At 63.5% G+C, this 55,567-nt stretch carries 53 protein-coding genes and 1 other RNA gene (2 of these 54 only partly in view); 17 read left to right on the top strand and 37 right to left on the bottom strand.

The window, feature by feature from the left end:
* The 10 genes from BRA1253DRAFT_RS31315 to miaA all read right to left on the bottom strand — a co-directional run.
* Positions 1-4 carry the start of a DUF2336 domain-containing protein gene (locus BRA1253DRAFT_RS31315; RefSeq protein WP_007600994.1) on the bottom strand. The gene continues 1,097 nt to the left of window position 1, outside the view, so only the first 4 of its 1,101 coding nucleotides appear in the window; its start codon is at positions 2-4; its stop codon lies off the left edge, out of view.
* A 51-nt stretch (positions 5-55) separates the two neighbouring features.
* Entirely contained in the window at positions 56-3,439 is a 3,384-nt protein-coding gene (locus tag BRA1253DRAFT_RS31310; RefSeq protein WP_035994268.1) for a PAS-domain containing protein, read from the bottom strand.
* Between the two features lie 351 nt (positions 3,440-3,790).
* Positions 3,791-4,810 carry a ketol-acid reductoisomerase gene (ilvC, locus tag BRA1253DRAFT_RS31305; RefSeq protein ID WP_007600992.1) on the bottom strand — a complete coding sequence of 340 codons (1,020 nt, stop codon included), beginning with the start codon at positions 4,808-4,810 and terminating at the stop codon, positions 3,791-3,793.
* A 147-nt stretch (positions 4,811-4,957) separates the two neighbouring features.
* Positions 4,958-5,560 (bottom strand): LysE family translocator, encoded by a 603-nt coding sequence (locus tag BRA1253DRAFT_RS31300; protein ID WP_007600991.1) that lies wholly within the window; start codon positions 5,558-5,560, stop codon positions 4,958-4,960.
* Positions 5,561-5,562: 2 nt separating this feature from the next.
* Positions 5,563-6,459 carry an EamA family transporter gene (locus tag BRA1253DRAFT_RS31295; RefSeq protein WP_007600990.1) on the bottom strand — a complete coding sequence of 299 codons (897 nt, stop codon included), beginning with the start codon at positions 6,457-6,459 and terminating at the stop codon, positions 5,563-5,565.
* A 189-nt stretch (positions 6,460-6,648) separates the two neighbouring features.
* Complete coding sequence (locus BRA1253DRAFT_RS31290; RefSeq protein ID WP_007600988.1) at positions 6,649-7,338, bottom strand: class I SAM-dependent methyltransferase; 690 nt, start codon at positions 7,336-7,338, stop codon at positions 6,649-6,651.
* Between the two features lie 3 nt (positions 7,339-7,341).
* A complete protein-coding gene (gene ilvN / locus BRA1253DRAFT_RS31285) occupies positions 7,342-7,884 on the bottom strand; it encodes an acetolactate synthase small subunit (RefSeq protein WP_007600986.1) in 543 nt (180 codons plus the stop codon).
* Between the two features lie 23 nt (positions 7,885-7,907).
* Positions 7,908-8,891: a threonine dehydratase gene (locus BRA1253DRAFT_RS31280; RefSeq protein WP_007600984.1), complete on the bottom strand. Its 984-nt coding sequence runs from the start codon at positions 8,889-8,891 to the stop codon at positions 7,908-7,910.
* Between the two features lie 154 nt (positions 8,892-9,045).
* Positions 9,046-10,821: an acetolactate synthase 3 large subunit gene (locus tag BRA1253DRAFT_RS31275; RefSeq protein WP_007600983.1), complete on the bottom strand. Its 1,776-nt coding sequence runs from the start codon at positions 10,819-10,821 to the stop codon at positions 9,046-9,048.
* A 330-nt stretch (positions 10,822-11,151) separates the two neighbouring features.
* Entirely contained in the window at positions 11,152-12,108 is a 957-nt protein-coding gene (miaA, locus tag BRA1253DRAFT_RS31270; RefSeq protein ID WP_007600982.1) for a tRNA (adenosine(37)-N6)-dimethylallyltransferase MiaA, read from the bottom strand.
* 11 nt (positions 12,109-12,119) lie between these two features.
* Here miaA and serB point away from each other — a divergent pair, with 11 nt between their 5' ends.
* Positions 12,120-13,025 (top strand): phosphoserine phosphatase SerB, encoded by a 906-nt coding sequence (gene serB / locus BRA1253DRAFT_RS31265; protein WP_007600981.1) that lies wholly within the window; start codon positions 12,120-12,122, stop codon positions 13,023-13,025.
* A gap of 139 nt (positions 13,026-13,164) precedes the next feature.
* Here serB and BRA1253DRAFT_RS31260 read toward each other — a convergent pair whose 3' ends face one another.
* The 11 genes from BRA1253DRAFT_RS31260 to BRA1253DRAFT_RS31210 form a co-directional block, all read right to left on the bottom strand.
* Positions 13,165-14,661, bottom strand: a complete 1,497-nt coding sequence (locus tag BRA1253DRAFT_RS31260; RefSeq protein ID WP_007600980.1) for a Do family serine endopeptidase — start codon at positions 14,659-14,661, stop codon at positions 13,165-13,167.
* 144 nt (positions 14,662-14,805) lie between these two features.
* The gene (locus BRA1253DRAFT_RS31255) at positions 14,806-15,012 is read right to left on the bottom strand and encodes a DUF2065 domain-containing protein (protein WP_007600979.1); all 207 of its coding nucleotides are present in this window, start codon (positions 15,010-15,012) and stop codon (positions 14,806-14,808) included.
* Positions 15,013-15,095: 83 nt separating this feature from the next.
* Positions 15,096-15,992 (bottom strand): protease modulator HflC, encoded by an 897-nt coding sequence (gene hflC, locus BRA1253DRAFT_RS31250; RefSeq protein WP_007600978.1) that lies wholly within the window; start codon positions 15,990-15,992, stop codon positions 15,096-15,098.
* A complete protein-coding gene (hflK, locus tag BRA1253DRAFT_RS31245; RefSeq protein ID WP_007600977.1) occupies positions 15,989-17,125 on the bottom strand; it encodes an FtsH protease activity modulator HflK in 1,137 nt (378 codons plus the stop codon). Before hflK ends, hflC begins: the two co-directional genes overlap by 4 nt.
* 153 nt (positions 17,126-17,278) lie before the next feature.
* Entirely contained in the window at positions 17,279-17,788 is a 510-nt protein-coding gene (locus BRA1253DRAFT_RS31240) for a dihydrofolate reductase (protein ID WP_007600976.1), read from the bottom strand.
* Positions 17,788-18,273, bottom strand: coding sequence for a GNAT family N-acetyltransferase (locus BRA1253DRAFT_RS31235; protein ID WP_007600975.1), 486 nt, complete (start codon positions 18,271-18,273; stop codon positions 17,788-17,790). Before BRA1253DRAFT_RS31235 ends, BRA1253DRAFT_RS31240 begins: the two co-directional genes overlap by 1 nt.
* A 5-nt stretch (positions 18,274-18,278) precedes the next feature.
* A complete protein-coding gene (locus BRA1253DRAFT_RS31230; protein ID WP_007600974.1) occupies positions 18,279-19,073 on the bottom strand; it encodes a thymidylate synthase in 795 nt (264 codons plus the stop codon).
* A 222-nt stretch (positions 19,074-19,295) separates the two neighbouring features.
* Positions 19,296-20,861, bottom strand: coding sequence for a tripartite tricarboxylate transporter permease (locus BRA1253DRAFT_RS31225; RefSeq protein ID WP_007600973.1), 1,566 nt, complete (start codon positions 20,859-20,861; stop codon positions 19,296-19,298).
* A gap of 7 nt (positions 20,862-20,868) precedes the next feature.
* Positions 20,869-21,630, bottom strand: a complete 762-nt coding sequence (locus BRA1253DRAFT_RS31220) for a tripartite tricarboxylate transporter TctB family protein (RefSeq protein WP_007600972.1) — start codon at positions 21,628-21,630, stop codon at positions 20,869-20,871.
* Between the two features lie 95 nt (positions 21,631-21,725).
* Entirely contained in the window at positions 21,726-22,256 is a 531-nt protein-coding gene (locus BRA1253DRAFT_RS31215) for a chromate transporter (protein ID WP_007600971.1), read from the bottom strand.
* Positions 22,253-22,870 (bottom strand): chromate transporter, encoded by a 618-nt coding sequence (locus tag BRA1253DRAFT_RS31210; protein WP_007600970.1) that lies wholly within the window; start codon positions 22,868-22,870, stop codon positions 22,253-22,255. Before BRA1253DRAFT_RS31210 ends, BRA1253DRAFT_RS31215 begins: the two co-directional genes overlap by 4 nt.
* Positions 22,871-22,954: 84 nt before the next feature.
* Here BRA1253DRAFT_RS31210 and ssrA point away from each other — a divergent pair.
* From ssrA to BRA1253DRAFT_RS31180, 7 genes are all read left to right on the top strand, one after another.
* Positions 22,955-23,320, top strand: a transfer-messenger RNA (tmRNA) gene (gene ssrA / locus BRA1253DRAFT_RS42120).
* A 114-nt stretch (positions 23,321-23,434) separates the two neighbouring features.
* Entirely contained in the window at positions 23,435-23,950 is a 516-nt protein-coding gene (locus BRA1253DRAFT_RS31205) for an SspB family protein (protein ID WP_007600965.1), read from the top strand.
* A gap of 87 nt (positions 23,951-24,037) precedes the next feature.
* Positions 24,038-25,510 carry a class II fumarate hydratase gene (gene fumC / locus BRA1253DRAFT_RS31200; protein WP_035994266.1) on the top strand — a complete coding sequence of 491 codons (1,473 nt, stop codon included), beginning with the start codon at positions 24,038-24,040 and terminating at the stop codon, positions 25,508-25,510.
* Positions 25,511-25,787: 277 nt separating this feature from the next.
* Positions 25,788-25,976, top strand: coding sequence for a DUF4169 family protein (locus BRA1253DRAFT_RS31195; RefSeq protein ID WP_007600963.1), 189 nt, complete (start codon positions 25,788-25,790; stop codon positions 25,974-25,976).
* A complete protein-coding gene (locus BRA1253DRAFT_RS31190) occupies positions 25,973-26,227 on the top strand; it encodes a ribbon-helix-helix domain-containing protein (RefSeq protein ID WP_007600962.1) in 255 nt (84 codons plus the stop codon). Before BRA1253DRAFT_RS31195 ends, BRA1253DRAFT_RS31190 begins: the two co-directional genes overlap by 4 nt.
* A 140-nt stretch (positions 26,228-26,367) precedes the next feature.
* Positions 26,368-26,643, top strand: a complete 276-nt coding sequence (locus tag BRA1253DRAFT_RS31185; protein WP_007600961.1) for a FeoA family protein — start codon at positions 26,368-26,370, stop codon at positions 26,641-26,643.
* A gap of 20 nt (positions 26,644-26,663) precedes the next feature.
* Positions 26,664-28,535 (top strand): ferrous iron transporter B, encoded by a 1,872-nt coding sequence (locus tag BRA1253DRAFT_RS31180; protein WP_007600960.1) that lies wholly within the window; start codon positions 26,664-26,666, stop codon positions 28,533-28,535.
* A 259-nt stretch (positions 28,536-28,794) separates the two neighbouring features.
* On the opposite strand, the gene BRA1253DRAFT_RS31175 is transcribed toward BRA1253DRAFT_RS31180, so the two are convergent.
* A complete protein-coding gene (locus tag BRA1253DRAFT_RS31175) occupies positions 28,795-29,409 on the bottom strand; it encodes a TetR/AcrR family transcriptional regulator (protein WP_007600959.1) in 615 nt (204 codons plus the stop codon).
* A gap of 258 nt (positions 29,410-29,667) precedes the next feature.
* Here BRA1253DRAFT_RS31175 and BRA1253DRAFT_RS31170 point away from each other — a divergent pair, with 258 nt between their 5' ends.
* A complete protein-coding gene (locus BRA1253DRAFT_RS31170) occupies positions 29,668-30,657 on the top strand; it encodes an alpha/beta fold hydrolase (RefSeq protein WP_007600958.1) in 990 nt (329 codons plus the stop codon).
* Between the two features lie 94 nt (positions 30,658-30,751).
* On the opposite strand, the gene BRA1253DRAFT_RS31165 is transcribed toward BRA1253DRAFT_RS31170, so the two are convergent.
* From BRA1253DRAFT_RS31165 to soxC, 4 genes are read right to left on the bottom strand one after another with little or no spacing between them, the layout of a single operon-like run.
* On the bottom strand, positions 30,752-31,105 hold the full coding sequence (locus tag BRA1253DRAFT_RS31165) for a hypothetical protein (protein WP_007600957.1): 354 nt from the start codon (positions 31,103-31,105) through the stop codon (positions 30,752-30,754).
* A 44-nt stretch (positions 31,106-31,149) separates the two neighbouring features.
* The gene (locus BRA1253DRAFT_RS31160) at positions 31,150-31,620 is read right to left on the bottom strand and encodes a DUF302 domain-containing protein (protein ID WP_007600956.1); all 471 of its coding nucleotides are present in this window, start codon (positions 31,618-31,620) and stop codon (positions 31,150-31,152) included.
* A 10-nt stretch (positions 31,621-31,630) separates the two neighbouring features.
* Positions 31,631-32,179 (bottom strand): c-type cytochrome, encoded by a 549-nt coding sequence (locus BRA1253DRAFT_RS31155; RefSeq protein ID WP_007600955.1) that lies wholly within the window; start codon positions 32,177-32,179, stop codon positions 31,631-31,633.
* Entirely contained in the window at positions 32,166-33,437 is a 1,272-nt protein-coding gene (gene soxC / locus BRA1253DRAFT_RS31150; RefSeq protein ID WP_007600954.1) for a sulfite dehydrogenase, read from the bottom strand. Before soxC ends, BRA1253DRAFT_RS31155 begins: the two co-directional genes overlap by 14 nt.
* Positions 33,438-33,599: 162 nt before the next feature.
* Here soxC and BRA1253DRAFT_RS31145 point away from each other — a divergent pair, with 162 nt between their 5' ends.
* Positions 33,600-34,097, top strand: coding sequence for a GNAT family N-acetyltransferase (locus BRA1253DRAFT_RS31145; RefSeq protein ID WP_007600952.1), 498 nt, complete (start codon positions 33,600-33,602; stop codon positions 34,095-34,097).
* A 325-nt stretch (positions 34,098-34,422) separates the two neighbouring features.
* On the opposite strand, the gene BRA1253DRAFT_RS31140 is transcribed toward BRA1253DRAFT_RS31145, so the two are convergent.
* The 4 genes from BRA1253DRAFT_RS31140 to BRA1253DRAFT_RS31125 all read right to left on the bottom strand — a co-directional run bounded on the left by BRA1253DRAFT_RS31140 (position 34,423) and on the right by BRA1253DRAFT_RS31125 (position 41,376).
* Positions 34,423-34,674 (bottom strand): hypothetical protein, encoded by a 252-nt coding sequence (locus tag BRA1253DRAFT_RS31140; RefSeq protein ID WP_007600950.1) that lies wholly within the window; start codon positions 34,672-34,674, stop codon positions 34,423-34,425.
* A 58-nt stretch (positions 34,675-34,732) separates the two neighbouring features.
* A complete protein-coding gene (locus BRA1253DRAFT_RS31135; protein WP_007600948.1) occupies positions 34,733-35,851 on the bottom strand; it encodes a DUF2336 domain-containing protein in 1,119 nt (372 codons plus the stop codon).
* A gap of 357 nt (positions 35,852-36,208) precedes the next feature.
* A complete protein-coding gene (locus BRA1253DRAFT_RS31130; RefSeq protein WP_007600946.1) occupies positions 36,209-39,868 on the bottom strand; it encodes an AsmA-like C-terminal region-containing protein in 3,660 nt (1,219 codons plus the stop codon).
* A gap of 278 nt (positions 39,869-40,146) precedes the next feature.
* Positions 40,147-41,376: a cytochrome P450 gene (locus BRA1253DRAFT_RS31125; protein WP_007600945.1), complete on the bottom strand. Its 1,230-nt coding sequence runs from the start codon at positions 41,374-41,376 to the stop codon at positions 40,147-40,149.
* 129 nt (positions 41,377-41,505) lie between these two features.
* Between BRA1253DRAFT_RS31125 and BRA1253DRAFT_RS31120 the strand changes: the two genes are divergently transcribed.
* The 4 genes from BRA1253DRAFT_RS31120 to BRA1253DRAFT_RS31110 all read left to right on the top strand — a co-directional run bounded on the left by BRA1253DRAFT_RS31120 (position 41,506) and on the right by BRA1253DRAFT_RS31110 (position 43,491).
* Entirely contained in the window at positions 41,506-42,117 is a 612-nt protein-coding gene (locus tag BRA1253DRAFT_RS31120; protein ID WP_007600944.1) for a TetR/AcrR family transcriptional regulator, read from the top strand.
* Positions 42,118-42,299: 182 nt separating this feature from the next.
* Entirely contained in the window at positions 42,300-42,632 is a 333-nt protein-coding gene (locus BRA1253DRAFT_RS42115; RefSeq protein ID WP_007600943.1) for a hypothetical protein, read from the top strand.
* 60 nt (positions 42,633-42,692) lie between these two features.
* The gene (locus BRA1253DRAFT_RS42110; RefSeq protein WP_007600942.1) at positions 42,693-43,046 is read left to right on the top strand and encodes a hypothetical protein; all 354 of its coding nucleotides are present in this window, start codon (positions 42,693-42,695) and stop codon (positions 43,044-43,046) included.
* A gap of 22 nt (positions 43,047-43,068) precedes the next feature.
* Positions 43,069-43,491 carry a hypothetical protein gene (locus BRA1253DRAFT_RS31110; RefSeq protein WP_018454312.1) on the top strand — a complete coding sequence of 141 codons (423 nt, stop codon included), beginning with the start codon at positions 43,069-43,071 and terminating at the stop codon, positions 43,489-43,491.
* 92 nt (positions 43,492-43,583) lie between these two features.
* Here BRA1253DRAFT_RS31110 and BRA1253DRAFT_RS31105 read toward each other — a convergent pair whose 3' ends face one another.
* Both BRA1253DRAFT_RS31105 and BRA1253DRAFT_RS31100 read right to left on the bottom strand, forming a co-directional pair.
* Entirely contained in the window at positions 43,584-44,039 is a 456-nt protein-coding gene (locus BRA1253DRAFT_RS31105) for a hypothetical protein (protein ID WP_007600940.1), read from the bottom strand.
* Positions 44,040-44,176: 137 nt separating this feature from the next.
* Complete coding sequence (locus tag BRA1253DRAFT_RS31100; protein ID WP_245286000.1) at positions 44,177-44,638, bottom strand: MarR family winged helix-turn-helix transcriptional regulator; 462 nt, start codon at positions 44,636-44,638, stop codon at positions 44,177-44,179.
* Between BRA1253DRAFT_RS31100 and BRA1253DRAFT_RS31095 the strand changes: the two genes are divergently transcribed.
* Together BRA1253DRAFT_RS31095 and BRA1253DRAFT_RS31090 are read left to right on the top strand one after the other, a co-directional pair.
* Positions 44,637-45,695, top strand: coding sequence for an alpha/beta fold hydrolase (locus BRA1253DRAFT_RS31095; protein ID WP_245285999.1), 1,059 nt, complete (start codon positions 44,637-44,639; stop codon positions 45,693-45,695). The genes BRA1253DRAFT_RS31100 and BRA1253DRAFT_RS31095 overlap by 2 nt on opposite strands.
* Before the next feature lie 56 nt (positions 45,696-45,751).
* Entirely contained in the window at positions 45,752-46,555 is an 804-nt protein-coding gene (locus tag BRA1253DRAFT_RS31090) for an isocitrate lyase/phosphoenolpyruvate mutase family protein (protein WP_007600937.1), read from the top strand.
* Positions 46,556-46,650: 95 nt separating this feature from the next.
* On the opposite strand, the gene BRA1253DRAFT_RS31085 is transcribed toward BRA1253DRAFT_RS31090, so the two are convergent.
* From BRA1253DRAFT_RS31085 to BRA1253DRAFT_RS31075, 3 genes are read right to left on the bottom strand one after another with little or no spacing between them, the layout of a single operon-like run.
* Positions 46,651-47,955 carry a glycoside hydrolase family 130 protein gene (locus BRA1253DRAFT_RS31085; protein ID WP_007600936.1) on the bottom strand — a complete coding sequence of 435 codons (1,305 nt, stop codon included), beginning with the start codon at positions 47,953-47,955 and terminating at the stop codon, positions 46,651-46,653.
* A 43-nt stretch (positions 47,956-47,998) separates the two neighbouring features.
* Complete coding sequence (locus BRA1253DRAFT_RS31080; RefSeq protein WP_007600935.1) at positions 47,999-50,275, bottom strand: glycosyltransferase family 4 protein; 2,277 nt, start codon at positions 50,273-50,275, stop codon at positions 47,999-48,001.
* A complete protein-coding gene (locus BRA1253DRAFT_RS31075) occupies positions 50,263-51,228 on the bottom strand; it encodes a class I mannose-6-phosphate isomerase (protein ID WP_035994260.1) in 966 nt (321 codons plus the stop codon). The genes BRA1253DRAFT_RS31080 and BRA1253DRAFT_RS31075 overlap by 13 nt, the downstream gene beginning before the upstream one ends.
* Positions 51,229-51,859: 631 nt before the next feature.
* Between BRA1253DRAFT_RS31075 and BRA1253DRAFT_RS31065 the strand changes: the two genes are divergently transcribed.
* Positions 51,860-52,144 carry a hypothetical protein gene (locus BRA1253DRAFT_RS31065; RefSeq protein WP_157158654.1) on the top strand — a complete coding sequence of 95 codons (285 nt, stop codon included), beginning with the start codon at positions 51,860-51,862 and terminating at the stop codon, positions 52,142-52,144.
* A gap of 65 nt (positions 52,145-52,209) precedes the next feature.
* Here the strand turns inward: BRA1253DRAFT_RS31065 and BRA1253DRAFT_RS31060 are convergent, their stop codons facing one another.
* Together BRA1253DRAFT_RS31060 and BRA1253DRAFT_RS31055 are read right to left on the bottom strand one after the other, a co-directional pair.
* Positions 52,210-54,795 carry an EAL domain-containing protein gene (locus tag BRA1253DRAFT_RS31060; RefSeq protein WP_007600932.1) on the bottom strand — a complete coding sequence of 862 codons (2,586 nt, stop codon included), beginning with the start codon at positions 54,793-54,795 and terminating at the stop codon, positions 52,210-52,212.
* Positions 54,796-54,937: 142 nt separating this feature from the next.
* A protein-coding gene (locus BRA1253DRAFT_RS31055; protein ID WP_088941181.1) for an MFS transporter crosses the window boundary here: on the bottom strand, positions 54,938-55,567 show its final stretch. 663 nt of this gene lie beyond the right edge of the window; 630 of the gene's 1,293 nt are visible here — the last part of the coding sequence; the start codon falls outside the window, past its right edge — the gene reads right to left on this strand; it ends in the stop codon at positions 54,938-54,940.

Genomic DNA, 55,567 nt, shown 5'->3' with positions numbered 1-55,567 from the left:
TCATCTCTCGTGTCCTGGCGGTTGAGTTGCATGTATTTCGACGGAGGTCATGGGATCACGCGACGTTTCGCGCCTGTAACGGTGAATCGAAACAGATTTCGGAATTCGGCACGGGCCGTCCGATCAGATAGCCCTGTACGTAGTCCACTCCTGCCGCAAGGAGGGCGTCCAACTGCGCTGGGGTCTCGACGCCCTTGGCCACCGTCGTGACATCAAGACCGCGCCCCAATGCCACAGCGGAGGCGACGACCGCGGCGCAATCCCTTCGCGTCGTGCAGCCCTGCACGATCGCCCGGTCGATCTTGAACTTGTCGAATGGGAAACTCTGGAGGTAGCTGGCCGCGGAATAGCCTAGCCCGGAATTGTCGAGGACGACGCCGACACCGAGGTTCTTCAGTTGTCGGACCGCAAGCAAGTGAGCCGCAGGATTCCCGCCCAAGAGCGCAGCGTCGGGAATTTCGAGTTCGAGGCGTTCGGGCGATAATCCCGATTCAACCAGCGCGCACAGCACGACGTCGAGCACATTACTCCTGTGGAACTGGGCGGCACCCATGTTGACGGCGACTCTGATGTGCGCCGGCCAAGCGGCCGCGTCCAGGCAGGCCTGTTGCAAGATCCATTCACCGAGCGGCAGCATCAATCCAGCCTGCTCGGCGACATCGAGGAACTGCGAAGGCGCCAGCACGCCCCTCGATGGATGGTGCCATCGCACGAAGCATTCCAGCCCGGTCAGCGCGCGCGTTCCGGCCTCGATCACCGGCTGGTAGTGCAGCTCGAACTCGTCGCGGGCCATCGCCTCCCGCAACTCGCCCTCCATCGACTTCTGTGTGTCGGCAGCCACGGTCATTTCCGGCTGGAAGATTCGGAAATCATTCCGGCCTGAGGATTTCGTCGCGTAGAGCGCGACGTCCGCCTTCTGTAGTAATATCTCCGCGTCGATGCCGTGCTCGGGCGCGAACGCGATGCCAATGCTGGTACCGACGCTGACACGGTTGCTGCCAAGATCGAACGGTTGCTCGACCAGACGAATGATCTTCAGCGCCAGCGCGATGGCACCTTCTCTCTGATCGCTTTCGTTCTCCTGGATGATCGCAAATTCGTCGCCACCGAGGCGGGCCAGCACATCGGTATCTCGCAGTGATGAGCTCAGTCGCTGCGCGACCTCGATCAGCAGCTGATCGCCTGCGGCGTGACCGAGCGTATCGTTGACGAGCTTGAACCTGTCGAGATCGAGCATCAGCACGGTAAACGTCGTGCCACGACGCTGCGACCGCCTTGCCGCTTCATCGAGCTTTTCCGCAAACACGGCGCGGTTCGCCAAGCCGGTGAGCAGATCGTGCTGGGCCAGATATGCGATCCGCTTCTCGTTTCTCGCCCGATCGGTGATGTCCTCGTGGGTCGTGAGCCAACCGCCGTACTGCATCATGTGGCGAGCAATCGCGATCACCCGTCCGTCCGCAAGCTCCCGCGTCTCACTGAGCTGCTTGACGTTCTGATCGAGATAGACCTCCGGCGCGACATCGACGAAATGCGTGCCTTGCTCGCGGCGATATTCGAGAATTTGCGCCAGTGTGGTTCCGCGCCTTATCCGATCGGGGTCAATATGGTAAATGTCGCAATAGCGCGCGTTCGACACCACGATCCTCTGCTCCGCATCGAACATGCAAAGCCCCTGAGCCATGTTGTTGAGGGCGGCATCAAAGCGCATGTTGATCGCCTCGAGTTCAGCGGCCTTCTGCGCCAACATTCTCTCGGCGCTCTTTTGCTCGGTGACGTCTTCGTGCGTCGCGACCCAGCCGCCATCCGGCAACGGCTTGCGCTGGATCAGTATCTGCCGGTGGTCTCTCAGCTCGTAGTCCTGCTGGCGCTGGGTCGGCATCAGCCGGACATGCTGGTCGACGCTGAGCGGACTGGCTTCGCCGCGATCCACGTAGTGCTGCAATATGAGTTGCAGGGGCGTACCGGGCCTGACGAGTTCGTCGGGCAGACCGTACATCTGCTGATAGCGACTATTCGATACCACGAGGTTTTTGTCTGCATCGAACAGGCAGAGCCCTTGGGACATGTTGCTGATGGCGACGTCGAAACGCGTGTTGATGCGTTTTAGCTCGGCAGCATTTTCCGCCAGCAAGGTCTCGTCGCGCCGCTTCTCGGTGATGTCCTCATGGGTCGCGACCCAGCCACCATCCTGCATCGGCGTACGCACGATCGAGATGATCCGGCCATCGGCGAGCATGACGATCTTCGGAGTCCAGTGTCTTGCGCCGTCGAGGAATTCCTTGACGTCGAGATCACCCCCGGCGCTCTTGTAGTGGCCGACGATGCTGCCGAGCGGCGTTCCAGGTTCGACCTGCGCCTCAGTGAGATCATACATCTCACGATAGCGGCTGTTGGCGATCAGCAGCTTCTCATCGGCGTCGAACATGCTGAGCCCATGCGGCATGTTGCTCAACGCCGCGTCGAAACGGGAACTCGCGGCCGCGAGTGCGTTTGTTTGCCGTCGCAGCAGCAAGGTTCCGATCAGGATGATGGTGACGATCGCGGCAGCCGGCGGGCCGAAGGTGTAGAGATGCCGATACCACGGCTGCAGCACGTAATCACGCGAATAGGTCACGACCAGAACCAGCGGCAGCCCGGATACGGCCTTGTAGGCCGCAATGCGGTTGATGCCGTCGACGGGACTCGTCAGTTCGTATGAGCCCGCTTCCGAGACTGGCAGATACTGGGTAAACATCGGGCCGCCAGCAACAGACATGCCCAGCACATCTTTCTGTTCCGGCACGCGCGCCAGGATCCGTCCGTTGCGATGGATCAACACGACGGAGCCGCCCGGGCCCAGATTGATCTTGCGATAGATCTTCAACAGATAGGATTGATCCAATGGCGCGGTCACGACGCCCGCAAAGCTCCCATCCGAATTGTTCAACCGGCGCGACGCCGCACTGAACCATTTATCACCGCCTGCCGACCGATAGGGCGGCGCAACGAACAACTCGGTGCCAGCGCCATCGCGTTGCGCGATGAAGTGCGGCATTTCGGAGATGTTGCCGCGCGGCGGCGCACGGTCGTAGGAGTGCGCAACGACGGCTCCGGATGCGTCGGTCCAACCAACCGCGACCAGGATCGACGAGCTCTTGACCAGTTGACGGAGCGCGGTGTTGGCCGCGCCGGCGTCGGCGTATTTTCCGGACAAGGAATCGTTGCGGATTGCCTGCGCCTCGAGCAGGACACGATCGATGTCTTCGAACGTCACTGCGGCATGCTCGGCCAGGATGGCCGAAAGATTGAGAGCATCGGTTTTCGCAGAGGCGACCGCTTCTCGATAGCGAGCAGCCAGATCAACCAGAAACAGGGTGACGACAACGAAAGAAAACAGCAGCCCCAGGATCGTGACGGACGATCCCGGCGACCCGGCCAGCCTTCGCCAAGCTCTCAGCATTACATTTCTGTGGTTCGAGCGATCAGCTTCCACCATCGCCCGGTCGCACTAAGATTTGGTTGAGTTGCCTATCGCTAATTCACTCCGTAATCGTACGGAACTACGGCAGTAACTGTGTCGCAATGTTCGAAAAAGCTTAAAAAAACGCACCATACTACCGTGTAGAACCGGTTTCAGCAGGGCGCCTCGCGTGCGAGGTGAGCTAAGATCATTAGCGAGATCGCGCGGAGGCGGGACGGCGTCTCGCCACGTCATTCCAAGGCCGGCGTCTGCGCAAGCGCGGGAAACCGGCGAAGATGGACGGAGGCCCGGGGGCGCTCCGTCGCGCCCCCGGTAACCACGTCGTTGCCGTTAGTTCTTGCTCTTGTCGACCAGAGCGCCCTTCTTGATCCAGGGCATCATGTCGCGCAGCTTGGCGCCGACTTCCTCGATCGGGTGTTCGGCGAGCTTGGCGCGGGTCGCCTTGAACGAGGTCTGGTTGACCTTGTTCTCGAGCATCCAGTCGCGGGCGAACTTGCCGGACTGGATGTCGTTCAGAACCCGCTTCATCTCCTTCTTGGTCTCGTCGGTGACAATGCGCGGACCGGTGACGTACTCGCCGTACTCCGCGGTGTTGGAGATCGAGTAGTTCATGTTGGCGATGCCGCCTTCATAGATCAGGTCGACGATCAGCTTCACTTCGTGCAGGCACTCGAAATAGGCCATCTCCGGGGCGTAGCCGGCTTCGACCAGCGTCTCGTAGCCACCCTTGATCAGCTCGACCAGGCCGCCGCAGAGCACCACCTGCTCGCCGAACAGGTCGGTCTCGCACTCTTCCTTGAAGGTGGTCTCGATGATGCCGGCACGGCCACCGCCGACGGCGGAGGCGTAGGACAGGCCGAGGTCGTGGGCGTTACCCGAGACGTCCTTGGCGATCGCGATCAGGCAGGGCACGCCGCCGCCGCGCTGATACTCCGAGCGCACAGTGTGGCCGGGGCCCTTCGGCGCGATCATGAGAACGTCGAGATCGGCGCGCGGGTCGAGCAGGTTGAAGTGGACGTTGAGACCGTGCGCGAAGACGAGGGCGGCGCCCTTCTTCATGTTGTCATGCAGGTGCTCGCGGTAGATGTCGCCCTGGAGCTCGTCCGGGGTCAGCATCATGACGAGGTCGGCCCATTTGGCGGCCTCGGCGACTTCCATCACCTTGAAGCCGGCAGCTTCCGCCTTCTTGGCCGAGGCCGAACCCTTGCGGAGCGCGATCGCCACGTCCTTGACGCCGGAATCCTTCAGGTTCAGCGCATGGGCGTGGCCCTGGCTGCCATAGCCGACGATGACGACCTTCTTGCCCTTGATCAGGTTCAGGTCGGCGTCGCGATCGTAATAAACACGCATGGTCGTTTCCTCGTTCAGGGGCCGAAATCGGCCGTTGGTCAGGTCTTGTCAGTCAGGTCTCGGACGGTGAAATTTGCGGATTTCGGGGGCTGTCTAGAGCATTTTCGGCCCCCTGGGAAACCCGTTTCTGCATGGAAAGTCGGGGCATCATGCATCCATGACCACGGGATAGAGGGACGCCAGCAGCAGGATGGCCATCAGGATGTTGAAGGCGCGGACCAGCCGCACGGAGGTCAGGACCGCCCGCAATGCGGTGCCGAAGAAGACCCAGGCTACCGTCGAGACCGTGCCCACGAGCAGGCTGATCAAGGTCTGGATCGCGATGTTGAGCGGGAATTGGGCGATAGCCGCATAGGCGGTGATGGTGCCGATCACGATCACCCAGCCTTTTGCGTTGATCCATTGGAACATGGCGGCGCCCAGGAAGGTCATCGGACCCCGGCCGTCTCCCTCGCCCGGCTTCGCCGGACCCGATAAAGCGATCACGGCGGAGAGGTAGACCAGGTAGGCGGCACCGGCATATTTTAGAATGGTCTGCAGGATCGGATAAGCCAGGAACACTGTGCCGAGCCCGAAGCCGACCGCTGCAATCATGAAGGCGAAGCCGATGACGACGCCGGCGATGTGGGGAATCGTGCGACGGAAGCCATAAGTCAGCCCCGAGGACAGCAACATGATGTTGTTCGGCCCAGGCGTGAAATACATCACGGCCATGAAGGCGAGGAAGGCATACAGCAGCGACTGGGACATGCTTACCTCACGCGGCCTTCGGCTGCGGTCCTCTGGGGTACCGCCTCGGGGCGCTTCGCCAGCACCATCACAGCGATACCGCCGATCACCGTGAGCATGCCGGCAAGGCGCAGCGGACCGAAGCGCTCGCCGAACATGATGCTGGACGCGGCCGAGCCGACGAACGGCACCAGCAGCGCGAACGGCACCACTTGCGCGGTGGGATAGTCACGCAGCAGCCGGCCCCACAGCCAATAGGCGATACTGGTGGAGATGCCGCCGATCAACAGCAGGCAAATCAGGCCGGTGAGCGACATGTGGATCAGTGACTGCCAGGTCGGCGACGGTCCATTGACGACCAGCGTGAGCGCGAACAGCGGCACCGCGGTGGCGAGGCACAACCAGGCGAACAGATCGAACATCGGCACGCCGCGAGCGCCCCTCAGCAGGATATTACCGAGCGCAAAGCTGACCGGCGCGATCATCAGCACGGCGAAGGCACCGACGCTGAAATCATAGCCGACCGTGCCGCAGATCATCAAAAGCCCGACGGCTGCGATGACGATGCCCAGCGTCTGAACCGGCGTCGGCCGCTCGCCGAATGCGATCGCGGCAAAGCCGACCGTGAACAGCGCCTGGCTCTGCACGACGACGGAAGTCAATCCGACTGGCACGCCATGGGCGATGCCATAGGCCTGGCTCAGAAACTGGCCGAGAAAGAGCGTAAAGCTGATCGCGATCAGGAGCGACCAGGCGACTTTCGGCTTGCGAATGAACAGGCACGGGACCGCGGCAATGGTGAAGCGCATCGCCGTCATCAGCTCCGGCGAAAATTCGTCGAGCGCGATCCGGCTCGCCACAAAGGCAAGCCCCCAGATGATCGCCACCAGGATGGCGATGAGGATGTCGGCCGGCTTCATTCCAAACTCCTAACCTCTCCCGCTTGCGGGAGAGGTCGCGCCGAAGGCGCGGGTGAGGGTTCTCTCCTCTTGGGGATTCTCGATTGCGGAGACACCCTCTCCCCAGCCCTCCCCCGCAAGCGGGGGAGGGAGCGCAGCTACATCGTAGTTGCAGTTTGCTCTCACAGCTTTAGCCTTGCTCGCCGGCCTTTACGTGGAAGAATTGGGTTTTCGCAGCAGATAAGTGCCGTGCATCGGGGCGTGGTAATCGGCCGAGACCAGCGTAAAGCCGACGTCGGTCAGCATCCGCTCCATGACCCAACCAAAAGTGGAATACTCGTCGCGCATGTGGGTGACGACGCTTTCACGCGGGACATCGTGGTTCTTGATCTCGAAGTCGGCCCATTGCTCGACGTCGCGCTCGAGCACATCGGGCATCGATGCGTAGACGATGTCGCGCAAATAGAACGTGGCGCCGGGCTTGAGCGCGCGATAGATCCGCGACATCGCCACCGCCTTCCAGAAATCCGGCAGATGGTGCAGCGTGAACTCGCTGACGATCAGGTCATAGGATTCCGGCCGGTAGGCGAAGCTGAGCAGGCCGGCGGACTGCGTGCGCACGGGCGCCTTGCGGTCGCGCGCGTAGATCTCGGCGAGCGCCAGCATCGCGGGCGAGATGTCGATGGCGTCGACCTCGGCGCCCATGAGCGCAGCCTCGGTCGCGAGCACGCCGTTGCCGCAACCGATATCGGCGATGCGCCAGCCGCGCTGGACGCCGAGCATTTTCAGCGCGGCGCGCGCCCGTAGATCAGCATCGTCGTGGCTGTCGTAGATCGACGCCACAGCGGGCCCGATCCCCATCCGGTTCCGCTCGTTGTAATACCAGTCGCGCGCCAGCATGGCTCACATTCCTTCAGGCCCGCGACCAATCGCGGCAACACCGGTGCGCGACACTTCGACGAGGCCAAGCGGACGCATCAGGTCGATAAACTGATTGATTTTCTCGGTATTGCCTGTGATCTCGAACACAAAGCTCTCGGTGGTGGCGTCGATCACGCGGGCGCGGAACGCGTCCGCCAGCCGCAGCGCCTCGACGCGATGCTCGCCCTGTCCGCGCACCTTGACCATTGCGAGCTCGCGCTCGATCGAGCGCTTGGTCAGCGTCATGTCGACGACACGATAGACCGGGATCATGCGGTCGAGCTGATGCTTGATCTGCTCGATCACCATGGGCGTACCGGTGGTGACGATGGTGATGCGCGAGAGATGCTTCTGGCTCTCGGTCTCCGAGACGGTGAGGCTTTCGATGTTGTAGCCACGCCCCGAGAACAGTCCGATGACGCGCGCGAGCACGCCGGGCTCGTTCTGCACGAGCACCGAAAGCGTGTGTGTCTCGTTCGGGTCGTGGCGCTCCTCGATGAAGTAGGCGGATGCGGGCTGGTTCATTGTCGTCCCCTTCATTCTCGTCGTTACGCCGTCGCCCGACGAGCGACCGGCGCATCCGTCCCGACCCAACCGCGGAACAGATCGAAATCGATATTGCCGCCTGACAGCACGAGACCGACGCGCTTGCCCGACAGTCTTGACTTGTCCTGAAGCGCTGCGGCGAGCGCGGCGGCGCCGGCGCCTTCGGCGAGATTATGCGTATCGGTCCAGAGCGCATGGATCGCGAGCGCGATCTCATCGTCCGTCACCTGGACGATACGCGAGGCGCCCTTGAGGATGACCGCGAGCGCTTCCGGATCGGGAATCCGCGTCGCCATGCCGTCCGCGAGCGTGTTGCTGGTCTCGGTCGTCACGACGTGGCCCGCCGCGAACGACAGCGCGTAGGACGGCGCCTCGGTCGACTGCACGCCGACGATCTCGGTCTTCAGGCCGAGCAGATCGCGCGCCATGATGCAGCCGCAGATCCCCGAGCCCTGCCCGATCGGCACATAGAGGACGTCGAGATCGGGAGCGGCCCGGAGCATTTCGAGCGCATAGGTCGCCACGCCCAGCACCAGGTCCGTATGGAACGACGGCACCATGTGCAGTCCGGCGAACTGCGCGTGGCGCCCGGCCTCCTCGCGTGCGGCCTGAAAGTCCTCGCCATGTTCAACGAGCTCTGCGCCAAACGCCTTCATCGCGCGGTTCTTCTCGACCGAATTGCCGCGCGGCACATAGATCACGGCAGGCACGCCATGGCGGCTCGCCGCAAAAGCGAGGCTCTGACCATGATTGCCGCGCGTCGCCGAGATGATGCCCGGAATGTTCGGCCGTTCGCGCTTCAGCCGATCGAGATAGACCAACCCGCCGCGCACCTTGAAGGCGCCTGTCGGCGTGTGATTCTCGTGCTTGACCACGACCTGCGTGCCGAGCCGCTCGGCGAGCAGCGGCCAGGCGTGCGCCGGCGTCGGCGGCACCGCCTGCCCCACGATCGCATGTGCGCGTCCGAGTTCGTTCAGGTCGAACATTTCACCTTCTCATCACTCCATCTCTCGCGACTGTCATCCCCGCGAAGGCGGGGATCCAGTATTCCAGAGGCCCCCGAGAGCGATCGAGAGGCCGCGGCATACTGGATCGCCCGGTCAAGCCGGGCGATGACAGCGGAATTTGTGACGATCACGCTCACACAAGCGCCTTTCCGCCGGCGAACGCCTTTGCGGTGGCTTCGTCGTTCGCCTGCTCCGGCAACAGCATCTCGTTGTGCGCCTTGCCGGAGGGGATCATCGGGAAACAATTTTCCAGCGACGCGACGCGGCAGTCGAACAGCACCGGGCGCTTGACCGAGATCATCTCCTGGATGGCGCCGTCGAGATCGCCGGGTTTGTGCACCTGGATGCCGACCCCGCCATAGGCTTCCGCGAGCTTGACAAAGTCCGGCATCGCCTCCGAGTAGGAATGCGACAGCCGGTTGCCATGGAGCAGCTGCTGCCACTGCCGCACCATGCCCATGTACTGGTTGTTCAGGATGAAGATCTTGATCGGCAGCTCGTACTGCACCGCCGTCGACATCTCCTGCATCGTCATCTGCACCGAGGCATCGCCCGCGATGTCGATGACGAGACTGTCGGGATGGGCAACCTGCACGCCGACCGCGGCCGGCAGGCCGTAGCCCATGGTGCCGAGACCGCCCGAGGTCATCCAGCGATGCGGCTCCTCGAAGCCGTAGAACTGCGCGGCCCACATCTGATGCTGGCCGACCTCGGTGGTGATGTAGGTGTCCCTGCCGCGCGTCGCCTCGAACAGGCTCTGGATCGCGTGTTGCGGCAGGATGACGTCGTTGCTCTTCCTGTAATAGAGCGAGTTGCGGGCGCGCCACTGCGCGATCTGCTGCCACCAGGCCTTGATGTCGGGCTTCTTCGCCTCCGCCTTGAACACCTGGAGAATGTCGCCGAGGATGTTGCCGCAGTCGCCGATGATCGGCACGTCGACGCGGATGTTCTTGTTGATCGAGGACGGGTCGATATCGATGTGGATCTTCTTCGAGCCCGGCGAGAACGCATCGACGCGGCCGGTGATGCGGTCGTCGAAGCGCGCGCCGACGCACAGCATGACGTCACAATCATGCATGGTCATGTTGGCTTCGTAGGTGCCGTGCATGCCGAGCATGCCAAGCCAGCTCTTGCCCGACGCGGGATATGCGCCGAGGCCCATCAGCGTGGAGGTGATCGGAAAGCCGGTGACCTCGACCAGCTCGCGCAGCAGCCTGGTGGCCTCGGGACCGGAATTGATCACGCCGCCGCCGCTGTAGATCACGGGGCGCTTGGCGCCTGCGAGCAGCGCCACGGCCTTGCGGATCTGCGTCGCATCGCCCTTCACGCGCGGCGCGTAGGAGCGATGCACGTCGGACTTGCGCGGCGGATGATAGGTGCCGGTCGCGAACTGCACGTCCTTGGGCACGTCGACGAGCACCGGGCCCGGCCGACCCGTGGTCGCAACGTAAAACGCCTCGTGCAGCACCTTTGCGAGATCGTTGACGTCGCGCACCAGCCAGTTGTGTTTGGTGCAGGGGCGCGTGATGCCGACCGTGTCGCATTCCTGGAACGCGTCGTTGCCGATCAGATGCGTCGGCACTTGGCCGGAGATGCAGACCAGCGGGATCGAGTCCATCAGCGCGTCGGTGAGCGGCGTCACCATGTTGGTGGCGCCGGGGCCGGAGGTCACCAGTGCAACGCCCGGCCTGCCGGTCGAACGCGCATAGCCCTCGGCGGCGTGGCCCGCCCCCTGCTCGTGGCGGACCAGGATGTGCTGGACTTCGCTCTGCTGGAAGATCTCGTCGTAGATCGGAAGCACCGCGCCGCCGGGATAGCCGAAAATGTCGGTCACGCCATGATCGATGAGCGCGCGGACGATCATTGCGGCGCCGGTCATCTGGTTCGGATCGTGGCTCTTGTCGCTCATTGGCTTGCTCCGGATGCGCTGTTGTCAGCGGCTTCGTTCGTGTCGGGTTTTCGGAAATAAAAAAGGCCCCGAAGAGGGCCCATGCACACCGCCTGTCATGTGGATGGCAGCTAGCCACCCCCGGCGGTGTGCCTGGGTACGACGGCGATAAGGAGTTTGGTAATAATATTACGCATGGCGGCGGCTCGGCTTCCCAAAGGTTGCGCGAAACATAGCGGCCAAAGCCCGGATGTCAAGGCGATGCGGCCGTTCCTGCGCGATTTTGGCAGTGTAGCGGCGTTCCCGGGGTTGGGCGAGAGGTAAATTCGGCGACCGAGGCACAAAAGCGTGTCAACCGGGGTCCCGGGCCGCGTTCACCGCCGCCGCCAGCCAGCCCCGCACCCCCTCCGGCTTCACCCACTCGAATTCGGGCAATTGGTGCCGAAACCAGGTGAACTGCCGCTTGGCGTAGTGGCGGGTGTCGGCGCGGCCGATGGTGGCCGCCTGCTCCAGGCTGAGCTCACCACGCAGATGCCGGACCAGGGCCGGCACGCCGTGAGCCTTCATCGCCGGCAGCAACGGATCGAGGCCTCGGGCGGCGAGACGCTCGACCTCCTCCAGCGCGCCGGCCTCCAACATGACATCAAAGCGGGCGTCGATGCGCGCATAGAGGTCGTCGCGCTCGGGCGCGAGAAACACAGCGCGAAAACTGTCCTTGGGCAAGAGCGGCGGCTGCCCCTCATGGTGCCAGTCCAGCAGCGAACGGCCGGTGGCTTCGACCACTTCGAGCGCGCGCGCAATGCGCGTGCGGTCACGCAGGTTCAATCGCTCGGCCGCCCTGGGATCGGCGGCTGCGAGTTCCGCGTGCATCGCCTCAACGCCGTTCCGCTCCAGCCGCGCCCGGACGTCCTCGCGCACCTCGGCGGGGATTGGCGGCACCACGGAAAGGCCCGCCGTCAGCGCCTTGAAATACAGCCCGGTGCCGCCGATGAAGATCGGCAGGCGGCCTTCGGCTTGCGCCTCTTCAAGCGCCCTCGCCGCGTCACTCACCCAGGCTCCGGCCGAAAAATTCACGGCCGCATCGACATGGCCGTACAGGCGATGAGGCACCTGCGCCTCGTCGCCTAGGGTGGGGCGCGCGGTGATGATGCGGAGGTCGCGGTAGACCTGCATGGAATCGGCATTGATCACGACCCCGTTCGCAGCGAGCGCAAGCTCGATCGCGAGCGCCGACTTGCCGCTGGCGGTCGGGCCTGCGATAAGCACGGCCTTGCCAACATGCCCTCTGCCGACTTGCCCCTCGCTCACGAAAACCTCAAATGTCCCTCGTTGCCACGCTGATCTGCAACCCGAATAACCCCGCGCTCGACTCGACCATCGTCGACGGAGCCCGCGCCGTGCTGCCTCAGGCAGCTCCCGCGCACTGGCTGTTCGACGGGGTGGCAGTCGACATCCCCTTCGGCGCCGACAGTAACCTCGAAGGCGACCGTCACGCCATCGAACAGCGGCTCCGCGAGCTTCGCGGCGACCTACCGATTGATATCGTGGTGCAACCAGTCGGCTTCCGGCGCAAGAAGCTTTTTCTCGCCGACATGGATTCCACCATGATCGGCCAGGAATGCATCGACGAGCTCGCCGATTGCGTCGGGGTGAAGGCCCATGTGGCAGCCATCACCGAGCGTGCGATGCGCGGCGAGGTCGAGTTCGAGCCGGCGCTGCGCGAGCGCGTCGCGCTGCTCAAAGACCTCCCCGCCAGTGCCGTCGACGAGGTGCTGGCCAAGCGCATTACGCTGACGCCGGGTGGCCGCGAATTGGTCGCGACCATGCGCGCCCATGGCGCCTATGCCTGTCTCGTCTCCGGCGGCTTCACACTGTTCACCAGTGCGGTCGCCACCAGGATCGGTTTCCAGGAGAACCGCGCCAACGAGCTCGTCGTCCGCGACGGCAAGTTCACCGGCGAGGTGAAGGAGCCGATTTTGGGGCGCGCGGCAAAGCTCGCGACGCTGGTGGATCTGATGGAGTCGTTCGATCTCGACGACGTCGACTCGCTGGCGGTCGGCGACGGCGCCAATGATCTCGCGATGATCCAGGCGGCTGGGCTGGGCGTGGCGTATCATGCCAAGCCTGCGGTGGCCGCGGCTGCGGCAGCCCGGATCGATCATGGCGATCTCACCGCGCTGCTGTATGCCCAGGGGTATCGACGCGAGGAGTTCGTGGAGGCGTAGCCTCCTCTCCGCTGTCATCACCCGCGAAAGCGGGTGATCCAGTATTCCAGAGACAGGGCGAGGATACGGAAAAGCCGCGGCGTACTGGATGCCCCGCTTTCGCGGAGCATGACAGTGAATGTGTGGCGACTCGTGCCCCTTACTGCACGCTCAACGCCACGAAGCGCAGCTCGCCGTCGGCGTTCGACACCAGCAGCAGCACCGACTTCTTGCCGTCCTTCTTGAGCTGGTCGACCCGCTTCTGGATGTCGGCGCCGCTGGAGACGCCCTCCTGCGCCACCTCGACGATGACGTCGCCGGCGGAGAGGCGCTTCTCGGCGGCGTCCGAATTGGCGTCGACATTGGTGACGACCACGCCCTTGACGCTGTCCTTGATCTTGTAGCGCGCACGCAGGTCCTTGCTCAGCGCCGCGAGATCGAGGCCGAGCGCCTTCTGCGTCACGGTCTTTTCAGGCGGAGGCTCGTCGGTCTTCACTGCGGCCTGCACCTTGTCGGGATCCTGCAACCGGCCGAGCGTGACCTTCTTGGTCTCCTCCTGACTCTTGCGGATGATGACGACGTCGACCTCCTTGCCGACCGCCGTGTCGGCGACCACGCGAGACAGATCCTTCGGGTCCTTGACGTCCTTGCCGTCGAACTTGACGACGACGTCGCCGGGCTCGATGCCGGCCGGCTTGGCCGGGCCCTTGTCGTCGACGCCGGCAACCAGCGCGCCGCGCGGCGGCTTGATGTTGAGGCTCTCGGCGATCTCGTCGGTAACGCTCTGGATGCGCACGCCCAGCCAGCCGCGGCGCAACTCGCCGAACTGGCGGAGCTGGTCGACCACACCCGCGACCGTCTTCGACGGTACGGCGAAGCCGATGCCGATCGAGCCGCCGGAGGGCGAGATGATCAATGTGTTGACGCCGATGACGTCGCCATCGAGGTTGAACAGCGGACCGCCGGAATTGCCGCGGTTGATGGAGGCGTCGGTCTGAATGTAGCTGTCGTACGGACCTGACGAGATGTCACGGTTCTTCGCCGAAACAATACCGGCCGTCACGGTGCCGCCGAGGCTGAAAGGATTGCCGATCGCGACGACCCAGTCGCCGAGGCGCAGCTTGTCGGAATCGCCGAACTTCACCGACACCAGCGGCTTCGGCGGCTTGAACTTCAGCACGGCAAGGTCGGTCTTCTTGTCGACGCCGACCAGGTCGGCCTTGATCTTGGTCCCGTCGTTGAGGATGACGTTGATCTCGTCGGCGTCCGCGATGACGTGGTTGTTGGTGACGACGACGCCTGACGTGTCGATGATGAAGCCGCTTCCGAGCGAGTTGGTCTTGCGCGGCGCCGGACTATTCTCTCCGCCCTTGCTGCCGCCGCCGGGACCCTTGCGATTCTTGAAGAAGTCGTCGAAGAACTCCTCGAAGGGCGAGCCGGGCGGCAGTTGCGGCATGGCATTGCCGCCGCCGCCCTTGGCTTCGACGGTTTGCGAGGTCGAGATGTTGACGACCGCGTCGATCACCTTCTCGGCGACGTCGGCGATGCCGTCCGGTCCGCGCGCAGAGGCCGGTGTGCCGAATGCGCTGAAAGCGCCAACGGCGAGCGCGGCCAGCCCTAAGCGCAAACGGGTCGGGGCAATGGTGGCAGCGGTCATTGTGATCTCCAGGAAGCAAGGATTCGGCGTCAAGACTGCGCTCGAACGGGGGGACGGCGCAAGCGCGGACCTTAACGGGCCTCAAGACCCGGACAATAAGGCGAAAACCGGTCCCTCGCCTTCACTTTGGCGTTGGTGCGACGGCTAAATTGGCCGTCGCATAACCCAGATCAGGACCAAGCCGGCCACGGCCGAACCAATGCCGACCGCTCGCAGGACATTGTCCGGTGTGGCCATCGCGCTTTTCATGGCCTTGCGCATCCAGGCCGGGCTTGCCGCGAACATCAAGCCTTCCAGCACGAACAGGATGCCCAAACCGATGAGGAAGTCGGTGAACGCAATGGACCTCATCGGATTGGAACCTCCCGTTGTGCTGTTCTTGTCTGGACGAGGGGCGGCCAGACCTGAGGCCCGACTTGCCGCCCTTGTCTCACTTACGGCTTCGCTGGCGTCGTGGTCGCCGTCTTGCCGGACGGGTTACCAAAGAACCGGAAGAAATCCGAGTCCGGGCGCAGCAGGAAGCGGGTGTCGTTCGCGCGCAGCCCGTTCTCATAGGCCGTCATCGAGCGGTAGAAGGAGAAGAAATCCGCATCCTTGCCGTAGGCTTCGGCGAACAGACGGTTGCGCTCGGCATCGCCGACGCCGCGCGTCTGCTCGGCCAGCGACCTTGCATCCGCCTCGATCACGGTCGCCTCGCGGTCGGCCTTGGAGCGGATCTCCTGTGCCTTCTGGCCGCCCTGCGCGCGGAACTCGGCGGCTTCGCGCTCGCGTTCCGTCTTCATGCGCTGATAGACCGCCTGGCTGTTCTGCTCGGGCAGATCGGCACGGCGGATCCGGACGTCGACGACCTGGATGCCGTAGCCGTCGGCCTCATGATCGAGCTGATCGCGGATGCGCTGCATCAGCTTCTCGCGGTCGTCCCGGACCACGTTGATGAAGGTCACCTCGCCGAGAACGCGGCGCAGCGCCGCGTTCAAGAGCGTGGTGAGCTGGATGTTGGCGGCCTGGATCGAGCCGATGCTCTGATAGAAGCGGAGCGCGTCCTTGATGCGGTAACGCGCAAAGGCGTCGACCACGAGCCGCTTCTGGTCGGACGCGATCGCTTCCTGCGACGGGTTCTCCAGATCGAGGATGCGCTTGTCGATGTTGATCACCGAATTCCACGGTGCCTTGAAGTGCAGGCCGGGATCGGTGACGACGTCGACGGGCTTGCCGAATTGCAGCACGATGGTCTGCTCGGTCTGCGCCACCGTGAACAGGGACATGTAGCCCACGATCACGACGAGCAGGAGGCCGAGCAGCGTGACAATGCCTGTGACCGGAGATCTCATCGGTTGCCTCCGGTCGTCTGCTGGCCGGTTGCAGGCGGCCGCTTGGCCGTCAATTCGCTGAGCGGCAGATAAGGCACGACGCCCTGGCCCGACTGGCCGCCGTCATAGATGAGCTTTTCCGAGCCGCCGAGCACGCGCTCCATCGTCTCCAGATAAATCCGTTCACGCGTCACGTCGGGCGCCTTCTTGTATTCCTCGTAAACCTTCAGGAAGCGCGAGCTCTGGCCCTTGGCCTCGGCGACCGTCTGCTCCCTGTAGCCTTCGGCGGCCTGCATGATCTGCGCCGCACGTCCGCGTGCCTGCGGCACGACCTGGTTGGCGTAGGTCTGCGCCTCGTTCTGCAGCTGCTCGAGGTTGGCGCGCGCCGCCTGGACGTCGCGGAAGGCGTCGATCACCTGCGCCGGCGGGTCGACCTTCTGCATCTGCACCTGGCTGATCTGAATGCCGGCGCCGTAGCTGTCCAGGGTCTTCTGGATCAGTTCCTGCACGCCCTGTTCGGTGACGTTGCGCGCGCCGGTCAGGATTGGCTGGATCTGCGAGCGGCCGATCACCTCGCGCATCGCGCTCTCGGCGACCGCCTTTACGGTGCCTTCGGGATTCTGGATGTTGAAGAGGAAATCGCCGACGCCGTTGGGCTTGATGCGCCAGAGCACGGTGAAGTCGACGTCGACGATGTTCTCGTCGCCGGTCAGCATCAGGCTCTCTTCCGGCACGTCACGAATGGAGCGGCCGCGCCGCGCCGGATCGTCGATCAGCGTCATGCCGATGGAAATGGTGGAAACGCGCAATGCCTTTGGCAGCAGCACGGTCTCGATCGGATACGGCAGGTGATAGTTCAGGCCGGGCTCCACGGTGCGGACATGCTTGCCGAAGCGCAGCACGACGCCGAGCTCTTCGGACTGCACCCGGAAGAAGCCCGATAGCAGCCAGAACGCGACGATGAGCAGCACGATCAGCGTGATGCCGATGCCGGAGAAATAGCCGCCCGGCATGATCTGCTGGAGGCGATCCTGGCCGCGCCGCAGAAGATCTTCCAGATCCGGCGGCCTTGGCCCGACCGGTTGCGGGCCGTTGCCCCATGGTCCCTTCGGACCCGAGCCCCATGGGCCACCGCCCTGATTCTTCCACGGCATTCGACGCTCTCCTCGGCAGGGTGAAATTGCCCCCGCCCGCTTTGTCCGGTCCGGCTTTATAGGGGACAGGCAGGTCCCTTACAACGCAGCCCTCGCCGCCCTCCGAGCTAAGCTTGGGGGCAGAAAAGTCAATGTTAACATTGGCAAATGCGGTTAATGGCCCGCCCGCCGACGATATGTCACATAGGAGTAGTCGGCGCTGTCGTGGGGTCCGGCAGGATGACGGATGCGCTCAACCTCATCCCACTCGGCCCTGTCGATGTCGAAATGCGTGTCGCCCTCGGGGCGGGCATGCACTTCGGTGATTTCGAGGCGATCGGCGCGATCGAGCCATTGCCGATAGATTTCGGCACCGCCAATCACGGCGATCTCGGTGACCGAACGCCGCAGGGCATCGCCGCGCGCGATGGCGTCTGCCTCGGCAGTCGATGTCGTGACGATGGCGCCGGTGGCGCGATAGTTCGCATCGCGCGTGACCACGATATTGGTGCGGCCCGGAAGCGGCCGGGGCAGGGATTCGAAGGTCCTGCGGCCCATGATCACGGGCTTGCCGATCGTGAGCGCCTTGAAGCGCGCCATGTCGGATTTCATTCGCCACGGCATCGCGTTGCGGGCGCCGATGACGCCGTTCTCCGCGATCGCGACGACGAAGACGATCTCCATCAGGTCGCGCTCCCGGCAAGCCGTGTCAGCGCCGGACCGGTGACGCGGCACAGCGTCCAGTCCTCCAGCATGATGGCACCGAGCGACTTGTAGAACGCGATCGACGGCGCGTTCCAGTCGAGCACCGCCCATTGCAGCCGCGACCAGCCGTTCTCGACGCATTCCCTGGCAAGGTGCACGAGCAGAGCCTTGCCGAGGCCCCTGCCCCGGTGTGACGGCCGCACATACAAATCTTCGAGATAGATGCCGTGGCGGCCGCTGAACGTCGAGAAATTCGCAAACCACACCGCGAAGCCGACCGGCTCGCCGTTCCACTCGGCGAAGGCGCAATGGACTTGCTGTCGCTCGCCGAACAGTGCGTCGGCGATGTCAGCCTCGGTCGCCTCGACCTCGTGCGAAAGCTTTTCGTACGCGGCGAGCTCGCGGATAAAAGCGAGAATAAGCCCGGCCTCGCCCGGGCGCGCGCGGCGGATATTGAGCGACATCGGCGTCAGACCGCGACCGCGGCCTTGATGTGCGGATGCGGGTCGTAGCCGACGAGCTCAAAGTCCTCGTAACAGAAGGAGAAGATATCCTTCACCTCGGGATTGATCCGCATCACCGGCAGCGCGCGCGGCGCGCGCGTGAGCTGGAGCTTCGCCTGCTCCAGATGGTTGGAATAGAGATGAGTGTCACCGAATGAGTGCACGAAGTCGCCGGCCTTCAGGCCCGTGACCTGCGCCACCATTAGGGTGAGCAGCGCATAGGAGGCGATGTTGAAGGGCACGCCGAGGAACACGTCGGCCGAGCGCTGATAGAGCTGGCACGACAGCTTGCCGTTGGCGACGTAGAACTGGAACAGGCAGTGGCACGGCGGCAGCGCCATCTTGTCGACCTCGGCCGGATTCCAGGCCGAGACGATCAGGCGGCGCGAGTCCGGATTGCGCTTGATCATGTCGATCACGTTCGCGATCTGATCGATGCTGCGTCCGTCCGGCGCGGGCCAGGAGCGCCACTGATGGCCGTAGACGGGGCCGAGATCGCCATTGGCGTCGGCCCACTCGTCCCAGATGGTGACACCGTTGTCGCGCAGATATTTGATGTTGGTATCGCCCTTCAGGAACCACAATAGCTCATGCACGATCGCCTTCAGCGGCAGGCGCTTGGTGGTCAGCATCGGAAAACCGGCAGACAGGTTGAAGCGCATCTGATGGCCGAACACCGACAGCGTGCCGGTGCCGGTCCGGTCGGTCTTTTCGGCGCCGTCTGAAAGAATCCGCTCGAGCAGGTCCTGATACTGGTGCATGTGCGTGAGCCTTTGGGGAGGCGGCGAATTTAGCGGCCGCCCCCGCGCTGCGACAGCGGCGATTCGCCATCGATACGCATTATACCCGGAAAAGTGAGCGTTCCCGGTGCAAACGACAAGGGGCGGAACTCAGCATTCCGCCCCTCGTCTATCAGATTGATCCTGCTGGCCAACTTGCCGGCTGGGTTCGAGGCACGACGCGCCGATGCAGGCGCGGCGCCCTTAGTTTTCGGATTCCGTGAATACCTCGTCGCGCTTGGCACGCAACGCGGGCAGCACCGTGAGCACCAGGAGGAAAGCGGCGATCGCGAGCAGCACGGCCGACAGCGGACGCGTCAGGAACACGCTCCAGTCGCCGCGCGAGATCAGCAGCGCGCGGCGCAGGTTCTCTTCCATCAGCGGTCCGAGCACCATGCCGAGCAGCAGCGGCGCCGGCTCGAAATCGTGCTTGATCAGCCAGTAGCCGACCAGACCGAACACGCCTGCGAGGATGACGTCGACCGGCGCGTTATTCACCGAGTAGATGCCGATCGCGCAGAAGATCACGATCGAGGGGAACATCAGCCGGTAGGGAACGCGCAACAGCCGCACCCAGATTCCAACCAGCGGCAGGTTGATGATGATCAGCATCAGATTGCCGATCCACATCGAGGCGATCATGCCCCAGACCAGCTCCGGCTGCTTCTGCATCACTTGCGGACCCGGTACGATGCCGTGGATGGTCATCGCGCCCACCATCAGCGCCATCACGGCGTTGGGCGGGATGCCGAGTGTCAGCAGCGGGATGAAAGAGGTCTGCGCCGCGGCATTGTTGGCGCTTTCCGGCGCCGCCACGCCCTCGATCGCACCGCGGCCGAACCGCGACGGGTTCTTGGCGATCTTCTTCTCGAGCGTGTAGGACGCAAAGGATGCGATGACGGCGCCGCCGCCCGGCAGGATGCCGAGGATCGAGCCGAGCACGGTGCCGCGCAGGATCGCAGGTGCCGAGTCGATCAGGTCCTTCCTGGTCGGCATCAGGCCGGTGATCTTCTGCTGCACGAGGTCGCGGTTCATCTCGGCGCCGGCGTCGAGGTTGCGGATGATCTCGGCGAAGCCAAACACGCCCATCGCCACCGTCGCAAAGCCGAGACCATCGGCAAGCTCCGGAATGTTGAACGCCATGCGCGAGGCGCCGGTCTCGATGTCAGAGCCGACCATCGACAGCATCAGGCCGAACACGATCATCGCGATCGCCTTCAGCACCGAGCCCTTGGCCAGCACCACCGCGAAGATCAGCCCCAGCACCATCAGCGAGAAATATTCGGCCGGGCCGAACGCCAGCGCGAGCTTGGTCAGCGGCGCACCGAGAACGGCAATGAGCACGGTCGCGACGCAGCCGGCGAAGAACGAGCCGATCGCCGCGATCGCCAGCGCCGGGCCGGCACGGCCTTGCTTTGCCATCTGATGGCCATCGATGGCGGTGACGACCGACGTCGCCTCACCGGGAATATTGACCAGGATCGAGGTGGTCGAGCCGCCGTACTGGGCGCCGTAATAGATGCCGGCGAGCATGATCAGCGCGCCGACCGGCGGCAATCCGAACGTGATGGGCAGGAGCATCGCCACGGTTGCGACGGTGCCGATACCGGGCAGCACGCCGACCAGCGTGCCGACCAATGCGCCAATCAGGCACATGAGAATGTTGATCGAGATCGGCAGCGACAGACCGTAGAGCCACCAGGGTGACCACCAGGAGATCTGAAACACCACACCGAAACCGAGGCCCAGATTGTGGAAGAGATCGAACATCACACCCTCACTGAACCAGGAAGCGCGGGAACATCGGCATCGGCAGCCCGAGCACGTAGGGGAAAAGCAGCGCGCAGCCGAGCGTCAGGCAGGCGCCGACGATGATCGCTTCGAGCCAGCGCGTTTCATGCGTGCCCATCGCCGCGATCAGGAAGCTTGCGAATGCCGTAACCACCACCCCAAGCGGACGAATCGCCAGCGCGAAGAAGACGATCGAGATCATCACAAAGAGCGGCCCACGCCAGGCATAGTGCGCCATGCCCGGCCCGTCGGTCAGCAGTCCCGTCAACGCGATGCCGGCGCCAAGTGCGACGAGCAGCCCGCCAAACATCCGCGGCGCCGTGCCGGCGCCGAAGGAGAAGCCGCGCATCCCCTGCAAATCGCTGGAGGCCCACAGTGCGAACAAGGCGAGCGCCATCAACACGATCCCGCCGACATAGTCCTGCGCCGACCTGATCGTCATGAAGAACGTGAGAATCGCCACCGCAAAGATCGGATAGGAATAGATCAGCGCCAGCAGCACATCGGAGGACGCCTTCTTGGTGTCACCGCCGACCGCCCCGAGCAACGCGCCGGGCGCACCCGCGAGCAGCGCCGTAGCGTGGCTGGTCACCACGGCAGCCGGGCCGCGTCCGGCGCCCCAGCCAAAGATCGTCCCGAACGACCAGATGAATTCGAAAATCTGCGGCGCTATGGCCAGCAGACAAAAGCTGATCACCACCGAGGTGTTTCGGTTGGCTGTCGCCGAGTGGCCCATCGTATCGGCCATGCATGTCTCCTCCGCGACCCGTAAGCCACGAGCACTGTTGTTCTAATCGGCTGGAAATCGATGCCCCCGCCCGGATCCCTGCCTAGCCATTTTCATTACACAATGCCAGCAAAACCCAACAAGCCCCCGACCAGCAAAATCCATAGTGGATTGATGCGCGAGACGGATGCGACCACTGCAACCGTCGCGGTCAGAAGCAGCGCAGCAAGCGTGCGATCGGTCGACTCGGCGAGGATCAGGGCGCTCGCCGCCATCAAGCCGATCGAGAGCGGAACCAGTGCAGCCTGGATCAGCCCGGGCCAGCGCGATTGGCTCGGCCGATTGAGGAGCCGGCTGACATAATAGGCAAGCAGCGCGGTGGGCAGGCACATGGCCAAGGTCGCCGCCAGGGCGCCGGGGATGCCGGCGACGGCATAGCCGATTAACGTGACGATAAGGACGTTCGGACCTGGTGAGAGCTGCGCGATCGCATAGGCGTCGGCGAACTGCTTGTCGGTCATCCAGTGATGCACCTCGACCGCGATGCGGTGCATCTCGGGCACGGCCGCCGCGGCACCGCCGACCGCGAACAGCGACATCAGACCGAAGGTCGAGATCAGCGCCCAGATCGGGTTCTCCGCGTTCATGCTGCTACCTTCCGCCGCATCAGGAAAATGGCGCCGACGCTGACGGGGATCGCAACCAAAAGCACAGCCTGGAGCGGCAGGCGAAGGACGCCGATGGCGAGGAATACGCCTAGCATCAGGATGAGCGCGACGACGTCCAGCCGCTTGAGCAGCGGCGTCATCATCCGGAAGACCACCGCGATCAAGAGGCCGACGGCCGCACAGGAGATGCCCGCGAGGCTGCGGCGCAGCACGTCCACATCGCCGAACCGGGCGTAGATGATCGCGAGCACCGTCATGATCAGCGTGGGCGGGAGCAACAGCCCTGCAAAGGCGGCAATGCCGCCGGCGATTCCGCGCAGCCGCGCGCCGAACACCATCGACAGATTGACGATGTTGGGCCCGGGCAGGAAATGGCAGAGCGCAAACGTCTCGTTGAACTCGTCCGCCGTCATCCAGCGGTGCTGCTCGACGATGGCCTGCCGGGCGAATACCAAAACCCCTCCGAAACCTGCCAGCGACATCCGGGCGAAGGCGAGGAACAGCGCGAGCAAGCCCGGCGGAACGGCGCTGGTGGCCAGACCGTCCGGCTCTTGAACTGGTTGTTGGGCGGCCGGTGCGGAATCCTCGGACATGTCAGGAGCTTAGAACGCCGGCCGGCGCGCGGCCAAGCCTGGCGGGAACCTATCCAAAGGGAACCCCGGAATGATCGCTCGAAACACCTGTTATTTGAAACGTTTGCCCCCTATATTGGGAGTGCCGGTTCGCCGGCTATGGAAATAAACGGTCGTCGCAATAAACCATTCGGACCCGGGGGCGGTACCCGGCGCCTCCACCAAAGCCCACCAGCGGGCTAGCCCTGAGGCGGGCTTTGGCGGGGGCGAAATAGGATCGACGAGGGCGTAAAGGGCGTTCTTTTTCCCGGTATTGTTCCGCCGTTATCGGGCTATGCAATAGTTGCCAACGACAACTTTGCTCCGGTTGCTCAGGCTGCGTAACGCAGTTTGAAAGACCATTCTGAAGTCCTAACGGGTTAAGCTCCGTTAGGCGGGGTTCGGAGGCACCTGGCAACAGAAGCCTCCACTTACCTCTTATTTCCTACCCCGCGGGGACTCCTGCTGACCCGTCAGGCGCGGTACTATTGCGGCTTGGCGAGTCGGGCCGGCAGGGCCCAGCTCCTGGAATGCAACAGGACCACCATGGCGACCGATCATATCCGATACGATGTGCTGGCCCGCGACGCGCTGCGCGGCGTGTTGCGCAAGGTGCTGACCGACGCCGCGTCCCAGGGACTGCCCGGCGAGCACCATTTCTTCATCACCTTCGTGTCGAAGGCCGAGGGCGTGAAGCTGTCGTCGCGGCTGCTGGCGCAATATCCGGAAGAGATGACGATCATCCTGCAGCACCAGTTCTGGGATCTGACCGTGCTCGAGGACCGCTTCGAGGTCGGCCTGTCCTTTGGCGGCATTCCGGAGCGGCTGATCGTGCCGTTCAGCGCCATCAAGAGCTTCCTTGATCCGTCCGTGAAATTCGGCCTCCAGTTCGAGACTTCCGATGTCGCCGACGTCTCGGCCGAGACATTGCCGGCCGCTCCCGCCCCGTCCGCGGTCGCGGTGCCCCCTGCCACTGAACCTGCGGAAGGCACGGAAGAGCCGGCGGCCCCGAACCAGGGCGGCGCCGAAGTCGTGCGATTGGATCGTTTCCGCAAGAAATGATCTAGATCGGACTGGCGCCCGTCGCAGGCGGCCAAACTCCCTATATAGAGGCGCATGAAGAGGCCGCGCGGCATTTCGCGCGGCGGAATGGATGTGCTCATGGCCAAAACTTCCTCCTCGAAGACTTCCCTCTCGAAGACTTCCCGTTCGAAGACCGATCGCGCCTCGCGCCCGGCGACCCGAACCGAGACCGACAGCTTCGGCCCCATCGAGGTCCTCGCCGATCGCTATTGGGGGGCGCAGACCGAACGCTCGCGCCAGAATTTCCGGATCGGCACCGATCGCATGCCGATCTCGCTCGTGCATGCGCTCGGCATCGTCAAGCTCGCCGCGGCGCAGTCCAACCAGGAGCTCGGCCTGCTCGACCAGCGCCGCGCCAACGCCGTTATCCGCGCCGCGCGCGAGGTGATCGAGGGCAAGCTGGACGATCATTTTCCGCTGGTGGTGTGGCAGACCGGCTCGGGCACCCAGAGCAACATGAATCTCAACGAGGTCATCGCCAACCGCGCCAATGAGATGCTCGGCGGCGAGCTCGGCACCAAGAAGCCGGTGCATCCCAACGATCACGTCAACATGAGCCAGTCGTCGAACGACTCGTTCCCGACCGCGATGCATATCGCGGCGGCAAGCCGCATCACCGCCGATCTCGTCCCTGCCCTCGGCGAATTGCTGCGCGCGCTGCGCAAGAAGGAGAAGGAGTTCGCAAAGATCGTCAAGATCGGCCGCACCCACACCCAGGACGCGACGCCGCTGACGCTCGGCCAGGAATTTTCCGGCTATGCCGCGCAGGTCGAAAGCGGCATCGCCCGGCTCAAGGTCGCCGTGAAGGAGCTCTATCCGCTGGCGCAAGGCGGTACCGCCGTCGGCACCGGGCTCAATTCGAAGCCGCGCTTTGCAAAACTGTTCGCAAAGCACGTTGCCGGGATTACCAAGCTGCCCTTCACCAGCGCCCCCAACAAATTCGAGGCGCTGGCCTCGAACGACGCCTATGTGCTGGCGCACGGCGCCATCAATTCGGTCGCGACAGGCCTGTTCAAGATCGCGAACGACATCCGCCTGCTCGGATCGGGTCCGCGTTCGGGCCTCGGCGAACTGATGCTGCCGGAGAACGAGCCGGGCTCCTCGATCATGCCGGGCAAGGTCAATCCGACGCAGTGCGAGGCGATGACCATGGTGTGCTGCCAGGTGTTCGGCAATCACACCGCGATCACGGTCGCCGGCAGCCAGGGCCATTTCGAGCTCAACGTCTACAAGCCTGTGCTGGCCTACAACATGCTGCACTCGATCCGGCTGATGGCGGACGCCGCGCGCTCCTTCACCGAGCATTGCGTCAGCGGCATCCGCGCGGACGAGAAGCGGATCAAGGAACTGATGCAGCGCTCGCTGATGCTGGTGACGGCGCTCGCCCCCAAGATCGGCTACGACAACGCAGCCAAGGTGGCCAAGACGGCGCATGCCAACGGCACCACGCTGAAGGAAGAGGCGCTGCGGCTCGGCTTCGTCTCGGCGGAGGAGTTCGACCGCCTGGTGCGCCCCGAGAAGATGACCAGCCCGGGATAAATTCCGAATTCCGATAGCCATCCGTAATGATACGGAGCCCCAAGCTCCATTAAATGTAGGGCTTAAAGGACGGGATTTGATTACCGTCAATGTCGCGGCGGGATTGCGTGTTACGCAGCCCCTCCGTCCCCAACGGGGCGGAATTCATCGTTTGATGGCCCAAGGGTCGATTGACGAGGACAAGCGAATGGCGATCAAGTCTCATTGGGCGCAGTGCGGCGCACAGTTTCTGAATGTTTCATCCTGCCCACGGAGGATCGGATGATGGAGACGCGACATGGCGAACGTCATCAACCTGAATCGTTTCCGGAAGCGCGCCGAGCGGGAAGCCACGGCGAAGCAGGCGGACGCCAACCGAACGAAGTTCGGCCGCACGAAGGCGGAGCGGTCGGCGGAGGAGACGCGCGCGGACCAGGCGAAGGCGCACCTGGACCAGCACCGGATCGATCGCGAGGAGCAGCCATGAAGTCGCCCGTCGTGAAACGGTCGATCGTCGTCGCCGGCCACAAGACCAGCGTCAGCCTGGAAGAGGCGTTCTGGAACGGCATGAAGGAGATCTCGGGCCTGCGCAACATGACGCTGTCCGAGTTGGTCGGCGAGATCGACGGCAACCGCCAGCAGGGCAATCTGTCCTCGGCGATCCGCCTGTTCGTGCTCGACTACTTCAAGAGCCGCGCCATGGCCGCCATCCAGGCGGAAAAAGTCCCGGCCCAGTAGCCGTCTTGGCGCCGAGCTTGGTGCCCGATCTTGGCGCCAATCGCCTCCGTCACGAAGCTGATACTTTAAAATCACTCTAAGGTGCAGTTTCAGCGACCGAGCGCGCTTGACCTCGATGCCCTGCGTTGAAAATACAGGGCATGACCGACATCCATGATACACGTCCGCAGATGCCGCTGGGCCTGGCCCAGCGCGGCTATACCGGCGTCATCCAGCACCTTTCCCCGAAGGACGCAGGTTCGGCGCTCTCGGACATCGAGCTCGAGAGCCGGCTGATCGAGCTCGGCTTCGTCGAGGGCGCCCGGGTCGAGGTCCTGCACGAGGGGCTGGTCGGGCGCGACCCGATCGCCGTGCGGGTCGACAGCATCACCATCGCGGTCCGCCGTCGCGAAGCCATGGCCATCATCGTCGCCTGAAGCGACCGGACCCTAATTCCATGGAATTGCCCCTACTTCATCTCGCCCTGGTCGGCACGCCAAACAGCGGCAAGACCTCGCTGTTCAATGCGCTGACCGGCAGCCGGCAGAAGGTCGCGAACTATCCCGGCGTCACCGTCGAACGCAAGGAAGGCTTCTTCGTCACGCCCATGGGACGCCAGGTCTCCGTGGTCGACCTGCCCGGCACCTATTCGCTGCGCGGCCGCAGCCCGGACGAGGAGATCACCCGCGACTTCGTGCTCGGCAAAGCCACCGGCGAGATCGTGCCCGACCTGGTGCTGTGCGTGGCCGATTCCACCAATCTGCGCCTGACCATTCGGCTGCTGCTGGAGCTCAAGCGCACCGGCCGGCCGATGATCCTCGTGCTCAACATGTTCGACATCGCGACCCGCCGCGGCATCACTGTCGACGTCGAGCGGCTCGCCAAGGAGCTCGGCGTGCCCGTGGTCACCTCGATCGCGGTGCGCAAGGGCGGCACCGCCGACCTGCTGTCGCTGACCGACGAGATTTCGGCAAAGCTCGCGGCCGAGCCGGGAGAGAACAATTGGCGGGCGCTCAGCGTGGCCGATTTGCGCGCCACCCAGCGCGAAGCCGACCGCATCATCGCAGACTGCGTCAGCCTGCCCAGCAGGCCCGACACCTGGACCGCGCGGATCGACGCGATCGTGCTGCATCCCGTCGGCGGGCTGATCGTGCTCGCGGCTATCCTGTTCGTGATGTTCCAGGCGGTGTTCGCCTGGGCGCAGCCGCTGATGGAGCTGCTCAATTCGGGCTTCGACTCCCTCGGCGAGTTCGTGCATGCGACCCTGCCCGCCGGCCTGCTGCAGAGCTTCCTTCAGAACGGCGTGATATCAGGCGTCGGCAGCGTCATCGTGTTCCTGCCGCAGATCATCATCATCTTCCTGTTCATCCTGCTGCTGGAAGATTTCGGCTACATGGCGCGCGCCGCGTTCCTGATGGACCGCATCATGGGCGGCGCCGGCCTGCACGGCCGCGCCTTCATTCCGCTGCTGTCGAGCTTTGCCTGCGCCATTCCCGGCATCATGGCGACGCGCGTGATCGACAACAAGCGCGACCGGCTGACCACCATCCTGATCGCGCCGCTGATGACCTGCTCGGCGCGCATTCCCGTCTACACGCTGATCATCTCCGCCTTCATTCCGGCCAGAGACGTCTGGGGCTTCATCAACCTCCAGGGCCTCGTGATGTTCGGCCTCTACGCTGCCGGCATCATCAGCGCGCTTGCCGTCTCGTTCCTGATCAAGTTCTTCATGCTGCGCGACTATGCGCCGGCGCCGTTCATGCTGGAGCTGCCGGACTACAAAATGCCGCGGCTGAAATCGATCGCGATCGGCGTCTACACGCGGGCCAAGATGTTCCTGCACCGTGCCGGCACCACGATCTTCTCGATGATGGTGCTGATCTGGTTCCTGGCCTCGTTCCCGCAGCCGCCCGCGGGCGCAACCGAACCGGCGATCGACTTCAGCCTGGCCGCGATCATCGGCAAAGCGCTCGAGCCGCTGCTCGCGCCGGTCGGCTTCAACTGGCAGATCGCGGTCGCGCTGATCCCGGGCATGGCGGCGCGCGAGGTCGCGGTCGCAGCACTCGGCACCGTCTATGCGATCGAAGGCGGCAAGGAAGCGGCCGAGCAGATCGGCCAGGTGCTGGCGACGAAATGGTCGCTCGCGACCGCGCTATCGATGCTGGCCTGGTACATCTTCGCCCCGCAATGCGCATCCACGCTGGCCGTGATCCGGCGCGAGACCGGAAGCTGGACCTGGATGGCCGTGACCTTCTTCTACATGCTGGTGCTGGCCTATGCCGCGAGCCTTCTGACCTACAATGTCGCGGTCGCGTTCGGGGCGGGATAGCCCCTCCCGAAAATAAAAAGCGCGAAAACAACCCCATGCACAGTAGACCGACGCTGTGAGATCAATGGGTTACGCGTGTGTGAAAATCGTCAGGCCGCAGCCGGATAGAGCCCGCACAATCCGCGCGACCGGCTGTTCGGCGGTTGCACCGTCGGGCAAAACAGGCGCATGATGGTATCGTCGGAGAATTGGCGCGACGTTCCGTGGCGGCAAGATAGGCCGGCATAGTGCGCAGCGGCAAGGAAGTCCGCCGTTGCAGCTACCGTCCGCTCCGCCGAGAGCTGACCGCGGGTCGCCCCTCGGGGGCCGCCCACCCCTGAACACTCACATCCGCCAGCGCGTCGAATATAGCCGCTGTCCGTTCCAGGCGGGCGATCGTACGTGCGCCTTCGACGGCAGCGACCAACGCGGAAGCGGTCGAAGAAGCGCGCGCGGAAGTGAAACCGCACCCCCTGAAATGCTCCACAACGATCTCGGTTGAATCAGCAAATCCGCGCGCGACTCGCTTGGTCAGATCAGCGTCGAGTGCAGGAAGCTCGTTCGCCAGATTTTGCATGAGACATCCATACTGGAAATCAGAGGCGACCATTTCGGCCGCGAACGCGCCGAAAATCTGACGAACGAAACTCAGGGCATCACCGGTCGTATTCGCCGAGATAGCCCGCAACACAGCAATTCTACTCGCAACGTAGCGATCGATTGCTTCTTCTGCGAGCTGTGCCTTACCGCGCGGAAAATGAAAATAGAACGATCCTTTGGGCGAGCCGCTTTCTTCGATGATCTGGTTCAATCCCGTCGCAGTGTAGCCTTGGATGCGAAACAGTCGCTCGGCAGTGGCAATCGCGCGAGCGCGGGCGTCAGTCTTACGGGGCATCCTTCAACGTAACATGCCTGGCTTGACACCGCTATGGTGATCGCCATACTATGGCGATCACCATAGTAAATGTGCCCGTTGTACCACCGCTCTCAAATCGACCTCCAGAAGTTGCATGCGAGGGCACGACACTCTCCCGGATTGCTGCGCAGGAAATACTCATGAGTTCGAGCCACTTCAGTTTCGGCAACTGCTCCAGCGAACGGGATCACTGAGATGGCCTCTAGATCCTGCGTGATGATGCTTTTAGGAGCTGCCATGTTCACTGCGATGTCCACTCGCGTCGTTTCCGGAGAGACGTCAGGCGATGCCATCTGGCACAATAAAATCCCTGCCGCTTTGAGTGAGCCTGCCGCTGATATCGATAAGGATCCGAACCTTCAGCACAGATATGCGGAGAATGCGGGAACGAAAATCCACTACGTCACCATGGGATCCAATCAAAAACCGCTGATGGTGTTTGTGCACGGATTTCCCGACTTTTGGTATTCCTGGCGAAATCAGCTCCAGGAATTTTCAGCAAATTATCAGGTGGTCGCCCTTGATCTGCGCGGTTACGATTTGAGCGATCGGCCAGAAGGTGTCGAGAACTATAAGTTTCCGGTTCTCCTTGATGACATCCGCGCCGTGATCGATGCAGAGGCAAACGGGCGCAAGGCCATCCTGATTGGGCACGACTGGGGCGCCGCTTTATCGTGGCTATTCACCGGGCAAAATCCGGATCTGATCGAAAGACTTGTCGTCCTCAGCGTGCCTCATCCAGGCGCCATCACGAGGGAGTTGCTCCCTTGGAACCACCCTATCGCGCAGGCCAAGGCCAGCGCCTACGCCACACGGTTCTTCGCTCGAGGCAAAGGCGACAATCTGACTGCGCAGGATTTGGCATACTGGGTCGTCGATCCCCAAGTTAGGAGTCGATACATCGAGGCTTTCGCGAAATCCTCCATCACGTCCATGATGAATTATTACAAAGCCAACTACGCGTTTTCTCAGCTTGCGCTCAATCTTTTCGATCCAACCATGAAGAAGCTCACCGGTGCCGCGATCAAATGCCCGGTCTTGCATGTGCACGGAATCGAGGAGAGCCACGCTTTGCTAAGCACTATTGATTTGGAAAAGTCATGGATTGAAAATCCCGACAATCTCACGGTCAAAATCGTACCTGGCGTTGGCCACTTCATTCAGCATGAAGTGCCGGACTACCTTAATCAGACGATTGCCTCCTGGTTGAAAGATTCAGGAAGCTGAGCCCGGTCTTGCGAGGCTAAGCGCCGAGGGGCTTCGTGAAGATCACCTGGCCGGCCTCCTCGTCGCATTGCATCTCGATGCCGAGCTATCCGGCTCAGCGTACTCGCTCAGTGCGTTCGCTCGGTGTACTGGGGCCCGAACTGACGTCTTCTTCGTTCGAATCGCTCTCCGGCTCCTGGATCAGCACGGCCGGTTCGTCGTAACCCTTGCGGCTGCTGTAGAACACCAGCGCCATCAAGCCGATGCCGACGACCAGCGAAAACACGACACCGAGCACCAGTGCGACATAACCCGACGCTGGCACCTCCGTCGTCGTGCTGAACCAGCCAAGATAGCCGAGCGCGCCGGCACCGACGAGGAAGGCGCATAACACCGCTATGACCAGCCATCTGGCGATCTTGCCGTCTCCGGGAGCGGGTGATTCCGGTTGCCCGTCTGTGCTGTTCATGGATCTCTCCTCATGGCGATGCGTCGCGCGGCCATCCCGTCACGCTAGGGTGCGGTGACCTTGGTCGCGATCGCGTGCAGGGCCGCCGTCATGGCGACAATTGCAGCCTTGGCCGGCTCGCCGATGCCGTGACGCCCGGCGATATACGCCGGATCGTTGTAGGACAACCAGGTCGCGCCTTGCTCGTCCTGCCAGACCAGCGCCTTCAGCGGCAGATCGATGCCGCTGGTCTGCGACTGCTGCATCAATGGCGTACCACCCCTGGCGTTCCCGAAGATGATGAGATTGGTCGGGCGCAACGGCAGGCCGGCAGCGGCGGCGCCCGCGGCGTGATCGACATGGGCGAATATTGTGAGGCCCTTGGCCGTCACTTCCGCTTCCAGCCGCTTCATCGTCTCTTCAGGCCCGAAACTGCTCCTGATCGTGATGAGTCCGTCGACGGCCATTGCTTGGGTCTCCCATAAACATGTCGCAGCAACCAGGACGAGGATCTTGAGCAGCGCCGAAACCCTCATGATCACACGCTCATTTCTTGCGGAATAGTTTTGCCGGATCGAATTGCGGATCCGGAATGAAGCCGTCGCGGTTGGGCATCTTGATCTTCGGCAAGCTGTCCTTGTCGACCTTGCCGTCGGGAGGAACGATGCCGTTCAGACTCAGGATGTAGGCGGTGACGGCATAGGTGTCGTCGGTGCTGAGCGAACCCGGTGTGGGATATGGCATCGCGCGGTGAATGTAGTCGTACAAGGTCGTCGCATAAGGCCAGAAGCTGCCGACGGTCTTGACAGGCGCGCTGGAGGCGAGTGTGCCCTGCCCACCGGCCAGACGATCCTTGATCCCGCCCTGGCCATTGTCGCCATGACAGGCCGCGCAATTGTCGGCGAAGACCTGCTTACCTTGCGCAACCGTGCCGCTGCCCACAGGCAGACCCTTGCCATCGGGTGCGACGTCGATGTCCCATAGCTTGATCTCCTCCGGAGTCGCGGGACGGCCGAAATCGAATGCAAATGCGGGCGCCGCGAGCAGGCCGAGCGTGAGAGCCGCTGCGACAAGCCGATTGTTATGCGAGGACATTGCGGACCCTCCCGGCCTCGTCGATGCTCCAGGTCTGCTGCGCATTGTAGTGGAACAGCGCATTGCTCCCCGTCGCGGCGATGAAGGATTGCCGGTCCGGCTGAACGTTGCCTTGCTCATCGGTCGAGCGACTCACGATCCTTGTCGGCTTGCCGTCCCAGACCCAGTCCATCTGGAATCGAACCTGCGCCTTCGACAGCACCGGCTGATTCAGCTGCGCCTGTTTCCAGATTTTCGCGCCGTCGGTCGATATCTCGACCTTGGCGATCTTGCCATGGCCGCTCCAGGCGAGACCGGAGATTATGTTGTAGCCGGGCTGGATCTGCATCGTGCCCGAGGGCTGCGTGATGACGGAGTTGGTTTCCATCCTCAGCTGAAACTGGCGGGCCGTGCCGTTGGCCAGCAGCTGCGTGTAGCGCGCCGTTTCCCAGCGGGTCATCCAGGGCTCAGTGCCGAACTTGAGACGGCGCAGCCATTTGATGTTGAGATTGCCCTCGAAGCCCGGCATCACCAGCCGCATTGGAAATCCATGCGCGGGGCGCAGTGGTTCGCCGTTCTGACCGTAGGCGATAAAGGCCTCGTTCACGATTTCGTCGGTCAGCGGAATGCTGCGGTCGACGCCCGCGCCATCGCCTCCCTCGGCGAGCATCCAGTTCGAGTTCTTCTCCTTGCCCGAGAGACCAATCAGGAACTTCAGCGGAACGCCGGTCCACTCATTGGTGCTGACGAGGCCGTGCGTGTTCTGCACCGTCAGATCAGGGTCCGCCTTCTTCCAGTTTTCCCATCCGTTTCCAGTGCATTCGATGAAGACCACGCGCGTAACCGACGGCATCCGCTTGAGATCGTCGACGCTGAACACCAGCGGCTTCCGAACCAGGCCATGGATGAGCAGACGGTGCTGCGCGGGATCGATGTCCGGCACCCCGGAATGGCTGCGCTCGTAATGCAGATCGGTTGGCGTGATGTTGCCCACCAGCTTCTGATGCGGCGTCTTGGAATTGATGGCATCACTGGGGTCGACGTTGCGCTTGCCAGGTCCCGCCTCGGGAATGCGATCGATCTTGACGAAGCGCGATCGTTCGCTGTGCGCACCGAGATCGGCGCCGGGCCCGCGATCAGGGATTTCGGCCAGCGTTTGCGCCACCGCCGCTTCGGTCGCAACCGCGCCCAGAACGCCCGCCGACAGGCCTCCCACAAAACCACGACGCGAGACGCTCGCGGGCCGTGACGGTGATTCGATTTGCGTTTTGGACGTCATGCAATCTCCGTCGACTTTCGTGCTGATTTGGAAATTCCACCGCTTTTCCATGGGAACATTGACCGAATGCCGCCGAAATTGCCCGTTAGGATGTGTTAGAAATCATGATGGGTGGCGAAGGCGCGTCATCCTGCCCTGCTCCGAAAGCGGCTATCCGGGTCCATGGATCATTTCAGCACCGAGAACCTGACTGCCGAGAGGCTTCGTGAGGATCACCTCGCGGACCTCGTCGCATTGCATCTCGATGCCGAGGTGTCCCGATATCTCGGCGGCGTGCGCCCGGCGGAAAGGACCAAGACCTATCTCGACGCCAATATGGCGCATTGGGACCAGCATGGCTTCGGGCTGTGGGTGTTGCGAACGAAAGACGGGGCATTCGCCGGGCGAGCGGGCATCCGGCACATCCTGGTGGACGATATCGACGAGATCGAGATTGCCTATGCGTTCAAGCGCGAATTCTGGGGCCGTGGACTTGCAAGCGAGACCGCGTCCGCACTGACGGATATCGGACTGTTACACCACCAGCTGCCGTCCCTCATCGGCCTGGTCTACGTCGGCAACGGCGCATCGCGCCGCGTTCTGGAGAAGGCCAACTATCTCTTCGAGCGAAGCACATTCCGTCACGGCGAAGACGTCGTGATCTACCGTATCCGGCGGTGAGAGACGCAAGTTCGTAGGATGGGTAGAGCGAAGCGAACCCATCACGCATCAACACGCCCGGAGGCAAGATGGGTTTCGCAAGGGCTCTACCCATCCTACAGCTGCGCCGCTGTCGGCGCATTGGCGTGCCATTGAAGGAGCGGCGGTGGTACCCTGCTCTCCGTCATTGCGAGCCACCGGGTCCGCGCGAAGCGCGGCCCGATGACAGGCTCCGCGAAGCAATCCAGACCGCCTCCGCGGGAAGATTCTGGATTGCTTCGCTGCGCTCGCAATGACGGTGTGGAAACAGCCGCGTAACGCGGATGGAGCGGACGCCTCAGGTGCCCTACCTGAAATACCCCAGCACGAGATCGACATCCGCGCTGCCGGCCACCGTGCCGTTCAGCTCGGCGTCGATGACGCGGCGGCAAGCTTCGATCGCGGCGTGGTCACTGAGGTCGTTGGCGGCTTCCAGCACGAGCCAGGCGGCATCGACCGAGGCCTGGTCCGCTGCTCCCCCGCCGATCTCGCCGGCTGCGGCCTTGTTGAGGTCCTTGTTTGGATTCTTGCGAACGGCGGTGCCGAATTGAGGCAACATTGCAAATACTCCCTGCCAATTCCCGGATGATGCTCGGTGTACCTGTTCGGTGGACCGCTCAGTGCACCTGCAGCTCGGGCTGACGACCCGTGACGGGATCGGTGCCGGTCTTGCGCGACTGGTAGAACTTCAAGACGCTGCGCGAGGTCTCGATCTTGAGCTTGCCGAAATCGCGCTCGTTGTCGTGGAGCTCGCGCGCCGTGATCAGATGATCCTTGGCGCCGAGGAACAGCAGCGACATCGTGGTGTCCCATGAGAAATCGAGCGCCTTGCACAGCACCAGGATCATCTCGCGATTGCGGTCCATCATCGCACGCTCGATCACGTCGACAGGCAGCGATGACAGCAGCGACAGCCCGATCTGCACCTCGTCGAAGCGGTGCTGGCGCGCATAGTTCGAGATCGAATCCTGGTTGAGGTTGCCCTGCCGGTACTGCGTCGTCACCACGCGCTTGGCGACGAAATAGCTGCGCGAGGATGGGCCGAACTTGGATTGCAGGTCGCCGGTGACGTCGCTCACCGAACTCTGGATCTGCGCCATCATTTCTGGGCGCTCGTGCTCGAGCCGGCGGCGGACGTCCTCCGACGCCTTCGAGATCAGCTGCTGGAAGATGTGACGCGGCACGTCCTTGCGCAGGCCAAGCTGCTCGGCAAGAATCGAGTCACCCTCGGCACGGCGAACCATGTGGAGCAGGCCCGAGCCGGAGAAGCGCGCGCCCTCGTTCCGGGCAACCGACGTCACGACCTCCTGGTCGCCGCGCTTGACCAGCACGTCGGTGACGGCCTCGCCGATCGACTTGCGCTGGGCGATCGCGAGCAGATGCGACTGGCTCTTGGTCATGGCGCTCTCGATCAGCAGCTTCTCGTCGATACGATTGGAGTCGCGCAGCACGGGGCCTGCGACCTCGATCTCGTCGGCGGTCGCGAGTTGCGCAATGACATTGAGCGGAGCGTGATCGCAGGCTGCCATGACCTCAGAGAGCTGCACCCGCGCAGCAACCTCGATCTCGTCGGCGAGCCGGCCGATGACCTCGCCGAACGTGCTGATCTCGTCGTCGCTGTAGCGGCCGGTGATCAGAATGTCGGTCGCATGCCACAACGCCTTGTTCCGGCTTTCGTCGGTGCCGCGTGCGATCGCGTCGTCCAGATCCTGCAGAAGTGTTGTCGCGCCGTTCATCCCGATGACCCCAGTTCTTGGCTAGCCATCCTGCTTGTGCCGCAGGACGCCGAGTTCCTCTGGGAACAGAGACTAGGGAACAAACGCGAGAATCCGGTAAAGTCGGCAGATCAGTTTTGCCGGGCAAAATTCGTTAAAAATCGAGGGAATGAGTTTACCGGTGGGCCACCGGCGAAGGTGCGCTCCCTCTCCCGCCTGCGGGAGAGGGTTGGGAGAGGGTGTCTCAACGGAGGGATTCCCCCAGAGGAGAGAGCCCTCACCCGGCACGCGGGACGATGCTTCGCATCGCCCGGACGCGCCGACCTCTCCCGCAAGCGGGAGAGGTTAAGAAGGCGAGCGGCCCGACCTCCAAACCAATCACGGATTCGACGGCGTCAGCACCAGCGGCGGCTTGGGCCTGGGCTTTGCGGGCGGCGGGCCCGGGGCCGGCCTCACGTCGATCGGCGGGGGCAGCGGTGCGATCTGTTGGCTTGCAAGCGGCTGGCTTGTGAGTGGAGGGCTTGTCAGTGGCGGGCTTGGCGCCGCGGGAGCGGCGTGCGGCGGCTTCGGTGTCGGCGCAACCCTGATATCGGCCTTGGGCTTCGGCGGCGGCGCGCGGCGCGGATCGCGGCCGGGCATCGGCACATCCTGCAGCGACGGCTCCGGCACGGGATCCGGCGACACCAGCGTCGGCAGCGCGGCGGTCGCCGGCGGCGGCTCGCCGCGCTCGATGGCGTCCAGCCGGCGCGTCTCGCGGTCGATCGTGCGCACCGCAAGCCAGGAGGACAGCGGCCCGACATCGACGGTGCGGTTGAGCCTGTCGGGGGGACCGGCCGCGAACAGCTGGATTTCCGGCGGTGCGCCGGAGAGCCCGGTCATGATCGGCGTCAGGCTGGCGCGTATGTCGGCCTGGTCGGCGGGGATGTCGTAGCCGCCGGAGACGATGGCACGCGCGTTCTTCGCCTCCAGCGACGTTGCGCCGACGCGCAGGCGCCCGTCGCGGATCGTGAACGGGATCTGCGCCGAGGCCACTGCAATCGGACCCGCCGACAGCGCGGGCTCGACCAGTTGCCGCAGCCGGTTGTCGTCGGCAATTTGGCCGCCGTCGCTGGCGCGGATGGCGATCTCGAAGGCGCGCGGATTGAGGCCGGAGATTTCAGCGGATTCGAGCGTCACCGTGCCGTTGCCGGCGAGCGCACCGGTGAGCGCCGCGACGCTGCGGCCCTGGCTGATCAGCGCCATCTGCGCCGAGGCGCGTCCCTTCGGCAGCGCAAGGTCGCGGTAGCGCAGCGCCGCCGCGTCGACATTGCCGAGTTCGATGCGCGCGTTCAACGTCAGACCATTGGCGCCATTGCGCGCATCGAGGCTCGCCGACATCTCGCCGCCGCCGACGCCGCCCTTCATTGCGTCGAGCGCGAGCGACTGACCGTCGCTCCGGACCGTGCCGCCGAAGGGGCGCAGCTCGATGCCGCCGGGCAACGTGCCGTGCAACGCCTGGAAGGCGACGCGGCCGCGCCAGCCGCCGAGAAGCCCGGCATTCAACGGCGCATTGGCATCGTGTCCGGCCGCACCGATGGCCATCGCGAGCGCCGGCACGAGGTCGAGCGTGTCGAGGCCGACTTCGCCGTCGACGGTCTTCTCCTGATCGAGCGTCACCGCCAGATGACCGCGCAAATGCGAGCCGGCCAGTGTGCTGTCGAGATCGTTGAAGGTCAGGCGGTTGCCGGCGAGGCCGACGCGCGAGGACAGATTGACGCTCTGCACCGATTTATCGGCCAGGCTGGTCCCGAACAGCGGGGCCAGATTGGCGTTGCGCACGCGCAAATTCACGCTGCCTTTCGGCTCCGACAATTCGACGTTGCCTTGTGCGTCCGCGTCCAGCCCGCCGCCGCTAAGCTTTGCATTCAATTGCAGCTGATGGTGCCACGCGCCGCTCAGATGGCCCTCGAACTGCGAAGCGCCCTCGCCTGCGGCCAACACGCGATCGAGCCCGAGCAGCGCCAGCAATGCACTGGCCTGCGGTGTCGAGACTTTCGAATCCAGCGTGAATTCGCTGTTGCGCAAACGGTCGATGTCGATGCCGTTGAGGGCGGCCACCGGCGTCTGCGCGGCCAGCGTCGCGGTGGCCTTGAGTTGCGGCGCGTCGAGCTCGATCACCGCGCGCGCGTCGTTGCGATCGGCATGCTCGGCGTTCTTGTCGAGGCTGAGGTCGAGCTTGAGGCGGGTCGCACCTGGCAGCGACGGGATGGCGTCGAAGCGCGCGCGCACCGACGGCGCAAACGGCTCGATCAGTGCGGTGAGATCGCGCAGCGAATTGGCGGAGGATTTCAGCGCGAGCTTGCCAATGGCCTTGGCGCGGTCGAAACTGCCGCTCGCTTCCGTGGTCACGCCACTGGCCTGGCCGAACCGCAACTGCTCCAGCGAGAGCGACGCCGGACCGTAGCCGAGTTTCGCGGTGAACGGCCGCAGCTCCTGCCCGGCCGAGATCGCGCGGCCGATATCGAGCGACAGCTTCGCTTCCTCCGGCCATTCGCCCTGCGGCCCCGAAAGCGCGCGCACGAAACTCGCGGCGGCATCGAGGTCGAGGCGATCGGCCTTGAGCTCCGCGTCGATCCGCGAGCCCTTGCTCGCGCCGGTCTGGACGAAAGCGATGCGGCCCTCGACCGCGCCGCCCTCGATCTCGGCCTTCAACCTGTCGATGGCGAAATGGTTGGCGGCAATGGTCACGTCACCGGCAAGGCGCATCGGCCGGGTGCTGCGGCGGTTGACCTCGCTGCGGCCCTGAAGCCAGGCCACCAGCGTATCGGGATCGGAGGAATCGACGCTGAGACGGCCGCTGAAACTGTCGGCGCCGGGCGTCGCGCCGTTGAGCGAGAGCTGCGTCTGGCCTGGCGCGCGCAGCTCGAGCCGCTGGAAGGTCCAGGATCGTCCGTCGGTCGCAAGCTCGGCCGTGATGTTCTGGAGCGGCCGGCCGCCGAGCATGATCTGGTCGGAGTTGAACTCGATCTGTGCCGGGATCGGCGCCTGCGGGATTGCGGCGAGACCTGCGCGGAGCGCCGGAAGGATGCGCTGCGGCTCGGTATCGTTCTTGGCCGTCAGCTTGTCGGCATCGACCTGGCGCGCTGACAGCACCGCGCGCAGCAGCGGCGAGGCCCCGAACCTGACATCGCCGACGCCGCCGAGCTTCAGCGCGGAGTCTTCGGGCCCGAAGCTGGCGTCGACCTGCTCGAACTTGGCGCCGGCCGGATCGGCCTTGAGTTTCGTCGTGAGCTTCCAGGGCATCGGCCCCGCATCGCCCGACTTCTTCGGCGCGGGCACCGCGAGTGTCAGCGCGCCTTCGAATTTCGGCAGGCGATTGTCGAAGGCAAGCACGCCTTCGAGATCGGCGAGAATCGCGCGCTCGCCGGGATCGATGTTGAGGTGGAGGCGGGTGGCATTGCCGTCGGCGCTCGGGCCGGAGGAGACGCGGAACGGATAGCGCACCCCAGCGGCGGTGAAACTGCCGTCGCCCCGGACCGAGCCGGCCAGCGAGCGCACGTCGCCGGAGAAGGCGATGTCGTTGAGCTCCAGCGTCGAACGGCTGGCGGCATCATGCAGGGCAATGCGGCCGGTGAGGTTCAGCCGCTCGATCGCCAGCGAAGCCAGATTGAAGCTGCCGCTTGCGGTGGACGGCAAATCGACCCGCCCGCGCGCGTCGAGGCCGAGATCGACCGCCATGCCATTGACCGAAAGCTCGGTGGCGCGCCATTCGCCGCGCATCAGCGAGCTCAGGCTGAACTCGACGTCGAGCTTGTCGGCGCGCAGGCGGCCGAGATCGTTGTTGCCGCCGAAGGTGACCCCGCGCAGCCGCAGCGTCGGCGCCGGCAACAGCCGCGCGTCGAGCTCGCCCGCCACCCGCACCGGCACGCCGATGATCCTGCCGGCCTCCGCTTCGAACTGGGGCCTGAACTGGTTCCAGTCGACGAAGTAAGGCCCGATCAGAGCGGCCAGCAGCGCTAAGATAAAGGCAATCGCCAATCCGAGCAGCGTCGTCTGCACGGGTCTCCCCTCGGCCAAACCGGATGCGGGCCTTGCCTGAGCCGCAGGGCCTCAGACGTACCGGAACAGCCCCTTATATAGGGAGAAGTGTGGCGAAGTCACAGCGACTGTTGCGCGCGGAGGTTAACGCGGGTGTGAGACCCTCATGGTGAGGAGGCGCGAAGCGCCGTCTCGAACCATAGAGGCCCCGCTCTCGCCCGCGGCCATCCTTGGAGACGCCCGCCTTGCGGGCTCCTCAGGATGAGGGCCAATGCTCGCAGAATCAGTGCTGGCGGCCATCACCAGCTCGCAGGCAGCCGCTTCAGGCCGCGTAGTACGAAGGTCGGCCGCCATTCCGGGTTTTCGAGGTCGTCGATGCGCAGGTCGGGCAGCCGCCGCAACAGCGTGGCGATGGCGATCTCGGCCTCGAGGCGGGCCAATTGGGCTCCCAGGCAGAAATGGATGCCACCGCCGAACGACAGCGGCCTCACGTTCTGGCGGGTGACGTCGAGTCGGTCGGGCCGGTCAGGATAGACCGCCGGGTCGCGGTTGGCCGAGCCAAGCAGGCAGAGCACGGTCTCGCCCTTCGGGATCTTCGCGCCGCCGACATCGTCGATGTCCTCCAGCGCGACCCGCCCGGTCATCTGCACCGAGGAATCGTAGCGCAAGAATTCCTCGATCGCGCCCACCATCAGCTCAGGCTGCGCCTTCAAAAGCGCGAGCTGGTCCGGATTGCGATGCAGCGCCAGCAGGCCGTTGCCGATCAGATTGACCGTGGTCTCGTGGCCGGCGCCGAACAACAGGATGATGTTGGCGGTCAGTTCCTCGTTGGTGAGCTTGTTGCCGTCTTCCTCGGCTTGCACCAGCTGGGTGATGAGATCGTCGCCGGGATTTTTGCGACGCAGCTCGAACAGCTGCTGGAAATACATCTGCGCCATCATGTTGCCGGCGTTGCCCTTGGCAATCTCCTCCGGCGAAAGCGGCACGGGGTCGAGCAGCCGTCCGCCGTCGCGTGAGCTGTTATAGAAAGTCTCGCGATGGTCCTCGGGGATGCCGAGCATGTCGCAGATGATGGTGACCGGCAGGCGGAAGGCGAAATCCTCGATCAGGTCCATGTGGCCGCGTTCGATCACGGCATCGATGGTCCGGTCGACGATCTGCTGGATGCGCGGCCGCATGTCCTCGACGCGGCGGGCGGTGAAGGCCTTCACGACGAGGCCGCGCAGGCGGGTGTGGTCGGGCGGATCGGCCTGCAGCATCCAGTGGCTCATGCTGCGGAAGACCGGCTCCTCCATGATCTTCTCGCTATAGCGGCGCTTGGAACGCTCGACGAAATCCTTGCCGAAGCGCTTGTCGCGCATCACGAGGCTGACATCGGCATGGCGGCTGGTGACGAACTGGCCGAACGGCGTCACGTGAATCGGGTAGATCGCGCGGAGCCGGTCATAATGCGGATAGGGATCGCGGATGAAGTCCGGCGACAGCGGATTGAACAGCGGACCGCCGGCGCCTTGCACGTGCTCGTTCATGGTGACCTCATATCGGTTGCCGCATGAATCGAATACGCCGGGCAGCCCCTGTTGCGCAGCGTAACCATCCCTGAATTATCAACCCGATACATTGTTGTATCGAGTTGCATTCTGCCCTAACCTGCTCCGATGTCAAGGGTGAGAACCAGGCCGACCAGGGACGACACGCGCGACAGGCTGTTCGAGGCGGCCGCGCGCGTGTTCGAGGAGGATGGCATCGGCGGCGCCAGCATCGAGGCGATCGCAGCGGCGGCCGGATTCAGCCGCGGTGCGTTCTATTCCAACTTCAAGAGCAAGGACGAGCTGATCATCGCCATGATCGAGGACCATGTCGCGCAGTCGATCCGGCGCAACATGGACATCCTCGCGCAGCACGACAATCTCGACGACTTCATCGCAGCGCTGAAGGCGATGGATCGCACAAGGCAGGACCCGCTCGGCCGCTCGCCGCTGCTGCACATGGAGATGATCCTGTTCGTCGCGCGCGCCGAGAAGCGCCGGCCGGAGCTTGCAAAACGCCTGCGCGCCCGGCGCAAGCTGGTCGCCGACATCGTCGAGGCCACACTGAAGAGCAACGCAAAGGACGACACGCTCAATCCGCCATGGATGGCCTCCGTCGTGCTGGCGCTGGAAGACGGCTTTCGTCTGCATCGCCTGATCGATCCGGAGACGACGCCGGCCGACAGCTTTCTGCGCGCGATCACTGATCTGCGGCGCAGGACGGGATTGTCGTCGAAGTAGCGTTTGTTTTCTTCAGATCGTCGCGCTGTTCCCGCTCGACATCGGCGCGCCGCGCCGCTGGAACCTCGTCGCAGTTCTCGCGCGCATTTTCCACATCGTCATACCGATCCAAGGAACGTTTCTGCAGCTTGCCACTTTATCCCGGGCCTGTTTTGGCAATTTGATCATTGGAGGAGACAGCGATGAGGATTCTGAAATTGTCTGCGGCCGCAGCCGCGCTGCTGGCCGGTACCGCGCTCGCCGTGGCGCAGTCGAGCTCGACGGTCGGCACTGGCGGCTCGTCAGCCGGCGGCGGCACCAGCAACTCGACGATCGGTACGGGCGGTTCATCGGCAGGTTCGGGCAGCGGCTCAGGCTCGGCCTCGACGCTTGGCACCGGCGGCTCGTCGGCCGGCGGCGGCAAGAGCGGCTCGACCGTGGGAGCCGCCGGCTCCTCCGCGGGACATGCCAGCGACATGGGCATGGAAAAGGGCAAAGGCCACCACAAGGACGAGATGAAGAAGGACAAGGACTGACATCCCGGCCGGCGGAGCGGCAGCAATGCCGCTCCTTCGTCCTTCCTGAGGAGGACTGGCATGAACAGATCAATCGTTGCGATCGCAGTTTTGACTTTGATGAGCAGCGCCGCTGTGGGGGAAACCATGCAGAAAACCGGCAAGACCGCATCCGGCGAGACCTGCCGGGTCACGGTGGAAAAACATCCCGACGGCAGCATTACCGCGCTGGGGTCATCGGGTTCAGGCACAACCGGCTCGACCTCATCGAGCGGCTCGCTGTCGAGCTCGAGCTCGGCCGGCGGATCGTCGGTGCACGTCCAGGCCGGTGGCGGCAACGTGTCGAGTTCGTCCTCGACGGCCGGCGGCCCGGGTTCGACCAGTGCGAGCACCGTCACAGTCAACGGCTGCACCATCTCGACATCGTCGCCATAGCAAAAGGATTTCACAGATGAGAATGTTGATCGCGACCTCGTCGGTCGCACTCCTGCTCGCCGCCGCCTCGCCGTTGTCGGCGCAAACCAGCATGACCGGCGGCACCGGCGGCTCGGCTGCAGCCGGCGGCACCTCGGCCAGCACGCTCGGCACCGGCGGCACGTCGACGTCGGGCTCCGGACAGACCGGCTCGTCCATTGCAGCCGGCGGCAGCGCCGCGTCTGCCAACGGCAAGGCGCAGTCCGGCACCAGCATGAACAAGGGCAACGGTCCGGTGCTCAATTCCAATGCGCGCGCGCAGGCGCACGAGGGTGGTACGTTCAGCCGCTCCCACACCCGCACGAAAGTCAAGGCGGGCGAGGAGGTCGGGTCCACCACCAAAACCATGTCGCACGTGCCGGGCTCCAAGCCGACCATGTCGACGACATCGACGAACGTGCGCTGAACCATCCTCACGAGACTGCTGCCCGCGATTTGCGGGCAGTTTTTTCTTTGTGAGCAGATTTTTTTTGTAAACAGGTTTTTCTTTGTGAACGATCAACCGCCGCTCAGCGTGTGGCTGACGCGGGTTACGACTGCATCCCACTGCCGCTTCTCGGCGGCCGGGTAGTTGATCAGCACGCAATGCACGTAGCGGCGGCCAAAATTGCAGCGGTCGTACCAGATCTTGCCGCCCCGGGTGCTGGAGACCACGAAGAAGCGCGGCGTGATGCGCTTGTAGGTGATGCCGGACGGCGGATTCTTCCGCGCCAGGAAAGCCGCCGGTGAACTGCCTTCGTTCGGAACGGCCTGCACCGTCAAATCCGCCCGGCCGTCGCTGGTCCGGTACTGCATGCCATAGCCGTCGGGCCGACCGGCTTGCTCGGTGAAGATGGACGAAGGGATGTCGACACTGGTCCCGGTCTCGGGAATGCGATAGCCGCTCCAACTCTCCGCACCGGCAGCAGCCGGCAAGGCAGAGAGCATCACAAGGATGGCGGCGATCTTCTTCATCGTATGGCCCAGTTTGCGCTCGACGGCCGACAACGTGGAGAAACGCCGGACGTTCCTATCCGCGACGTGAACGCGCGTTGCGCCCCGAGTCGCTCGACCAGACCTCGCAAGCCGGATGATGGCGTCGAGTGCACCCGCTAGCGAGCGCGTTTGCCCTTGTCCGTGGGCAACGGGCAGTTCGTACAAGCGCTGTCGTCGCACATGCGACAGATCGTGAAGCGATCCATCTCGGACGTATCCTGCCGAGCCAACAACTCGTGGAGCAGCGTTTCGAGTCGTTTCGTTTCAGCCGGCGACAGCACATCCAGAAGCGACGCGACGGCCGAAATTCGCGACGTCATCAACTCGTTGCGGGTTGAGGCGCCCTTCGCTGTCAGGTGCAGAGCAACCTCGCGGCCGTCCTGTCCGGGCCGACGTTCGACCAGCCGATCCGACACCAGACGGTCCACCAGCCGGACCGTTCCTGAATGCGACAGGCCAAGGATCCGCCGCAGCTTGTCGTTGGTCATGCCCTGGCCATAGCCGATGACGATCAGTGCGGCAGGCGTCTCGCCGCCGCGGCCTATGACCTCGCGCGCACCCTGCTCGATCCGATCCATGACGGCGAGCGAAAGCGCCCCCAGCAAATTTGCGATTCCATTTTCCATGAGCCGGACAATATGTGCGGAGCGCACAAAAAACAACTTGACGAATATGTGCGCTCCGCACATATTTTGCCCGCGGGGCACGATGACATGGAGAATGACGATGAATATCGGGAGCGCGGCACGACAAGCGGATGCCCAAGCGAATACCAGAGGCATTGAACCCGCCTTGAAATACGTGCAGGCCAACGGCGTGCGCTTCGCCTATCTCGAACAGGGCGACGGCCCTCTTGTCATGTTCCTGCACGGCTTTCCCGACAATGCCTGGTCGTATCGAAAGCAGCTGCAGGTCTTCGCGGATGCAGGCTATCGTGCGGTCGCGCCGTTCCTCCGCGGCTATGCACCGACCGAGATTCCGGCGGACGGAGTTTTCGATCCGATCGCACTGGGCAAGGATCTCGAAGCCCTTATCGCGGCGCTGAGCGACGACGGACAGGCGCGCGTCGTCGGCATGGATTGGGGCGGCACCTCAACCTTTCAGGCGCTGGCCACGGCGCCATCGGCGTTCAAGGCCGCCGTGGTCATGAACACCGCACATCCGATTACAATTTCGAGCATCAGACGGGATCCGGAGCTCGTTCGAGCCGTCTTCCATGTCTATTTCTTCCAGCTTCCCGGCGCCGTATCCGCGGTCAGTACCGAGGGACTTCCCTTCGTCGACTATCTCTGGAAGCTGTGGTCGCCGACATTCAACAATGCCGAGCACATCCGTTCAATCAAGGAGACGCTCAGCTCGCCCGGCACGATGGCCGCGGCGCTTAAATATTACGGAGGCCTGACCGATGCGGGGCTCGCGCGCCGGCTGCCGATCAATGACATGCACACGCCGACGCTGACGATCTATGGCAGCAACGATCCGACCGCAAGGTACTCGGTCAAGGAGGAGCCGCTGTTCAAGGGGCCGCACCAGCGGATTGTCCTGCCCGATGTCGGGCACTTCCCGCACCTCGAGCGTGAGGAAGAAGTCACCGGCCTGATCATGGACTGGTTCAAGACGCACGCGCCTGACTGAACGCAGAGGGCGTGGCCCACAACATCCTTCGAGTTCTCTAATCCGGAGTACGCGCAATGGACGCCAAGACCCAACAGCAATATGCCGAGACGTTTCATGCCCTTCACAGGAAGGGCGATCCGCTCATCCTGTTCAACGCCTGGGACGCCGCCACTGCCAAAGCTATCGCGAAGACCTCTCCGGCCATCGCGACCAGCAGCAGTGCGGTCGCCTCCGCACTTGGATACGCCGACGGAGAAAATGTCCCGCTCGACATTGTGACCGGCCTGGTGTCGCGGATGACCGCGGCCGTCTCTGTTCCCGTCTCAATCGATCTGGAGGCTGGATATGGCGACACCCCAGAAGCCGCCGCCAGATCGGCGACCGAGATTTTGAAAGCCGGCGCCGTCGGCATCAATCTCGAGGACGGACTATCAGGGGGAAAGCGCCAACTCGTCAATCCCGAACGCCATGCCGCCAAGATCAAGGCCGTGCGGCACGCTGCAAAAGATCTGGGAGTTCAGCTGTTCATCAATGCGAGAACGGATCCGTTTCTGCTCAAATTCGGATCGCCGGACGAGTGCATGAACGAAGCGGCAAGCCGGGCGAAGGTCTATGCCGAGGCCGGCGCCGACGGAATTTTCGTGCCCGGCCTCACCGACCTCGCGCTCATTGAAAAGTTCGTTCAGCTCACGCCTCTGCCGGTCAACATCATGGTGACACAAGGCGTTCCCGCACTTCCGGATCTGGCCCGCGTCGGCGTTCGGCGGGTCAGTCTTGGGCCATGGCCGATGATGGCAGCGATGCGGATGATCGGAAAGGCCGCGGCCGCGGTCGCCGCGACCAAGCAATACGGCACGTTCCTGCAACCGGATGCCTGAGCCCGGACATCACCCGTTCGAAGCAATGTTCTGCGCCGACCGCTTCACGCTTTTCCAATCCATCGGATGGACATCGAGAACGGTCAGCGCAGTTCCTATGCACTACTGTCCATGGCCGCAATCAAGGATGCAATCTCGATGGTCGCGAAATTGCAGAAGCTGTCGGAGACCGCGTAGGGGAAGATGATCTTGTCGCGGTGGCGCATCGCGCCGCAGGTGTAGACGACGTTCGGAACATATCCTTCGCGTTCGGAAGGGTCCGGGCGCAATAGCGGCTCGCGCAGGCGGCCGAGCACCTTCGAAGGGTCGTTCTTGTCCAGCAGCGCGGCCCCGATCGAATATTTCCGCACAGGGCCGACACCGTGCGTCAGCAGCAGCCATCCCTCATCGAGCTCGATCGGAGATCCGCAATTGCCGATCTGCACGAACTCCCAGGGGTATCGCGGCTTCAGGATCGGCTGCCCGCCATCCCACGTATGGAGATCGTCGGAAAAGATCAGATAGAGGTTCTCGTTATCCTGGCGCGCGATCATCGCATATCTGCCCCCGACCTTGCGCGGGAATAACGCCATGCCCTTGTTGCGCGCGGCATTGCCCTTCAGCGGCGATAGCCGGAACGATACAAAATCGGACGTCTCGATCAGCTCCGACCGGATCGCCCGTCCACTACAGGCGGTGTAGGTCGCGTAGTAGATCGTCTTGCCCGCGTTGCTGAAATGCACAAAGCGCGCATCCTCGATCCCGTTCGACTGCGCTTCGGTGACTGGAAAAATCACCCGCTCGCTAAGATCCTGCCCAGCCGCGAATGTAACATCAATCTCGTCGCCGCCGGCGCCCGATGTCAGCTTGACGAGATCGGGGCTGGATGCAAGACGCGCCGTCGCGTCGATCGTCACAGTCCCGTCTTCCGCAATAAGTCCCGAGCGAAATGTCAGCGAAGACACATGACCCTCGCCGACGGCACGAAGACTCAGGATGAAGCGGAGGCTGCCTTCCGGCGTTCCGGATTGATCGGGATGTGGCACGATACTCGGATTGAACAATGCCGAGGCCTCGAACGAATATTCGTTAAGAAAATAGGCGCCCGCGAGTTGGCGCTGCACCTGCGTGAATACAGCATGGTCGGCCAGCGCCTCTTCAATTTCCGCGGCGCGTGCCTCGAAAATCTGCAACAGGTTGCGGTGACGGCCGAGGAAATTCTCCAGAACGTCGGCCAATTGCCGGTCAGCCGTCTCGGGATCGAGCGCGAGGACCCGTTCGACGATATGGTTGGCGCGGGTCTTGTCTGTCGGATTGAGGTCGCGCGGCTCGGTTGCCGGCTTGAAAGGCCGAACGATGACACGGGTCGGATCAGGCCGCAGCTGAAGGGCTTGGCGTTTGAGGAAGGGAGATTGCGACAAAACGGCCTCGATGGGTTGAAGGAGGAAATTGTAACCGGCTCCGTCAGGCGACGAGAGGAGCAGGCTTGGCCCGGCTTTCGCTCAGGCGGGCAATTTGCCGAATCTCGGAAAGCCCAAGCAAATACGACACCACGGATTCCCCTCCGCGATTCTCATTGGGACGATCGGGGTGCAAGCCATCCCGGCAGCTTCCGGTTTCCAAATCGACCAGCGAGGCCGATAGATCGTTGCTGCCCAGAAACCACGCAAAGACCCGCGCGGCTTCGGCTTTCCACTCGACATCGTGATCGGCCCGCCATGCGGCAAGGCATGCCGCGATGGTCGCCGCGGCCTCCAGCGGCTGCTGGTCGAAGGCTTGCGAGGGTTGGCGTCGCTCACCAAATCCCGCCGTGCCGATCGGGCGGAATTGGCCCTTCGCCGAAGTTTGCCTCTTCACAAGCCAGCGCAGCGACTCCAGCCCGATATTGACATAGCGCGATGTCTTACTCGCCAGGCCCGTCATGATCAGCGCCTGGGGCAAGCGCGCGTTATCGTAGGCCAACCCATCCTCGAACCAGACCCAATCGCCTGTTGCCACGGTGTCGAAGATCAAGATCAACCGATCGGCAAGCACGGCACGCAAACGGGTCGCCTGGACATCGTTCGGGACAGCCGAGCAGTATGCATCAAGGCCCAGCAATACGAACGCCCACGCACGGGGCGAACGAAACTCTTCCGCTGTTGCCATCGCTTCAGAAAACAGCGCCGCGGCCCATGAGCGCCGCGACGTGCTGGCATCGGTCAACGCGCACACGCCCAAGGCCCAGAGCGTGCGTCCGTGACTATCCTCCGACCCCTGGTCCTCCAACCAGCAGCGGTTGAAGCCCATGAAATTGCGAAATCGTCGTGTATCCGGATTCCAGGCGTGCTGGACGAAGGCGGCAAATCGCGCCGTCAGGGCTTCCGGCAGCCGCTCTTCGCCCGGATTGTTGAGTGCACAGGCCACGAGCAGCGCCCGGGCGTTGTCGTCGACGCAATAGCCGTGGGCACGATCCGGCACGCTATGAACGGCATGCTGAAACAGTCCCGTGTCGTCACACATCGACAGGAAATGACCGAGCTGCATTTCCGGCGGGGCGCGGCTGTCGCGCAGCAGCGTACCAGTATCCGTGCGCGCAATGGTCTTGAGCCGATGCCGTCGGCCGGCGTTCTCGAAGACCGACATATAGCGTTCGGCGGTTCTTTCCCACGTCATCGCGCGGCTGCTCGAATAGGCGCGCTTGCGCATCGCCTGCCGAAGCACATCGTTGGTCAGCAACTTGGCGATTTCAATGCCGAGCGCTGCCGCATCGCCAAACGGAACCAGGATGCCGCGGCCATCGGCCAATAGTTCACGGGCATGCCAATACGGGGTGGACACCACGGCTTTACCGAGGCCGAAACTATAGGCCAGCGTGCCCGAGGTCATCTGGGCCTCACTGAGGTACGGCGTCACGTAGACGTCGGACATCGAGATGAAATCGAGCAGCGTTTTCTTGTCGACGAACTGATCGAGGAACACGACGTGATCCTCGACGCCAGCCTGGCGCGCGTGCGCCATCAGGGACTCACGATAGGCTTCGCCACGATCGCGCACGAGGTTGGGATGCGTCGCACCGAGGACGACGTAAACGGCGTCGGGTCGGGTCTTCAGAATCGAAGGCATCGCATCGATCATGACTTCGATACCCTTGTTCGGCGACAGCAATCCGAAGGTCAGGATGACCGACTTGTTGCTGAATCCGAGCGCAGCCTTGGCCGCGTCGGGTTCGACGAACGCAAATTCCGGGATACCGTGTGGGATGATTTCGATCTTCTCGTCAGCCACGTGGTAGACGGAACGCAACAACTCCCGACCCTTCTCCGCCATCACGACGACCTTGGACGAGCATTCGACGATGCGCGCGATGACGTCACGCTGAGCCTCCGTCGGCTCGGACAAGATCGTATGCAAGGTTGTCACGATCGGTATGGTCAGGCGCGACAGGAGCGCCATGATCTGGCCTCCGGCCTCGCCGCCGAAAATGCCGAACTCGTGTTGCAGCGAAACGGCCTCGAAGCCGCCGCTGTTCAGATAAGTGGCCGCACGGACATAATCATCTTGCCTGTCGTCGTTGATCTCCAGGCCCACGGTGGGAGGATAATCGTAGACCTGGCCGTGATCGGTCATCGCGACGATGACGGTCTCCAGATCACTCCGGGACGCCGCAATGGCGCTCTGCAAGTCGGTGGTGAAGGTCGCAATGCCGCAGCGGCGGGGAAGCGAATTGCCGATGAATGCGATACGATTTACGGCAGCCAATTTGGCGTCTCCGATTGTTTGAGCGCGGCGGTCTCGAAGGGAGACGCGACCAGGGTGCTGGGAAAGGCGTGCGGTGCGCGACTGGCGCTCGCGGCGCTGCGCTCTATCAACGCAGCGAGGTTTATCTTCGGGCCGGGATAGGCCAGTAGCGCTTTCAACCCGTTCGCACCGACCTCGATTTCCGCATGGTCGGCTTCCAGGAAGATCGCCTCCCCCGGCGCCAGCCTCGTCGAGCCGAGTTGGGCCTGGCCTTCTATCGCCAGCAGCCAGGTCTCTTTCGGTGCGTCGAGCATCCAAACGGAGCCCGGAGCAAGGTCAATTTGCTCCAGCGCAAAATATGAATTGACCGTGAGGACCGTTCGCGCGCCGCTCAGACGTTCGGACGGCAATTGGATCTGGCGCGGGCCTGCTGTCGCCACCGCGACGGCATTGTCGATGTGCAGTTGGCGCTGTCGTCCATAGTCGAACAGCCGGAACGTGGCGTCGCTTTGCTGCTGGATTTCGACGAGCACGATGCCGGCGCCGATCGCATGTACGGTTCCGGCAGGAATGAAAATGGCGTCGCCTGGATGAACCGGCTGCCAATCCACGATATCGGCGATCGAGCCGTCAGCGATTGCCGCTCGCAACTCTGCGGCGGAGCGCGGATGGTTCAGTCCCACCGCGACCCTAGCACCGGGGATCGCGGAGACGATGTACCAGGCTTCGGTCTTGCCGTTGGCAAGCCCGATCGAGCGCGCGAACGCATCATCCGGGTGAACTTGAATCGATAGCGGCTCGGAGGTGAAGAGCATTTTGAGCAGCAACGCCGTCTCCGGCCCAGCAAGGCCCGGACGCTCGAACCACAATTCCCCGATCGGGCCGTCGCTCGTCGACGCCAGGCTCCAGGGCCGCAGATCGAGACTGCCCCAGGGCTTCGGCTTGGTTCGCACGATAGCATGTTCGATCGTCAAGCGGGCCCCCAAAGGCTGTGCGATCAATCGTTGACTGTTCGTGCCGGGCGCGGGCCGGTCCAGGGCGGAAGCGCATCCCATTCGGCCCTTCGCATGCGGCGCTCTTCATCGCCGACCTTCACGAAGACAAACGGAGCGTCGTCCTGCCCGGTCTTCGATCCCGTGAATGTGGCCGGAAGCCCGTTCGAATTTCGGATCGTTGCTGTGTTTGCCACGTAGCCTCCTGACGACCTGCGTGCGAGATCGCTGCTGCAGATCAATTGAAAATGGATTCCGCTGCATGAAGGCCGACGCAGCGACCCGCAGCGGCACCGGAGATACCAATCAGTCCAGGAGATTTGTATTTTGGGATATCGGACATCCGACCGCCTTCGTGGTTGAGGCGGGAGCGCAATGCTCTCAGTCACCGATAACTGCCAAGGGCGGGCGGCGATATCGAGCATATAGGAACGCTGTCGCCCAATAGCGAGACGAGAGCATCAATCAGATCGGCTTTATTAGCTGTATCTTTGTGTTGGCATTGCTCTATGGTCACACGGCCTGACGTCTGAGTTGACAGGGCTCATCGCTCGATTTCAATACTGGCCGGCTGATCCCCCTCTCAGAAGGGTTTTCGGCAATCGGATGTCGCATGGTTTCAACGGACCGTTTCCGGCAAGAGATTCGATCCCGGCTCGAATTGGCGAATGCGCAAGGCCTTAAGAACGTGACCATCGAGTGTGGCGAGCTTTACCGGTCCATGAGCCCGCTGCCCACGTTCAATCGATGGATGATCTTCTGCTGCAATGCTATGCGCGCGGAAATGGCCTTGACCGATCATTTGATTTTCGACGACAGGAACGAAAGCTTGCTGACCGTTCACTATGCATTGCCGCGTCAATGCCGACCAAAGCCAAACCAGGCACGATCGAAGTAACGCGTTTCGTTGATTTCGATGGCTAGCCCGTCGTTGCTGCCGTGGCGGCTCCGAGAGTAGACGCCCTACGCCGACCGCTTCACCGCAGTCGCGCCGGCCGGTGCAATGTCGAGACGAGCCAACATCGCCTGCGCCTGCTCGGCGCAGTGCTCGATCAGCCAGCGCTCGAAGGCAACAGGCGCGAGCGCGGGTGCGTAAAGAAAACCCTGCACGACGTCGCAGCCAAGTTCGGCCAGCACCTTGCGCTGCGCCTCGGTCTCGACCCCTTCGCCGACGACGGTCATGCCGAGGCCCTGCCCGACGCGCACCACGGCGGTGGCGATCGCGAGCGCGCCGGCGTCACGCTCGATGTCGCGCATGAAGCTGCGGTCGATCTTGAGCTCGCGGATCGGCAGATGGGCGAGCCGGCTGAGGCTGGAATAGCCGGTGCCGAAATCGTCCACGGAAAGCCCGACGCCGAGCTCCCGGATCGCATTCATCGTCTCGAGCGCGGCGACGCTGTCCTGCATGAACGCGCCCTCGGTGATCTCGAGCATCAGCGCATCCGCCGGCAGATCGTATTCGGCGAGGATGTCCTTGAGCCGCGCGGCCAGCGTGACGCTGCGGAAATTGATCGGCGACAGGTTCACCGACACGGATGGAATGCCGAGCCCGGCGCGGCGCCAACTCGCCATCTGCCGGCAGGCCTCGCGCACCGACCACAGGCCGATCTGCTCGATCAGGCCGCACTCTTCGGCGAGCGGGATGAATTTTGCCGGCGAGACGTCGCCGAGCTCGGCATCGTGCCAGCGCGCCAGCGCCTCGACGCCATGGATCGCGCCGTCGCAGCTGCGGATCTGCGGCTGATACCTGAGGGTCAGCGCCCCCTCGGCGATGGCGCGGCGCAGCGCCGCAATCAAGGCCAGCCGCTGCTCGGTGAGCCCGTTCATCTCGGCGCTGAACAGGCGATGGGTCGAACGTCCCGCCTGCTTGGCCATGTACATGGCCGCGTCCGCCTGTTGCATCAGGGTGTCGATGTCGGTCGCATGATCGGGATAGAGGCTGACGCCGATGCTCGCCGACATCTGCAGCTGCCTGGAGCCGAGCCGCAGCGGCGCCGCTAGCGCTTCGGTAATTCCGGCCGCGACGCGCTCGGCACCCTCGGCGTTGCGCCGCGGCAGCAGGATGACGAACTCGTCGCCGCCGAGCCGCCCCAGCATGTCCTCGGGTCCGATCTGCTCGCGCAGGCGCTGCGCCAGCTGGATCAGGAGCTCGTCGCCGGCGGCATGACCGAGCGTGTCGTTGACGTCCTTGAAATGATCGACGTCGAGGAAGGCCAGCGCGACGTGGCTGCCGGTCGGGCAGGCATCGATGGCGGTGGTGATCAGGCGTCGCAATTGTGCGCGGTTCGGCAGACCAGTGAGGATGTCGTGATAGGCGAGCCGCGCGATCTCGGCGCGCGCTTCCTTGCGCTCGATCGCGAAGGCGCCGAGATTGACGCAGGCATCGACGATGCGGCGGTGCCAATTGCTCGGCGCGCGCGGCTCCCGGTAGTAGAAAGCGAAGGTGGCGATGACCCGTCCGTCCTTGGCCTTGACCGGCGTCGACCAGCATGCGCGCAGGCCAATCGCGAGCGGCATCGCCTTGTAGGGCTGCCAGCGCGGGTCGGTCTCCAGATCGGTCGCCAGCACCGGCTCGCCGTAGAAGGCCGCGGTTCCGCACGAGCCGACATTGGGACCAATGGCAATGCCCTCCAGTGCGCGGGAATAGTCCTCGGGCAGGCTTGGGCCGCCGAGCGGATGGATCAGGCCCGCGGCATCGACGTGAAGCAGCGAACAGACGACGTCGGGCGCGATCTGCTCGACACGGCGGCACAGCCGGTCTGCAATCTCGCCGATCGGAACCTCATCAGCGAGCGCGCCCATGATGAGCTGCTGGAGCGAGTGCAGCTGCTTGGTCTCCGTGATGTCCTCGAGCAGCGCGAAGATGTGCTTGACCTGGCCCTTCCTGTCGCGGAAGGCATCGATGCGGGCACAGACCCAGATCTCCTCGCCATCCTTGTCATAGGCGAGCATCTCGACCTCGCCGCGGTGGCCGCCATCCATCAGGCGCTTGACGAGCTTCGCAACGGCCTTGCGATCGGTGTGGCGGCCGGCGATCAGGCCCCGGGCACGGCGGCCTTCGGCTTCCTCGCTGGTGTAGCCGAACAGCGTCGTGAAGGCGGAATTGACGTAGACGATGTTCTGGTCGGTGTCGGTGATGAGCACCGCGCGGTTGGTCTGGTCGGAGACGGCGTGGAGAAGCCCGATCCTGACGCGGCGCTCGGCATCCGCGGTAACGTCACGCGCGAACACGATGCGATGGGTCACGCCGCCACTTGCAATGGATGAAAGCGAGATGGCCGCCCGGATGCGGCTGCCGTCGTGTCGCACCAGGCTGATCTCGTCACGGAATTCCGCACACGGTTCGGCCTGGAGGCATTTGAGGCTGAGAAGTCCGGCGTCGCGGCCGAGCACCTCAGCCCGTGCGAGTTTCCAGATCCGCTCTGCACCGGCATTGAAATGCGTGATGCGATACGCGCTGTCGACGATGACGATGCCCTCTTCGGCGCGTTCGAGCGCGGCCAACAGCACTTCCGGAGTTTCTGTCATGGGACAATCGGAGGCAGACATCGTTGGACCCGGAGGCATCGGGAAGATATGGCAACCGAGGCTAGCGCCGCGATGGTGTCCAAGACGTTTTTGCAGTCCCGTCGCAACGCGACATGCTTAACATTCCGCAAAAGACGCGAAGGTAATCCGGTGCGTACGGAACCTATTCGGCGCCGGTCCCAGCCTGAAGCTTGCCGGCGACGGCGCGCACCTTGCGCGGCGCGGCTTGCCAGATCGAGAGCGCCGACAATCCGCTCACAATGATGGCAACGCCAAAGGCGAGCGTGTAGTCGCCGACCCGATCGTAAAGCAAGCCGGTGACCCAGGGACCGGCGGCGCCGCCGGCCAATGCTGCCAGCATGATGGTGCCGAAGATGCTGCCTTGGTGCTTGCCCTGAAAAATCTCGAACACCACTGCGCCCATGATCGAGGTCAGGCCGTAGCCGAGCGCGCCTTGCGTGAACACCATGAGATAGACCAGCCACAATGACGGTTGGAATTTCAGAGCCATCAGCGCTGCGAAAGAGATCGCAAAACCCGCGCAGCTGATTGCCCATACCCATTCCCGCCCGATCCGGTCGGAGACATGGCCGAGCAGGATCTGGCCGGGAATGCCGAGCAGGCTGACGATGCCGAGCGCCCACACCGCGACACCCGGGCTGAAGCCGATGTCGAGCAGGAATTTGGTCTGGTGCACCTGCACCGCGTACCAGATGTACAGGCCGCAGAAATAGCCGAGCGCGATCCACCAGAACCGCGCCGTGGCGACCGCTTTCCGGAGTGTCCATTCGGT

It is taken from the genome of Bradyrhizobium sp. WSM1253 (genome assembly GCF_000244935.1).
GTDB lineage: Bacteria > Pseudomonadota > Alphaproteobacteria > Rhizobiales > Xanthobacteraceae > Bradyrhizobium > Bradyrhizobium canariense.
Note: the sequence above shows the minus strand (reverse complement) of the source record. Positions and strands in the feature narration are given on the sequence as shown.

Excerpts from the sequence above, each read along its gene's own strand:
- BRA1253DRAFT_RS31310 (WP_035994268.1), bottom strand. The coding sequence starts at position 3,439 with ATGCTGAGAGCTTGGCGAAGGCTGGCCGGGTCGCCGGGATCGTCCGTC.
- ilvC (WP_007600992.1), bottom strand. The coding sequence starts at position 4,810 with ATGCGTGTTTATTACGATCGCGACGCCGACCTGAACCTGATCAAGGGC.
- BRA1253DRAFT_RS31300 (WP_007600991.1), bottom strand. The coding sequence starts at position 5,560 with ATGTCCCAGTCGCTGCTGTATGCCTTCCTCGCCTTCATGGCCGTGATG.
- BRA1253DRAFT_RS31295 (WP_007600990.1), bottom strand. The coding sequence starts at position 6,459 with ATGAAGCCGGCCGACATCCTCATCGCCATCCTGGTGGCGATCATCTGG.
- BRA1253DRAFT_RS31290 (WP_007600988.1), bottom strand. The coding sequence starts at position 7,338 with ATGCTGGCGCGCGACTGGTATTACAACGAGCGGAACCGGATGGGGATC.
- ilvN (WP_007600986.1), bottom strand. The coding sequence starts at position 7,884 with ATGAACCAGCCCGCATCCGCCTACTTCATCGAGGAGCGCCACGACCCG.
- BRA1253DRAFT_RS31280 (WP_007600984.1), bottom strand. The coding sequence starts at position 8,891 with ATGTTCGACCTGAACGAACTCGGACGCGCACATGCGATCGTGGGGCAG.
- BRA1253DRAFT_RS31275 (WP_007600983.1), bottom strand. The coding sequence starts at position 10,821 with ATGAGCGACAAGAGCCACGATCCGAACCAGATGACCGGCGCCGCAATG.
- serB (WP_007600981.1), top strand. The coding sequence starts at position 12,120 with ATGTCCCTCGTTGCCACGCTGATCTGCAACCCGAATAACCCCGCGCTC.
- BRA1253DRAFT_RS31260 (WP_007600980.1), bottom strand. The coding sequence starts at position 14,661 with ATGACCGCTGCCACCATTGCCCCGACCCGTTTGCGCTTAGGGCTGGCC.
- BRA1253DRAFT_RS31255 (WP_007600979.1), bottom strand. The coding sequence starts at position 15,012 with ATGAGGTCCATTGCGTTCACCGACTTCCTCATCGGTTTGGGCATCCTG.
- hflC (WP_007600978.1), bottom strand. The coding sequence starts at position 15,992 with ATGAGATCTCCGGTCACAGGCATTGTCACGCTGCTCGGCCTCCTGCTC.
- hflK (WP_007600977.1), bottom strand. The coding sequence starts at position 17,125 with ATGCCGTGGAAGAATCAGGGCGGTGGCCCATGGGGCTCGGGTCCGAAG.
- BRA1253DRAFT_RS31240 (WP_007600976.1), bottom strand. The coding sequence starts at position 17,788 with ATGGAGATCGTCTTCGTCGTCGCGATCGCGGAGAACGGCGTCATCGGC.
- BRA1253DRAFT_RS31235 (WP_007600975.1), bottom strand. The coding sequence starts at position 18,273 with ATGTCGCTCAATATCCGCCGCGCGCGCCCGGGCGAGGCCGGGCTTATT.
- BRA1253DRAFT_RS31230 (WP_007600974.1), bottom strand. The coding sequence starts at position 19,073 with ATGCACCAGTATCAGGACCTGCTCGAGCGGATTCTTTCAGACGGCGCC.
- BRA1253DRAFT_RS31225 (WP_007600973.1), bottom strand. The coding sequence starts at position 20,861 with ATGTTCGATCTCTTCCACAATCTGGGCCTCGGTTTCGGTGTGGTGTTT.
- BRA1253DRAFT_RS31220 (WP_007600972.1), bottom strand. The coding sequence starts at position 21,630 with ATGGCCGATACGATGGGCCACTCGGCGACAGCCAACCGAAACACCTCG.
- BRA1253DRAFT_RS31215 (WP_007600971.1), bottom strand. The coding sequence starts at position 22,256 with ATGAACGCGGAGAACCCGATCTGGGCGCTGATCTCGACCTTCGGTCTG.
- BRA1253DRAFT_RS31210 (WP_007600970.1), bottom strand. The coding sequence starts at position 22,870 with ATGTCCGAGGATTCCGCACCGGCCGCCCAACAACCAGTTCAAGAGCCG.
- BRA1253DRAFT_RS31205 (WP_007600965.1), top strand. The coding sequence starts at position 23,435 with ATGGCGACCGATCATATCCGATACGATGTGCTGGCCCGCGACGCGCTG.
- fumC (WP_035994266.1), top strand. The coding sequence starts at position 24,038 with ATGGATGTGCTCATGGCCAAAACTTCCTCCTCGAAGACTTCCCTCTCG.
- BRA1253DRAFT_RS31195 (WP_007600963.1), top strand. The coding sequence starts at position 25,788 with ATGGCGAACGTCATCAACCTGAATCGTTTCCGGAAGCGCGCCGAGCGG.
- BRA1253DRAFT_RS31190 (WP_007600962.1), top strand. The coding sequence starts at position 25,973 with ATGAAGTCGCCCGTCGTGAAACGGTCGATCGTCGTCGCCGGCCACAAG.
- BRA1253DRAFT_RS31185 (WP_007600961.1), top strand. The coding sequence starts at position 26,368 with ATGACCGACATCCATGATACACGTCCGCAGATGCCGCTGGGCCTGGCC.
- BRA1253DRAFT_RS31180 (WP_007600960.1), top strand. The coding sequence starts at position 26,664 with ATGGAATTGCCCCTACTTCATCTCGCCCTGGTCGGCACGCCAAACAGC.
- BRA1253DRAFT_RS31175 (WP_007600959.1), bottom strand. The coding sequence starts at position 29,409 with ATGCCCCGTAAGACTGACGCCCGCGCTCGCGCGATTGCCACTGCCGAG.
- BRA1253DRAFT_RS31170 (WP_007600958.1), top strand. The coding sequence starts at position 29,668 with ATGTTCACTGCGATGTCCACTCGCGTCGTTTCCGGAGAGACGTCAGGC.
- BRA1253DRAFT_RS31165 (WP_007600957.1), bottom strand. The coding sequence starts at position 31,105 with ATGAACAGCACAGACGGGCAACCGGAATCACCCGCTCCCGGAGACGGC.
- BRA1253DRAFT_RS31160 (WP_007600956.1), bottom strand. The coding sequence starts at position 31,620 with ATGAGGGTTTCGGCGCTGCTCAAGATCCTCGTCCTGGTTGCTGCGACA.
- BRA1253DRAFT_RS31155 (WP_007600955.1), bottom strand. The coding sequence starts at position 32,179 with ATGTCCTCGCATAACAATCGGCTTGTCGCAGCGGCTCTCACGCTCGGC.
- soxC (WP_007600954.1), bottom strand. The coding sequence starts at position 33,437 with ATGACGTCCAAAACGCAAATCGAATCACCGTCACGGCCCGCGAGCGTC.
- BRA1253DRAFT_RS31145 (WP_007600952.1), top strand. The coding sequence starts at position 33,600 with ATGGATCATTTCAGCACCGAGAACCTGACTGCCGAGAGGCTTCGTGAG.
- BRA1253DRAFT_RS31140 (WP_007600950.1), bottom strand. The coding sequence starts at position 34,674 with ATGTTGCCTCAATTCGGCACCGCCGTTCGCAAGAATCCAAACAAGGAC.
- BRA1253DRAFT_RS31135 (WP_007600948.1), bottom strand. The coding sequence starts at position 35,851 with ATGAACGGCGCGACAACACTTCTGCAGGATCTGGACGACGCGATCGCA.
- BRA1253DRAFT_RS31125 (WP_007600945.1), bottom strand. The coding sequence starts at position 41,376 with ATGAACGAGCACGTGCAAGGCGCCGGCGGTCCGCTGTTCAATCCGCTG.
- BRA1253DRAFT_RS31120 (WP_007600944.1), top strand. The coding sequence starts at position 41,506 with ATGTCAAGGGTGAGAACCAGGCCGACCAGGGACGACACGCGCGACAGG.
- BRA1253DRAFT_RS42115 (WP_007600943.1), top strand. The coding sequence starts at position 42,300 with ATGAGGATTCTGAAATTGTCTGCGGCCGCAGCCGCGCTGCTGGCCGGT.
- BRA1253DRAFT_RS42110 (WP_007600942.1), top strand. The coding sequence starts at position 42,693 with ATGAACAGATCAATCGTTGCGATCGCAGTTTTGACTTTGATGAGCAGC.
- BRA1253DRAFT_RS31110 (WP_018454312.1), top strand. The coding sequence starts at position 43,069 with ATGTTGATCGCGACCTCGTCGGTCGCACTCCTGCTCGCCGCCGCCTCG.
- BRA1253DRAFT_RS31105 (WP_007600940.1), bottom strand. The coding sequence starts at position 44,039 with ATGAAGAAGATCGCCGCCATCCTTGTGATGCTCTCTGCCTTGCCGGCT.
- BRA1253DRAFT_RS31095 (WP_245285999.1), top strand. The coding sequence starts at position 44,637 with ATGACGGCGAGCGAAAGCGCCCCCAGCAAATTTGCGATTCCATTTTCC.
- BRA1253DRAFT_RS31100 (WP_245286000.1), bottom strand. The coding sequence starts at position 44,638 with ATGGATCGGATCGAGCAGGGTGCGCGCGAGGTCATAGGCCGCGGCGGC.
- BRA1253DRAFT_RS31090 (WP_007600937.1), top strand. The coding sequence starts at position 45,752 with ATGGACGCCAAGACCCAACAGCAATATGCCGAGACGTTTCATGCCCTT.
- BRA1253DRAFT_RS31065 (WP_157158654.1), top strand. The coding sequence starts at position 51,860 with ATGGTTTCAACGGACCGTTTCCGGCAAGAGATTCGATCCCGGCTCGAA.
- BRA1253DRAFT_RS31060 (WP_007600932.1), bottom strand. The coding sequence starts at position 54,795 with ATGTCTGCCTCCGATTGTCCCATGACAGAAACTCCGGAAGTGCTGTTG.